General features: G+C 33.1%; 46 protein-coding genes (1 of these 46 cut by a window edge). 24 read left to right on the top strand and 22 right to left on the bottom strand.

Annotated features, from left to right (window positions below; genetic code table 11):
* Nucleotides 1–102: 102 nt before the first annotated feature.
* Nucleotides 103–783, bottom strand: coding sequence for a DUF4294 domain-containing protein (locus EYY60_RS03020; protein ID WP_132987920.1), 681 nt, complete (start codon nucleotides 781–783; stop codon nucleotides 103–105).
* An 81-nt stretch (nucleotides 784–864) separates the two neighbouring features.
* Here EYY60_RS03020 and EYY60_RS03015 point away from each other — a divergent pair, with 81 nt between their 5' ends.
* The 7 genes from EYY60_RS03015 (at nucleotide 865) to EYY60_RS02985 (ending at nucleotide 10,297) form a co-directional block, all read left to right on the top strand.
* Entirely contained in the window at nucleotides 865–1,953 is a 1,089-nt protein-coding gene (locus EYY60_RS03015; RefSeq protein ID WP_132987919.1) for a M42 family metallopeptidase, read from the top strand.
* Nucleotides 1,954–2,010: 57 nt separating this feature from the next.
* The gene (locus tag EYY60_RS03010; protein WP_132987918.1) at nucleotides 2,011–2,691 is read left to right on the top strand and encodes a response regulator transcription factor; all 681 of its coding nucleotides are present in this window, start codon (nucleotides 2,011–2,013) and stop codon (nucleotides 2,689–2,691) included.
* On the top strand, nucleotides 2,688–4,046 hold the full coding sequence (locus EYY60_RS03005) for a sensor histidine kinase (protein WP_132987917.1): 1,359 nt from the start codon (nucleotides 2,688–2,690) through the stop codon (nucleotides 4,044–4,046). Before EYY60_RS03010 ends, EYY60_RS03005 begins: the two co-directional genes overlap by 4 nt.
* Before the next feature lie 87 nt (nucleotides 4,047–4,133).
* A complete protein-coding gene (locus tag EYY60_RS03000) occupies nucleotides 4,134–5,381 on the top strand; it encodes a TolC family protein (RefSeq protein ID WP_132987916.1) in 1,248 nt (415 codons plus the stop codon).
* A 12-nt stretch (nucleotides 5,382–5,393) separates the two neighbouring features.
* Entirely contained in the window at nucleotides 5,394–6,479 is a 1,086-nt protein-coding gene (locus EYY60_RS02995) for an efflux RND transporter periplasmic adaptor subunit (protein WP_132987915.1), read from the top strand.
* 4 nt (nucleotides 6,480–6,483) lie between these two features.
* Nucleotides 6,484–9,582, top strand: a complete 3,099-nt coding sequence (locus EYY60_RS02990; RefSeq protein ID WP_132987914.1) for an efflux RND transporter permease subunit — start codon at nucleotides 6,484–6,486, stop codon at nucleotides 9,580–9,582.
* Between the two features lie 112 nt (nucleotides 9,583–9,694).
* Nucleotides 9,695–10,297, top strand: a complete 603-nt coding sequence (locus tag EYY60_RS02985; RefSeq protein WP_132987913.1) for a DUF2238 domain-containing protein — start codon at nucleotides 9,695–9,697, stop codon at nucleotides 10,295–10,297.
* An 88-nt stretch (nucleotides 10,298–10,385) separates the two neighbouring features.
* Here the strand turns inward: EYY60_RS02985 and EYY60_RS02980 are convergent, their stop codons facing one another.
* Entirely contained in the window at nucleotides 10,386–10,769 is a 384-nt protein-coding gene (locus tag EYY60_RS02980) for an ankyrin repeat domain-containing protein (RefSeq protein WP_132987912.1), read from the bottom strand.
* A 372-nt stretch (nucleotides 10,770–11,141) separates the two neighbouring features.
* Between EYY60_RS02980 and EYY60_RS02975 the strand changes: the two genes are divergently transcribed.
* On the top strand, nucleotides 11,142–11,681 hold the full coding sequence (locus EYY60_RS02975; protein WP_132987911.1) for an SRPBCC family protein: 540 nt from the start codon (nucleotides 11,142–11,144) through the stop codon (nucleotides 11,679–11,681).
* Nucleotides 11,682–11,759: 78 nt separating this feature from the next.
* Here EYY60_RS02975 and EYY60_RS02970 read toward each other — a convergent pair whose 3' ends face one another.
* The 8 genes from EYY60_RS02970 to EYY60_RS02935 form a co-directional block, all read right to left on the bottom strand.
* The gene (locus EYY60_RS02970) at nucleotides 11,760–12,890 is read right to left on the bottom strand and encodes a glycoside hydrolase family 26 protein (RefSeq protein ID WP_132987910.1); all 1,131 of its coding nucleotides are present in this window, start codon (nucleotides 12,888–12,890) and stop codon (nucleotides 11,760–11,762) included.
* Between the two features lie 32 nt (nucleotides 12,891–12,922).
* Entirely contained in the window at nucleotides 12,923–13,876 is a 954-nt protein-coding gene (locus tag EYY60_RS02965; protein WP_132987909.1) for a phosphoribosylaminoimidazolesuccinocarboxamide synthase, read from the bottom strand.
* 141 nt (nucleotides 13,877–14,017) lie between these two features.
* Nucleotides 14,018–16,366, bottom strand: coding sequence for a S9 family peptidase (locus EYY60_RS02960; protein WP_132987908.1), 2,349 nt, complete (start codon nucleotides 16,364–16,366; stop codon nucleotides 14,018–14,020).
* Nucleotides 16,367–16,520: 154 nt separating this feature from the next.
* Nucleotides 16,521–17,108, bottom strand: coding sequence for a hypothetical protein (locus tag EYY60_RS02955; protein ID WP_132987907.1), 588 nt, complete (start codon nucleotides 17,106–17,108; stop codon nucleotides 16,521–16,523).
* A gap of 112 nt (nucleotides 17,109–17,220) precedes the next feature.
* A complete protein-coding gene (locus EYY60_RS02950) occupies nucleotides 17,221–18,051 on the bottom strand; it encodes a Cof-type HAD-IIB family hydrolase (RefSeq protein WP_132987906.1) in 831 nt (276 codons plus the stop codon).
* Nucleotides 18,052–18,176: 125 nt separating this feature from the next.
* Complete coding sequence (locus tag EYY60_RS02945) at nucleotides 18,177–18,539, bottom strand: DUF1801 domain-containing protein (protein WP_132987905.1); 363 nt, start codon at nucleotides 18,537–18,539, stop codon at nucleotides 18,177–18,179.
* 8 nt (nucleotides 18,540–18,547) lie between these two features.
* Nucleotides 18,548–18,805: a DUF7660 family protein gene (locus EYY60_RS02940; RefSeq protein WP_132987904.1), complete on the bottom strand. Its 258-nt coding sequence runs from the start codon at nucleotides 18,803–18,805 to the stop codon at nucleotides 18,548–18,550.
* Nucleotides 18,806–18,931: 126 nt separating this feature from the next.
* On the bottom strand, nucleotides 18,932–19,882 hold the full coding sequence (locus EYY60_RS02935; RefSeq protein ID WP_026730737.1) for a PhoH family protein: 951 nt from the start codon (nucleotides 19,880–19,882) through the stop codon (nucleotides 18,932–18,934).
* 313 nt (nucleotides 19,883–20,195) lie between these two features.
* Here EYY60_RS02935 and EYY60_RS02930 point away from each other — a divergent pair, with 313 nt between their 5' ends.
* From EYY60_RS02930 to dnaN, 5 genes are all read left to right on the top strand, one after another.
* The gene (locus EYY60_RS02930) at nucleotides 20,196–21,023 is read left to right on the top strand and encodes an SAM hydrolase/SAM-dependent halogenase family protein (protein ID WP_132987923.1); all 828 of its coding nucleotides are present in this window, start codon (nucleotides 20,196–20,198) and stop codon (nucleotides 21,021–21,023) included.
* 282 nt (nucleotides 21,024–21,305) lie between these two features.
* The gene (locus EYY60_RS02925) at nucleotides 21,306–21,602 is read left to right on the top strand and encodes a putative quinol monooxygenase (protein ID WP_132987903.1); all 297 of its coding nucleotides are present in this window, start codon (nucleotides 21,306–21,308) and stop codon (nucleotides 21,600–21,602) included.
* 118 nt (nucleotides 21,603–21,720) lie between these two features.
* On the top strand, nucleotides 21,721–22,446 hold the full coding sequence (gene gldF, locus EYY60_RS02920) for a gliding motility-associated ABC transporter permease subunit GldF (protein ID WP_132987902.1): 726 nt from the start codon (nucleotides 21,721–21,723) through the stop codon (nucleotides 22,444–22,446).
* On the top strand, nucleotides 22,446–24,131 hold the full coding sequence (gene gldG / locus EYY60_RS02915) for a gliding motility-associated ABC transporter substrate-binding protein GldG (RefSeq protein WP_132987901.1): 1,686 nt from the start codon (nucleotides 22,446–22,448) through the stop codon (nucleotides 24,129–24,131). The genes gldF and gldG overlap by 1 nt, the downstream gene beginning before the upstream one ends.
* Nucleotides 24,132–24,238: 107 nt before the next feature.
* Nucleotides 24,239–25,357 (top strand): DNA polymerase III subunit beta, encoded by a 1,119-nt coding sequence (dnaN, locus tag EYY60_RS02910; protein WP_026730732.1) that lies wholly within the window; start codon nucleotides 24,239–24,241, stop codon nucleotides 25,355–25,357.
* A 327-nt stretch (nucleotides 25,358–25,684) separates the two neighbouring features.
* Here dnaN and EYY60_RS02905 read toward each other — a convergent pair whose 3' ends face one another.
* Nucleotides 25,685–26,254, bottom strand: a complete 570-nt coding sequence (locus tag EYY60_RS02905) for a hypothetical protein (RefSeq protein WP_132987900.1) — start codon at nucleotides 26,252–26,254, stop codon at nucleotides 25,685–25,687.
* A gap of 153 nt (nucleotides 26,255–26,407) precedes the next feature.
* On the opposite strand from EYY60_RS02905, the gene EYY60_RS02900 reads away from it, so the two are divergent.
* From EYY60_RS02900 to EYY60_RS02885, 4 genes are all read left to right on the top strand, one after another.
* Entirely contained in the window at nucleotides 26,408–27,037 is a 630-nt protein-coding gene (locus EYY60_RS02900) for a DsbA family oxidoreductase (protein ID WP_132987899.1), read from the top strand.
* A gap of 63 nt (nucleotides 27,038–27,100) precedes the next feature.
* Entirely contained in the window at nucleotides 27,101–27,958 is an 858-nt protein-coding gene (locus tag EYY60_RS02895; protein WP_132987898.1) for an AraC family transcriptional regulator, read from the top strand.
* 77 nt (nucleotides 27,959–28,035) lie between these two features.
* Nucleotides 28,036–29,379: an amidohydrolase gene (locus tag EYY60_RS02890; protein WP_132987897.1), complete on the top strand. Its 1,344-nt coding sequence runs from the start codon at nucleotides 28,036–28,038 to the stop codon at nucleotides 29,377–29,379.
* 226 nt (nucleotides 29,380–29,605) lie between these two features.
* The gene (locus EYY60_RS02885; RefSeq protein ID WP_132987896.1) at nucleotides 29,606–30,589 is read left to right on the top strand and encodes a hypothetical protein; all 984 of its coding nucleotides are present in this window, start codon (nucleotides 29,606–29,608) and stop codon (nucleotides 30,587–30,589) included.
* Between the two features lie 67 nt (nucleotides 30,590–30,656).
* On the opposite strand, the gene EYY60_RS02880 is transcribed toward EYY60_RS02885, so the two are convergent.
* Complete coding sequence (locus tag EYY60_RS02880; RefSeq protein ID WP_132987895.1) at nucleotides 30,657–32,429, bottom strand: MutS-related protein; 1,773 nt, start codon at nucleotides 32,427–32,429, stop codon at nucleotides 30,657–30,659.
* A 71-nt stretch (nucleotides 32,430–32,500) separates the two neighbouring features.
* On the bottom strand, nucleotides 32,501–33,337 hold the full coding sequence (locus EYY60_RS02875) for a universal stress protein (protein WP_132987894.1): 837 nt from the start codon (nucleotides 33,335–33,337) through the stop codon (nucleotides 32,501–32,503).
* Between the two features lie 183 nt (nucleotides 33,338–33,520).
* On the opposite strand from EYY60_RS02875, the gene mnmE reads away from it, so the two are divergent.
* The 4 genes from mnmE (at nucleotide 33,521) to EYY60_RS02855 (ending at nucleotide 38,992) form a co-directional block, all read left to right on the top strand.
* Nucleotides 33,521–34,933, top strand: coding sequence for a tRNA uridine-5-carboxymethylaminomethyl(34) synthesis GTPase MnmE (gene mnmE, locus EYY60_RS02870; protein ID WP_132987893.1), 1,413 nt, complete (start codon nucleotides 33,521–33,523; stop codon nucleotides 34,931–34,933).
* Between the two features lie 133 nt (nucleotides 34,934–35,066).
* Entirely contained in the window at nucleotides 35,067–36,242 is a 1,176-nt protein-coding gene (locus EYY60_RS02865) for an IS3 family transposase (RefSeq protein WP_132987892.1), read from the top strand.
* A 532-nt stretch (nucleotides 36,243–36,774) separates the two neighbouring features.
* A complete protein-coding gene (locus EYY60_RS02860) occupies nucleotides 36,775–38,271 on the top strand; it encodes a hypothetical protein (RefSeq protein WP_132987891.1) in 1,497 nt (498 codons plus the stop codon).
* A gap of 22 nt (nucleotides 38,272–38,293) precedes the next feature.
* Nucleotides 38,294–38,992: a toxin-antitoxin system YwqK family antitoxin gene (locus tag EYY60_RS02855; RefSeq protein ID WP_132987890.1), complete on the top strand. Its 699-nt coding sequence runs from the start codon at nucleotides 38,294–38,296 to the stop codon at nucleotides 38,990–38,992.
* Nucleotides 38,993–39,209: 217 nt separating this feature from the next.
* Here the strand turns inward: EYY60_RS02855 and EYY60_RS02850 are convergent, their stop codons facing one another.
* On the bottom strand, nucleotides 39,210–40,112 hold the full coding sequence (locus EYY60_RS02850; protein WP_026728911.1) for a LysR family transcriptional regulator: 903 nt from the start codon (nucleotides 40,110–40,112) through the stop codon (nucleotides 39,210–39,212).
* 80 nt (nucleotides 40,113–40,192) lie between these two features.
* On the opposite strand from EYY60_RS02850, the gene EYY60_RS02845 reads away from it, so the two are divergent.
* Both EYY60_RS02845 and EYY60_RS02840 read left to right on the top strand, forming a co-directional pair.
* The gene (locus EYY60_RS02845; protein WP_026728910.1) at nucleotides 40,193–40,813 is read left to right on the top strand and encodes an FMN-dependent NADH-azoreductase; all 621 of its coding nucleotides are present in this window, start codon (nucleotides 40,193–40,195) and stop codon (nucleotides 40,811–40,813) included.
* 458 nt (nucleotides 40,814–41,271) lie between these two features.
* Nucleotides 41,272–43,668, top strand: coding sequence for a glycoside hydrolase family 9 protein (locus tag EYY60_RS02840; RefSeq protein ID WP_208749446.1), 2,397 nt, complete (start codon nucleotides 41,272–41,274; stop codon nucleotides 43,666–43,668).
* Between the two features lie 104 nt (nucleotides 43,669–43,772).
* Here the strand turns inward: EYY60_RS02840 and EYY60_RS22425 are convergent, their stop codons facing one another.
* The 8 genes from EYY60_RS22425 to EYY60_RS02805 form a co-directional block, all read right to left on the bottom strand.
* Nucleotides 43,773–44,096: a hypothetical protein gene (locus EYY60_RS22425; RefSeq protein WP_235832277.1), complete on the bottom strand. Its 324-nt coding sequence runs from the start codon at nucleotides 44,094–44,096 to the stop codon at nucleotides 43,773–43,775.
* The gene (locus tag EYY60_RS02835; protein ID WP_235832276.1) at nucleotides 44,086–44,937 is read right to left on the bottom strand and encodes an alpha/beta hydrolase-fold protein; all 852 of its coding nucleotides are present in this window, start codon (nucleotides 44,935–44,937) and stop codon (nucleotides 44,086–44,088) included. Before EYY60_RS02835 ends, EYY60_RS22425 begins: the two co-directional genes overlap by 11 nt.
* A 21-nt stretch (nucleotides 44,938–44,958) precedes the next feature.
* A complete protein-coding gene (locus EYY60_RS02830) occupies nucleotides 44,959–47,481 on the bottom strand; it encodes a glycoside hydrolase family 9 protein (RefSeq protein ID WP_132987887.1) in 2,523 nt (840 codons plus the stop codon).
* 24 nt (nucleotides 47,482–47,505) lie between these two features.
* A complete protein-coding gene (locus EYY60_RS02825; protein ID WP_132987886.1) occupies nucleotides 47,506–48,801 on the bottom strand; it encodes a glycosyl hydrolase family 8 in 1,296 nt (431 codons plus the stop codon).
* Nucleotides 48,802–48,823: 22 nt separating this feature from the next.
* The gene (locus tag EYY60_RS02820; protein WP_132987885.1) at nucleotides 48,824–50,383 is read right to left on the bottom strand and encodes a glycoside hydrolase family 43 protein; all 1,560 of its coding nucleotides are present in this window, start codon (nucleotides 50,381–50,383) and stop codon (nucleotides 48,824–48,826) included.
* Between the two features lie 21 nt (nucleotides 50,384–50,404).
* The gene (locus EYY60_RS02815) at nucleotides 50,405–51,367 is read right to left on the bottom strand and encodes a glycoside hydrolase family 43 protein (RefSeq protein ID WP_132987884.1); all 963 of its coding nucleotides are present in this window, start codon (nucleotides 51,365–51,367) and stop codon (nucleotides 50,405–50,407) included.
* Nucleotides 51,368–51,409: 42 nt separating this feature from the next.
* A complete protein-coding gene (locus EYY60_RS02810) occupies nucleotides 51,410–53,347 on the bottom strand; it encodes a glycoside hydrolase family 97 protein (protein ID WP_132987883.1) in 1,938 nt (645 codons plus the stop codon).
* A 542-nt stretch (nucleotides 53,348–53,889) separates the two neighbouring features.
* The gene (locus EYY60_RS02805; RefSeq protein ID WP_132987882.1) at nucleotides 53,890–56,007 is read right to left on the bottom strand and encodes a thioredoxin domain-containing protein; all 2,118 of its coding nucleotides are present in this window, start codon (nucleotides 56,005–56,007) and stop codon (nucleotides 53,890–53,892) included.
* Nucleotides 56,008–56,229: 222 nt separating this feature from the next.
* Here EYY60_RS02805 and EYY60_RS02800 point away from each other — a divergent pair, with 222 nt between their 5' ends.
* Nucleotides 56,230–56,880, top strand: the 5' portion of a protein-coding gene (locus tag EYY60_RS02800) for an MFS transporter (protein WP_132987881.1). Its footprint extends 885 nt past the window's final position; the window shows 651 of its 1,536 coding nt (coding positions 1–651); it begins with the start codon at nucleotides 56,230–56,232; its stop codon lies off the right edge, out of view.

The raw sequence follows: 56,880 nt of genomic DNA, 5'->3' as shown, positions 1-56,880 counted from the left end.
CTCTACTTGTATAATAGTCATATCCTCAAAAGCAAACCCGACAAGTTTTGAAAACCTGTCGGGTTGAATTATTAAATTTATATTATAAATAACTGTTTTCTACTATTGATTAGCTGGAGCTTTCGCTTTTTCCTCCCATTTTTTCATTAGATCATCGTAATCAATAGGATTCGCCGCTTTTTGATTGACTAATCGGCCGGACTCGAAGGCTCTTTGAAGAATGGTTTCTATTAAATAGTCTTCATTGACTTCATAGGGATTGTATTCTTTCTTTAAACTAATATCAAATAAATTGGCAGTAGTATTAGAAACAAACGCTTTGAAACCACTTTTTAAGGTCTTTATTAAATCATAAGTAGTAATTCCTGTTTGACGATGCACAAGCTTCACAAGAATCTGTCCTTGTTTTCGGGAAAGCTTCTTAAGTCTGTCTTCAAATTCATTATTGAGATAATCTTCTACGATTTTAAAATATTTCTTTTTCTCACGATTTGAATTCAAACGCGCCATACCTTTATTTAATGCTGTCAATCTATCAGCCGCTAATTTTGCATAAGGATATACTTTATAAACTCTGTTTTGAAGAATCAAAAATTGTTTTTGTGCTTCGGGATCGAGTTTTTCTTTTGTAATGATGATTTCAGGCAATTCAATTGTATCGCCTAAAATAGAATCTTTTTCTGTCAGCACATAACCCATTTGCTGGTTTTCTTTTGGGGTAACCTGAGCATAACTTGAAAATGAAAACAATAGAAAGAATAAAAGAATACTGGTAAATCTCATTGAGTCTTAATTTAAATGTAAAATTATATATTTATATACAACTCTAATACCAAATTTATAAATTAGCAAAAAAATATTTTTATGAGTTCAAATTCTATCTTAAAAGATACTTCAATTGCTTTCTTGGAAAGCTACCTAAATAACGCCTCACCTACTGGATATGAAAGCGAAGGGCAAAAACTTTGGATGCAATATTTAAAACCTTATGTTGATACCTTTATCACCGACACTTATGGGACTGCAGTTGGAGTCATTAATCCTGATGCGCCTTTTAAAGTGGTGATTGAAGGCCACGCTGATGAAATTTCGTGGTTTGTAAATTATATTACAGATGATGGACTTATATATGTAATAAGAAATGGTGGCTCTGATCACCAAATTGCTCCTTCAAAAAGAGTCAACATACATACCAAAAAAGGAATTGTAAAAGGTGTTTTTGGCTGGCCTGCTATACATACACGTTTACGTGATAAAGAAGAGGCGCCAAAACTGAGCAATATCTTTATTGATTTAGGATGTGAAACAAAAGAGCAAGTTGAAGAAAAAGGAGTCCATGTTGGCTGTGTTATTACTTATCCGGATGAATTCATGATTCTGAATGAGAATAAATTTGTTTGCCGTGCAATTGACAACAGAATGGGTGGTTTTATGATTGCTGAAGTTGCGAGACTTTTACACGAAAACAAAAAAAAGCTTCCGTTTGGATTATACATCGTAAATTCAGTTCAAGAAGAAATTGGTTTACGCGGTGCCGAGATGATTGCACAAACTATTAAGCCAAATGTTGCCATTATAACAGATGTCTGCCATGATACCAATACGCCAATGATCGACAAAAAGGTTGAAGGCGATCTAAAAATGGGAAAAGGTCCTGTAATTGCTTATGCACCAGCTGTTCAAAATAAATTACGCGATTTGATTGTTGATACTGCTGAAGAAAAGAAAATTCCTTTTCAGCGAAACGCAACATCAAATGCAACAGGAACAGACACTGATGCTTTTGCATACAGCAACGGTGGCGTGGCTTCGGCGCTGATTTCGTTACCTTTACGATATATGCACACAACTGTAGAAATGGTTCAGAAAGAAGATGTTGAAAATGTGATTCAGCTTATTTATGAATCATTGTTGAAAATTGAAAACAACGAAACTTTCTCTTATTTTAAATAATATATCTGATAAATTAGGCTGTTTCTTCGAACAGCCTAATTTACAAACAAACTATATATGAAAATTTTACTGCTCGAGGACGATTTTACTTTATCTAAAGAAATATCCACATTCTTTACTTCGAAGAACTTCGAGTGCATTCCCTATTATGATGGAGGATTATTATTGAAAAAATATATTCCAAGCGAATATGATTTAATTATACTTGATATTAATGTTCCTGGCAAAAATGGTTTTGATGTTTGCAAAACCATTCGAGAAACCGATAAAAAAACGCCAATTATTATGCTTACCGCCTTTAGCGAAATTGATGATAAATTGACTGCTTTTGAAAATGGTGCTGATGATTACCTTGTAAAGCCTTTTCACTTTGAGGAATTATATGCGCGTATTTTATCTCTTTTAAGGCGAAAAGAGATTCCGCAACAAACTGAAGAAAAGATTTTAATTGAGGATTTAGAAATCTTTGAAGAAGAAATGAAAGTTTTTCGATCTGGCGAAGAAATCAAACTAACCCCAAAAGAATTTAAATTGATTCTGATTTTGGCTCATGCCAAAGGAAAAGTCTTGTCTAAACAATTTATTGCAGAAAAACTCTGGGATTATCATATCGAAACCAACCAAAATACAATTGAGGTCTATATAAACTTTCTTCGGAAGAAAATAGATAAAGATCACGAAATAAAACTAATCAGAACAAAAGTTGGATACGGATATTATTTAAGCAACCAAGAATGACATTAAAAAACAGAATATCACTTTTAGTAAGTTTACTTTTTACAATTCTTTTTGGATTGGCTTCTACCGTGATATTTGTTTTGTATTCTAATTTCAGGAAAGAAGAATTTCGCGATCGTTTACAAATAAAAGCGCTTTCAAACATCAAGCTTTTGGTAAATGTAAAGGAAGTTGACGAACAGCTTTTGAAAATTATCGACCAAAATTCTATCAATAAATTATATGACGAAAAGACTTTGGTTTTTGATTCTCATTTTAAACTGATTTATAGCAGTATTGATGATGCAAAAATAAATTGGTCTGTTGAAGATTTAAAATACCTTAAAAAACACAAAACCTTTTTCAAGCAACAAGGCAATTATGAAGTATATGGTGTTTTTTACGATACAAAAGACCGGGATTTTTATGCCCTAATTTCAGCGAAAGACGATTATGGAAATCGAAAACTTCTTTTTCTTCGTTATACTTTAATCGTATCGTATATCTTTTTTACATGTATTTGTTGGGTTTTGACTTCGTTTATGGTCAAAAAAGCAATGAATCCTTTGAATATATTTCATCAAAAAATAAAAAATATAAATGAAAATAATCTTGATACGCGTGTCGAATCCAAAAGCAATACAAATGAAATTGATTTGATTGCAAATGAATTCAATTTTATGATGGATCGAATTGAGATTTCCTATCAAAAACAAAAAGAGTTTACCGCAAATGCGTCTCACGAGTTAAGAACGCCTTTGTCCCGAATTACATCACAAATTGAAAATGTTGCTGCAGATCCAGCAACATCAGAGAAAGGAAAATCTTTCTTAAAAGTAATTTTATCAGATGTCAATCAATTAACCGAATTAATCAACTCCTTATTAATTCTTTCCAAAATTGATTCGAACAATCATGAAAATAAAGAAGTTCATCGAATGGACGAGATTTTATTTTCGGCTATTGAAAATTTAAATAAAAGTTTTCCTGATTTCGTCATTCTTTTTGAAATGGAGGAAAGCGACAATCTAGATTTTGCATTAGAAGTCAAAGGAAATAAAAATCTTTTAGAAATTGCTGTGAGCAATGTTTTAAAAAATGCGTGTGTTTATTCAGATAATAAACAAGCCAAAGTTGTAATTGGAACCCAAAACGACCATCTTGTTCTTTCAATTTCTAACACAGGAAATACACTCACTGAAAAAGAACAGCAAAATCTTTTTCAACCTTTTATGCGAGGAAAAAATGCCAAAGGAACTTCAGGTTTCGGACTAGGGCTACGCATCGTACAGCGCATTCTAACACTACACAACTCAACCATAACTTACAGTGTACCAGAAGAAAACACAAATTTATTTCAACTTTTCTTTCATTAATATTCTTTTTTAAGGTATTTTTAAGGTAGAATTTAAGGTCTCTTAAAGTCTGCCGATAGCATATTTGTACAACTTAAAATTGATACAATGAAAAAACTGTATGCACTATTCCTGCTTGCATTATTCAATCAGGCAGTAATGGCTCAAAAAACAGTCACCCTTCAAGACTGTGAAAGCCAATTTCTTAAAAACAATCTTTTTCTGCTGGCATCACAATACAATATTGATGCTTCAAAAGCATTGACCATTCAGGCAAAAATTTGGGATAATCCGACTATATCGGCAGAATTAAATGCTTATAATCCGGACGCCAACAAATATTTTGACATTGGAAAAGAAGGCCAAAAATCATTTGGTATTGAGCAATTAATTTATTTAGGCGGAAAAAAGCGCAACGAAGTCAAATTAGCTCAAACTAACGAACAATTGGCAGAATTACAGTTTAATGATCTTTTAAGGACGCTAAAACTTCAGCTTCGAAAAAGCTTCTATACTGTTTATTACAATACAAAAAGTCTCGAAACAACAGATCAACAACTTGCTCATATTGAGAATTTGATCAACTCCTACTCTGTTCAAGCTCAAAAAGGAAATATTCCTTTAAAAGATGTTGTTCGCTTGCAATCGCTGTATCTCAATTTTAAGAACGAAAGAATGGAAGTCGTAAACGACAATATCGAAGAACAAAGCAATTTAAGATTACTACTTAATTCTACTGAAAATGTAGTTCCAGACGTTTCTAAAGAAGAATTCAGCAAATATTTGAAAACTATCGATTTTGACTTAAAATCATTGCAAGATCAAGCAATTGCAAACAGACCAGATTACTTGGCTAAACAAAAAGAAATTGATGCCAATGCTCTAAACGTGAAATGGCAAAAATCACTTTCAATTCCTGATCTTACATTAGGCGCAAATTATGATCAACGTGGCGGTGCATTCAATAAAGAAGCAAATGTATCCCTTGGAATTCCGTTGCCACTTTGGAACAAAAATAAAGGGAACATCAAATATGCTCAAACTATCTTAGAACAATCTAAAATTGAAAAGCAAAATTTTGATTTGCAGTTGCAAAACGAAATCACATCGGCTTGGAATAAATGGGATGAATCTCGTAAAAATTATTCGGTTATTAAACCAACTGTAAATGCCGATTTTGAAGCAGTTTACAACGGAATGCTGACCAATTTTCAAAAACGAAACGTAAGCTTATTAGAATTTACAGATTTTATGGAAAGTTATAATCAAGCAACAATTCTAGTTAATGAATTGAAGAAAAAGCTCGCAATTTCAGGCGAAGAATTAAATAGTACAATCAACAAAGACTTATTCTAAAAATATACAAAGATGAAATATAAACTAATCATAGGAATTGCAATTGTAAGTCTGTCACTGGCAAGCTGCAAAAAAGAGGTAGAAAACCCGCAAACAAACTCTTCTTTTGCATTAAGTGATGCAATGCTAAAAACAACTTCGACAGCTGTAGCACAAACACAACCAGTAAAAAATGAATTAAATTTTTACGGAAAAATTACAGCCGATAATAATAAAATGATAGACGTTTATCCTTTGGTTGGAGGAAACGTAATCAAAGTAAATGTCGAGCTTGGAGATTATGTCAAAAAAGGACAAGTTCTAGCTACTATCAGAAGTACAGATATTGCTGATTTTGAAAAACAATCACTAGATGCAAAAAGTGATTTATTGGTAGCCAAAAATAATTTGAAGGTCGCACAGGAATTATTTGATGGAAAATTAAATTCTGAAAGTGATGTTCTTCAAGCAAAATCTGAAGTAAATAAAGCTCAGACACAATTGAGTAAAATTCAGGAAACTTACAAAATCTACAACATTAAAGCAGGTTCTATTTATGAAGTTACCGCGCCAATAAGTGGTTTTATTATTCAAAAAAGTATTAATCAAGATATGCTTTTAAGAAATGACCGTTCTGAAAATATCTTTGATATTGCTGAAATAAGTGAAGTTTGGGCAATGGCAAACATCAACGAAATGGATATTAATAAAGTAAAGCTTGGAATTGATGCCGATGTCACTACTTTAAGTTACCCTGACAAAGTTTTCAGAGGAAAAGTAGACAAAATTTTCAATGTTATCGATCCAGAAACCAAAGCAATGCAGGCCAGAATCAAATTGCAGAATTCTGATTACTTGTTAAAGCCAGATATGAATGCAAACATCAAATTAACATTCAAAGAAGACAAATCAATGATTGCCATTCCAAGCGAAGCAATCGTATTTGACAAAAGCAAAAACTTTGTAATGATTTTTAAAGATCGCAACAATATTGAAACCAGACAAGTTGATGTTTATCGAGTTGTTGGAAAAACGACCTACATATCAAGTGGCTTAAAAGAAAACGAAAAAGTCATTACCAACAATCAGTTATTTATTTACCGCGCCTTAAACGAATAAAAAAATGAACAAATTCATTAGAAATATAATTGCTTTTTCACTTAAGAATAAAGCATTCACCTTTTTTTGGGTGGGATTATTGGCCGTTGCTGGATTTATTTCGTTCAAAAATATGCCAATTGACGCCTTCCCTGATGTGACCAATACTCAAATTATCATCATTACACAATGGAATGGGAAAAGTGCTGAAGAAGTAGAGCGTTTCGTAACTTCTCCTATCGAGATTTCTATGAACTCAGTTCAAAAAAAGACAAGCGTACGCAGTATTACCATGTTTGGACTGTCAGTAATCAAAATCATTTTTGATGACGGTGTCGATGATACTTTTGCGCGTTTACAAGTAAACAATTTATTAAAAAACGTTTCGCTTCCTGATGATGTCGAGCCAGATGTTCAACCTCCTTATGGACCTACGGGAGAAATTTTCAGATATATTGTAAAAAGCGACAGCCGTGATAGCCGAGAATTATTGACGTATCAAAATTGGGTTATCGACAAACAATTGCGTGCCGTTCCTGGTGTAGCAGATTTAAACGTTTTTGGAGGTCAAACTAAAACTTACGAAGTTGGTGTTGATCCAATAAAACTTGCTAAATACAACATTACACCTTTACAAGTTTACAATGCTGTAAATGGCGGAAATTTAAATGTTGGTGGTGATATTATTGAAAAAAATGGACAAGCATTTGTTGTACGAGGCGTCGGGCTTTTAAAATCAATTCCTGATATTGAAAATATTATTGTTGACGATGCTGGAGGAAATCCGATTTTAGTAAAAAATGTCGCATCAGTTTATGAAAGCGCAATGCCGAGAGTTGGTCAAACCGGAATTGGCAAAAATGATGATGCTGTCGAAGGAATCATTGTAATGCGAAAAGGTGAAAATGCACAAGAAACGCTGGCATTAATAAAAGACAAAATAAAAGACTTGAATGAAAATATTCTTCCAAAGGATATTAAAATCGAAACCTTTTATGATCGTGATAATTTAATGAATTTCACGACTGAAACCGTAATGCATAATTTATTTGAAGGAATTATTCTGGTTACATGCGTCGTGTTTTTATTCATGGCCGATTGGCGAACTACCTTTACCGTTTCCATCGTTATTCCGCTTTCGCTATTGTTTGCATTCTTATGCCTAAAAATGATGGGGATGAGTGCCAACTTATTGAGTTTAGGTGCGGTCGATTTTGGGATTATTATTGATGGCGCCGTTGTTATGGTTGAAGGATTATTTGTCGTACTCGATCATCGCGCGCATCAATTAGGAATGGAAAAATACAATAAAATTGCCAAAGGAAGCTTGATCAAGAAAACTGGAACTGAAATGGGAAAAGCCATTTTCTTTTCTAAATTAATCATCATCACTGCTTTATTACCCATATTTTCATTCCAGAAAGTTGAAGGAAAAATGTTCTCTCCTCTCGCCTATACTTTAGGATTTGCCTTGATGGGAGCATTGCTTTTCACATTGACACTAGTACCTGTTTTATCTCATATTTTATTAAATAAAAATGTAAAAGAAAAACACAACCCATTTGTGAATTTCTGGGACAGAATTGTAGGGAAAGGATTTGCGTGGACATTCAAGCATAAATCAAAAACATTGGTTGCTTCCATAGCGATTCTTGCATCTGTATTCTTTTCGGCAACTTTTTTAGGAACAGAATTTCTTCCACAATTAAATGAAGGCGCGCTATGGGTTACTGCCGAATTGCCTATGAGCACCTCTCTTCCTGAAAGTGTGCAGACTGCGGCGGTGATTAGAAAAGATTTGGAAAGTTTTCCGGAAGTTAAAAAAGTGCTTTCGCAAACGGGGCGAAGCAATGACGGAACAGATCCAAACGGATTTGGATTTATTCAGCTGCAAGTTGATTTGAAACCAAAATCTGAATGGACGCGAAAAATTTCAATGGATGATTTGATCAATGAAATGGATCAAAAGCTAAAAGTACACCAAGGAATTACCTATAATTATTCGCAACCTGTTATTGACAACGTAGCCGAATCTGTTGCGGGTTTCAAAGCTTCAAATGCTGTAAAAATTTATGGTGATGATCTTGACAAATTAGACGAATTGTCAAACGAAGTTTTAGACAAAATCAAAAATATTCCTGGTATTAAAGATGTCGGAATTCTTCGAAATGTTGGACAGCCGGAAATAAGTGTAATTTTAGATCGAGAAAAAATGGCTGCTTATGGCGTCACTTTAAGCGATGCGCAGGCCGTTTTAGAATTGGCTTTTGGAGGAAAAACTGCAACAGAAAAATATGAAGACGAGAAAAAATTTGACGTAAGAGTTCGTTTTCTAAAAGAATATCGTAAAGATGAAGTCGATTTAGCCGAATTGAAAGTTCCAACCATTAGTGGCGTTAAAATTCCGTTGAAAGAAATCTGCGATCTTAAAACAATAACCGGACCTGCATTTATTTACAGAGATAATACAAAACGTTTTATTGGAGTAAAATTCTCTGTTCGTGATCGAGATTTAGGAAGCACGATTGCTGAGGCTCAATCAAAAGTAAATGAATTAAAATTGCCGACAGGTTATACAACTGGCTGGACAGGAGAATTTGAAAATCAGGTTCGCGCCAGCGCTCGTTTGGCTCAAGTTGTGCCAATCAGTTTAATTGGAATATTTGTCTTGTTATTTATTTTATTTGGAAATATCAAAGATTCACTGCTTGTTTTAGCCAATGTTCCGTTTGCGGTTATTGGAGGAATTATTGCATTGCATATTACGGGAATGAATTTCGGAATCTCTGCTGGTGTAGGTTTTATAGCCTTGTTAGGAATTTGTATCCAAAATGGGGTAATCCTAATTTCAGAATTTCATCATAATCTAAAGGCAAAATTCACACTCGAAGAATCCATTTTTATGGGCGTAAAAGCAAGAACAAGAGCGGTAGTAATGACAGCATTGATGGCTTCTATAGGTTTAATGCCGGCAGCAATTTCAACAGGAATTGGTTCTGAGTCACAAAAACCGTTAGCTATTGTAATTATAGGTGGTTTGGTTACAGCAACAATTTTAACATTATTGGTTTTCCCAATTATTTTCTGGGTTTTCAACCGCAAGAAAAATGTTCCAATTGAATAAAACTTAAAACAACTTAATTCAGCGGAAAAGCATCATTAATTTTTAATGGTGCTTTTTTTGTTTTCATTCCGTTTTAGTTTAATATCTTGCATGACATCTTATAAAATAAATTATGAAATATATCTATTTTTTGATTTCAATTTTTTCGATTTCCTTATTGGCTTCAGTTATAAATCCAAAAGAAGCTTTTACCTGTTTTCTTGAAATTATTCCAGCAATAATTGGCTTTTTAATTTTAGCATTTACTTTCAAAAAATTTAGATTTACCAATTTCACTTATACATTAATTCTAATACATTGCATTATTTTGTTTGTCGGCGGACATTATACTTATGCCGAAGTTCCGTTATTTGATTATATAAGAGAAGTTTTTCATCAAAGCCGAAATAATTATGATAAAGTGGGACATTTTGCGCAAGGTTTTGTTCCTGCCATGATTATTAGAGAACTTTTTATCCGAAAAGAAGTTATCAGTAATCAAAGCTTTTTCAACTTTATTATCGTAAGTATCTGTCTGGCAATTAGTGCCACTTATGAATTTATTGAATGGTTTGTTTCCCTGGCAACTGGCGATGGCGGAGATGCTTTTTTAGGGACTCAGGGTTATGTTTGGGATACACAATCGGACATGCTCTTTGCAACTATCGGTGCAATTTCAGCTTTGATTGTATTTTCCCGAATTCAGGATAAGAAAATTCAGAAAATCAATTTTTGAAATTCGGGACATTGTAAAAATAAAAAACGGCCCTCTGCTCAAGGAAGGCCGTTCATTATACTAACTCTCAAACTAGATTTAAACTGTATTATTTTAAATCTTTTAAAATTGCAATTGCTTCAGTTGCATTTGATAATTGCGCATATTTTAATGCTGTAAAACCTTGCTCATTTTTGTCCTCAGGACGAGCACCATTTTCTAATAAAACTTTGATAATCTCAACTTTATTGTATCTCGCTGCGATCATCAAAGGCGTCATATCCTCTGATTGCTCATTTACATTGGCTCCATAAGCGATAAATTTTTTCACTACTTCCAAATCTCCTTTACTTACAGCTACATGCAATGGCGCTGAAAAGTTTCTAGAAACTGCGATTTTTGGATTTCCAACTAATGATACGTGGTTTGCTGCCATTGAAACATTTGCAAAAGCTACTAAAGCTACTCCTAAAATAATTACTGACTTTTTCATGTTGATTGATTGTTAAATTGATTGATTATTGATGATTTTTAATTTCGATGTAAAGGTAATTCATTTTTATGTATTATGTATAACAAAGTACCTTGTTTTAACTAATTCTTAACATTCAATTAATATAAGCGCTTAAAATCAAACTGAACGTTACTAATTTGCTTTCTTAATAGACGCATAAAAAGTCAATATGTTACAGTTCAAATTAAAAAAAATATAAAAAATCTTATAAATATTTTTAATTACTATACTTTAAGATCAAGCAAAGTGAATTTTATACCTCTCAAAATCAACACATAACACTTTAAATTGCTGGATTTTATGTATATTTAGAAAACAAAAAGCATCTCTAACCTTAAAACCAAAAAAATTATGAAAATCATCAAAAAAATTTTACTTGTTATTGTTATAATTGTCGCTATTGTGTTTATAGCTGCTTTTTTTATGCCTAAAAATTACGCTGTAGAAAGAGAGATAACTATAAATAAACCAGTTGATTCTGTCTTTAATTATGTTCGATCTTTAAAAAATCAAAATGAATTTAGCGTATGGGCAAATATGGATCCTAAAATGAAATCTACTTTTTCTGGTACTGATGGCCAAGTAGGATCAATATCGGCATGGGAAAGTAAAGTGAAAGAAGTTGGTGCCGGTGAACAGGAAATCACCAAAATAACAGAAGGAGAACGAATTGACTTTGCGTTACGTTTCAAAGAACCAATGAATGACACCGCAGAAGGTTTTATGTCGACGGAAACCGCTCCAGGAAATAAAACAAAAGTAAAATGGGGAATCAATGGTGTTATGCCTTATCCTTGGAATGTCATGCTTCCATTTATGAAAATGGATGAAATGATTGGCAATGATTTGCAAAAAGGGTTGGAAAACTTGAAAGCAAAAATGGAAAAGTAAAATTAAATAGTCACAGATTTATGAAATAAAGAGATTCTAAAAATCTTTTCAAATCTATAAATCTGTGGCTTCTAAACTTTAATTGAATTTCTTTTTATAAATATTTTTCAAATCTTTCTCAAACAAAGTAAAAGGATCGTCATAAAATTTGATAAAATCTGGCGTACTAAGCTGTCCGGGAAATGGCGCATAATAATGCGTTGGACTTGTACTGTCGTTTCTCCAAACTAAAACATAAGCCAATTCTAAATTTTGAGATTTCAATGTTTTTAGCAAAATTTCTGTCCACCATTTTTCATTTGGAATAGATTCTAGACCTGTTTCTGTAAAAGCGGCCAATCTTTCTTTTTTGATCGCCAAATCTGAAATTATCTTAAGCCTCTTTACTCCTGCTTCAAGATTATATTTTCCATCTCGCCCAAAATCGGCGTAATCATCCATTCCAAATAGATCCACAAAATTATCTCCAGGATAACGTTCCAAATATTCTTCTTCAGAATTAAATTTTACATCTGGAGAAAATGCATAAAGAAAATTATGGACATCTAAAGTATCTCTCAAATACGAAACCGTAAATTGCCAAACTGAAACAAAATCTTCACGAGAAGTATATTTTTTCCCCCACCAAAACCAATCTCCATCAAATTCATGAAAAGGTCTAAAAATCATTGGTGTCAAAGTTCCATCTTTGGCTTTAACCGAATGCGCAAAATCAGCAATTGTTTTTAGAATTTCTTTGTATTGTTCGTGATGTGAACCACCAGGTTTAATCAATTTCATTGCAGGCGAAGAAATAGAATCTTTCCAATAAAATCCATTTCCTGAAACAGGATTATTAAAATGCCATGAAACAGTTGTAACTCCGCCGCGTTCATACGTAGCAATAACATTTTTTCTGAGTTTCTCTTTCGCGCTCTCAATTACCTCCTTTGAACGTCCAGAGAAATCACTAAAATCAACTCCAACAACCGCAGGATGCGAACCTGCAACCGATTTTACATCTGACTTATTCGGTTCATCTTTCCAGCCATGCCCGTATTCAGTTGCATGTTGATGTCCAAAAAGAATATGTTTTTTAGAAATTAATTTTAGATTTTGATATAAAACTTTGGTTTCTTTTGTTGCATCTTGATCAATTTGGGCAAAAAGAAAATGCCCAACTGTCATGAAAATGAACAGAAAGGCATTTTTTGTATCTCTAAATTTCATGGTTTAAATAATTAGTTTAAACCCGAAAATTACTATTTAGATGTTAAGCAATCTAATACGTTTTTTTCAATACGTTTGTCAATATTGTCAATATCAGCTTTTACAAATTTTTCGCCTAAGATATTCTCGTACAATTCAATATATCTTTCAGAAACAGATTCGATATAAGCATCAGACATATCTGGAATTTGCTGTCCTTCTTGACCTTGAAAACCATTTTCGATCAACCAACGGCGTACAAATTCTTTTGATAATTGTTTTTGCTCCTCACCTTTTGCTTGTCTCTCAACATATCCATCTGCATAAAAATAACGAGATGAATCTGGAGTATGAATTTCGTCAATTAAAACGATCACTCCGTCTTTAGTTTTTCCGAATTCGTATTTTGTATCAACTAAAATCAATCCGCGAGAAGCTGCAATTTCAGTCCCTCTTTGAAATAAAGCACGAGTGTATTTTTCTAAAACCAAATAATCTTCTTCAGAAACAATTCCTTTTGAAAGAATGTCTTCGCGTGAAATATCTTCATCATGAGAACCGTTATCTGCTTTTGTAGTTGGCGTAATAATTGGTTCTGGAAATTTATCGTTTTCCTTTAAACCTTCAGCCATTGTTACACCGCAAATTTGCCTTCTTCCTGCAGCATATTCACGTGCTGCGTGACCTGAAACATAACCACGAATGACCATTTCAACTTTAAAAGGCTCACATAAATGTCCAACAGCAACGTTTGGATCTGGAGTAGCAATCAACCAATTTGGAACAATATCTTGAGTCAATTCCATAAATTTTGTTGCAATCTGATTCAAAATCTGTCCTTTGTACGGAATTCCCTTTGGCAAAACCACATCAAAAGCCGAAAGTCTGTCAGTAGCTACCATTACCAAAAGCTCGTCGTTAATATTGTAAACTTCTCTAACTTTTCCGCGGTAAACTGATTTCTGATTCGGAAAATTAAAATTTGTAGTTGTGATTGTATTGCTCATTATTTGTTGTGTTGTTTTTTATTGAATGCAAATTTAAAACTATTTAAAATAAAAAAAGAATCTATTCAGATTCTTTTTTTAGTCTCAGTTTACAGTCACAGTTACCAGCCTCCAACTGAGACTAAAAACCGCGACTGAACACTATTTCGTAAGAAGCGTCGAATTAAATAAATTCAAGATTCTGCCGTATTCATCAATCCAAGAATAAGTTTCTTTAAATCCGTGTGATTCAACAGGGAAAGAAGCTAGGCTCCAGTTCTTTTTCTCCAACTCAATGAAACGTTGTGACAAACGTACGATATCTTTATATTCAACATTGTCATCAACCATTCCGTGAAGCATTACTAAATTTCCTTTTAAATTATCTGCAAAATAAATTGGTGAACTTTTTTTGTAAGCTTGTGGATCAGTTTCAGGGAAATTCAAAATATTGCCTGTATAACCATGATTATAATGTGCCCAGTCTGTTACAGAACGTAATGCCGCGCCCGATGCAAACTCTCCAGGCGTTGTCAACATTCCCATCAAAGTAATGAAACCTCCGTAAGAACCACCATAAATACCTACTCTATTAGCATCGATTCCGTATTTTTCAACTAATAGTTTTTTACCATCTAAATGATCAGACAAATCTTTTCCGCCCATAAAACGATAAATTCCAGTTCTGAAATCACGTCCATAACCATCACTTCCTCTATAATCGATATCTAAAACTGTATATCCTAAATCAGTCAATAAATTATGGAACATGTATTCTCTGTAATAATTGCTCCAAAAATTATGTGCATTTTGAAGATACCCAGCGCCGTGAACAAAAATAATTGCTGCTTTATTTTTAATATCTGCAGTTGGCGTATATAATCTTGCATTTACCGGAGTTCCATCTTGTGCTTTAAAAGTAATCACTTCAGGTTCTCTCCATTGGTATTTCTTGAAATCTTCTGTAACTGAAGAAGAAATCTGTTGCAATGAAGTATTTTTTTTGTTTTCAGCAACATAAAAATCCCAAGGAATATTTTTATACGAATAACGAACTAAAAGCGATTTTTCATCTGGAGACAATACAACTTCGTGTGCTCCGCTTTTTGTCAAGATTGGTTGCAAAACACCATCAGAAATTGCTAATTTGTAAAAATCTCTATCGCCAGGATGTGTTGTATTTGTACTTAAGTAAAATACTTTTTTGTCTTTTGATAAAGTCACATCGCGAACTTCCCAATTTCCTTTTGTTAATTGCGTTTTCTTTTTCGTTTTTACATTATAAGTATATAAATGAGAATATCCTGTAACTTCTGATTGGAAATAAATCGTTTCATTATCTGCCATAAAATCTATATTTCCTGATGCAAATGAATACGACGGAATTCCAGGTCCGCCAATCCAAGCTTCATCATGCTGATATTCGATTTCCTCAAAAGTTCCTTTCTCCAAATTTAAATTCACAAGCCATCTGTCTTTATTATCCTGACTTCTGATTTCTACAATTGCTAATGATCCATTTTCATTATAAACAGGAGCTTGTGCGACAATCAGTTTATCTTCTTTTGGCTTGCTTTTTAGATTTTCATATTCTTGAAAATACTTCGGCGTGTCTTGTATGTGACTCAAAGTCGAAAAATTCACATAATAAACAGAGTCTTTGGCAACAGAATAAATTCCGAATTTCGTCTTCACAAAATTATTTACAGAAACTTTTTCTTTAGTATCCTGAGATTGGTTATAACCATCAGAAGTAATAAAAAGTTCCATTTTTTCTTCAGAAACATCATTATTTTCTACCAATCTAAAAGTCGCAAAATTTCCGTTTGGGTTCACTTTCAAACTTGTAAACCTGTCTTTTCCATAAAAATATTCCTTTGCAAAATCAGATTTAACCGCTTTTGATTTAGCAAGATTCCATTGTTTTTTAGCATCTTTGTCTCTAATAAATTGGAATAATTCTTTTTGCTGTGTATTTAGAAAAGTTTCCTTTTCTGGTTTTGTTTCTTTTTTAGTTCCCTTACTAAAATTGGTAATCTGCAAAACCGTTCCTTCTTTAGTATTGTATTTAAAAATATTGTCGTTTTGAGAAAAAAACAACACACCAGCTTCAGTTCCCAATTGCAAATTAAATATTGGAGATGATTGCTGAATTAGCTTTTTACTTGTTTTAGATTTGATTGAATACGAATACAAACCACCTTTATTTAAATAGTAAACTACATCTGAACCTGGTTTAGATATAAAATCCATTTGAGAAAAAGCAGCTTCATTTGGCTCAACAATTTGAGGTTTTGTCATTCCTTTTTCCCAAAAATAGGTACTTGCACCCAACTCATCTTTTGGATTCCATTCAAAGTAAACCTTTTTTCCATCTGGAGACCATCGTCCATTTGTTGGTTGATTTCCAATGAAAGATTCCCCTTTCATTATTTCTTCTAATTTTAATTTTTGAGAATTTCCAGTTATGGAAAGCAGCAAAAAGGCAAGAATAAAACTGTTTTTTATCATGGTAGTAGTATTTGAGAAAACAAAAATACACTTTGAAAACTATTAAAAAAATTGTTTTTACCTTACTAAATCTATTACATTCGCTATCAATGCCTTATAAAAAGAATCCTCAATTATTTCTATTGAGGATATTATAAAAAATGTCATGAAACTATTATTTAAAACTCAAAATTCCTTTTCCAAAAGATTTTATTGAATCATCTAGATTGCCAAGCGTGGTTTCAGGCAGTTTCTTAAAATCGTTTGTTTTTACAATCAAAATTTGTCCGTGATCTTTTGCAGGTGCGGCAGGAACAAAAACTACAGCATTTCCATTTTGATCTTCTTCAACTAAATGCGCTGGTTGCCAATAATCGCCGTTTTTCAGCAAAATGGGCAAATCAGTGCTTGGTTTTGGTGTTCTACCTTTTAGTTTTGCTTCAGCTTCCTTTTTATTCTTTTCGTAGCCTGGCAAGAATATCATCAACTTATCATCTATCCAGTCCGTAAAACGTCTTAAAATTGCCAGACGCATTACAAATCCACTCAAATAAAGCAAAAGTATCAATATTACACCACCAGCAATATCAGTTGCATATTTCCCCAGAACATGATCTAACCTTAAAAAATGAGCAAATTTTTCTCCATAATTCTGGAAAAATTTCCAAACTTTTTCTAACAAAACAAAAAAAACAAGAATTGGCAATAAGAGTAATCCTCCTGAAATACAGTTTCTTTCAACTTGACGTAAAAATTCTTTCATCGCTAAATAAATTTAAGGTTAAAAAAAAGAGCTAATTCGTTAAGAATTAGCTCTTATAAAAATAATTATAATTTATTCATTTAGCAATAAATCAAATGTAAAACATTCAAAATTAACTTACTACAAATTCTTTATCTAAAATTTTTGAAGCAATATATCTTGCGACGCCATCTTCGGCATTAGTTTTAATTACTTCTAAATCTGGCAAAGCATCTTTTAAGATTGAAGGAGCATTTCCCATAATTAATCCTTTTCCAGTTGAAGCCAACATTTGCAAGTCATTAAAACCATCACCAAACGAAACTGCCTGTTCCATGACAAATCCTTCTTTTTCTAAAACTTTAGCAATGGCTGCCGCTTTATCTACAGAATTGTCCATAAATTCCAAACAAGTTGGCAAACTGAAAGCATGATGCAAATGTTCTGAAGAATTAGCTAAAACGGCATCTTTTACCTTTACCAATTTTTCGTGATTTTCGCATGAAAAGAATATTTTAATCGCTTTAAAGTCATCTATAGTCTTATAATCAACTAATTCAGGACGGTATTTCATGTCGGCCTGAAATGCATTTAACCTTTCGTTCCATTTATTAGTCTGCCAAACATTTTCCTTGAATAAAACAACGGTAACATCTGGATCAATTTCAATATTCAACGCCGCTTTAACCACATCGCTGTCTAAATTAAAAGCGAAAAGTTCTTCTTTATTTGGCGAATGAATTCTTCCTCCATTAGAACTTACTAGATAAACTGGTACTGCAAGTGTCTCAATAATACCCAGTGCATCAAGATGATGACGCCCTGTAGCTACAATAATTAAATAACCTTGATTGTGAAGTTCCTGAAAAATGGTTTTAGTATATTCTGAAATTCGGTGTTGAGGGTTGAGTAAAGTTCCGTCAAGGTCACTTACTACAACTTTTATATTTTTTAGTTTTGTCATATTAATTTTCAAATATTTTGATGTGCAAATTTACAGCTTTAAGATTGGAAGACCAAAGTTTAAGAGCTTTTGCCTGCCGAAATACGGCAAGTTTATTATTTATTTAACTATTTCGTTAAATAAATTCAAATCTTTATAATTCCCGATTTATATAAATTCAATGCCTTAATTAAAACCGACTCGATTTGTTCCAAAGGCAAATCCTGATCAGCATCCAGCAACATTATTTTCATTCTTGAACGCGCTTCCTGAAGCAAAAATGGTTCATCGAAATATTTCCCTTCAACGATCGCTAAATAAGGCTTTTTGTATTTTTTATGAATCCACAAATAGCAAAACATTTTTCCTTTGTAACAGAAAAATGGCATTCCGTATTTTAGAACGTGCGCAATATCTTTATCTTGTTTTAAGATAATATCTCGCAAGGCAAGAAACACCTCTTTTATGTGTTCTTCTTGATTTTGGTAGAAATCATCTAGTTGTTTCATTTTTTTGATTATTCGTAAATTCTAGCTCCTTTAAAGATTTCCGAAAAAGTTTTCCAGTCTGGTTTATCAGCATCAACATTCTGGTGCGTATTATCATAATAACCTTGAATATCTTCTGCATAAGAACTCAAAGCTCCTAAAAAATCTGGCAAAGTTTTATTTTCCCATCTTTCAGGATGATCTAAAAGATCTTCATGCAATAATCCGATAAATTTCACAAAACTTTCTCTATCCTTAACTTCGAAATCATTAATTAAATCGCTCATAAAAACTTATTTAAAAAAAATATTCGTTTTGCACCTTTCCAAAAAAGAAATAAGCACAAAACGAATATTAATAAATGTTAAAACACATTTTACGATTTACATTTAACATTTCACTAAAATTAAACTTTAGTCGTGATTTTCTATTTGTTTGTAAGCGTCGATTACCTTTTTCACTAATCTGTGACGAACGATATCTTTATCATCCAGATAAATAATTCCGATTCCTTCAATATCTTTCAGAACCAAAATTGCTTCTTTAAGACCAGAGATAGTTCTTCGTGGCAAATCGACCTGACCAGGATCACCCGTAATCATGAATTTGGCATTTTTTCCCATACGGGTCAAAAACATCTTCATTTGCGAGTGTGTCGTGTTTTGCGCTTCATCTAGGATTACGAAAGCATTATCAAGTGTACGTCCGCGCATAAATGCCAGAGGCGCAATCTGAATAATTCCTTTCAAGATGTAATCTTCGAGTTTTTCATTTGGCAACATATCGCGTAAAGCATCATAAAGAGGTTGCATATAAGGATCCAGTTTTTCTTTCATATCTCCTGGCAAAAATCCAAGGTTTTCCCCTGCTTCTACTGCCGGACGCGTCAATATGATCCTTTTTACTTCTTTGTCTTTTAGCATTTTTACAGCCATTGCAACACCCGTATAGGTTTTTCCTGTACCGGCCGGACCGATGGCAAAAACCATATCATTTTTTTTGATCGTATCAACCAGCAATTGCTGATTTGGCGTCATAGCCTTAATTATTTTACCGCCGACTCCGTGAACTAAAATTTTGTCGTGATCGTAAGCTTTTCTTTCTTCCTGACCATCACTCATAATTACACGCTCAATTACATTATCGTCAATGTTGTTGTATCTGGTAAAATGAAGCATCAGCCTCTGAAATCTCTTTTCGAATTCATCTAAAACTTCTTTTTCGCCAAAGGCTTTCAAAGTTGTCCCTCGCGCTACTATTTTAAGCTTTGGGTAGTACTTTTTGATTATTTCCAGATGAGAATCCTGCGCGCCCCAAAAGTCTTTTGGAGCGATGTCTATAAGCTCTATAATTCTTTCGTTCAAATGAGATAAATTTAAATTAAAAATAAATTTGTTTTGTAAATCTATGGCTGTCGGGTATTTTTTAGTTTAGAGTCTTCAGTGGCAGTCACAGTTTAAAAATTTCTCAAAGAAACTTTTCAAACTAAATCCTGATATTTTACTATCTTTCAAAATTCAATTCTTTTTACGGACTGAAAACTGAAACTGAAAACTGAGACTATAATAATAAATTGTCTTTTCTTTCTTTCAATTTGTATTTACTATTACTAGATTTGCATTTCTCAAATTTAATGAAAATTAGATTTAAATACTATCAATAGTTATAAACAAAATGATGTCAATAATTACCCTTACTACTGATTACGGCTTAAAAGACCACTTTGTTGGTTCGCTGAAGGGTAAAATTATTTCTGAACTTCCAGATGCAAAAATTATTGATATCTCACATGACATTGATCCATTCAACACTGCCGAAGCAAGTTATGTTGTTGGAGCCTCTTATTTGAGTTTCCCAAAAGGAACCGTTCACTTAATTGGAGTCGACATAGAACGCAATAAAGAAAATCAGCATATTGCTATGCAATGGAACGATCACTACTTTATTTGTGCTGATAATGGAATTTTGAGTATGCTTACGCAGAAGATCGTTCCGCAGAAAATCGTCGAAATCAATATTCACGATCGTTTCCCGAGTGAATTCAGTGATTTGGATATTTTCATTCAGGTTGCCTGCCATATTGCAAAAGGTGGCTTGCTGAATGTTATTGGCAAAGAAATTCCAGCTGTCAAAGAAGTTACAGAACTTCAGGCGGTTGTTGCTGCAGACGGAAATTCTCTAAAAGGTTATGTTATTTATATTGACCATTTTGGAAACGTTGTAACCAATATTTCGAAAAAACAATTTCTGGAAATTTCGCGCGGACGTCCGTATGAAATTGTGATGAAACCAAAAAGCATCAAAACCATTCTCCCGAATTATTCGGCAATTGCAACTTCTGATAAGTATCCGATAAAAACTTATGAAGGCGAGAAATTGGCGATTTTTAATGAAGCTGGTTTCTTAGAAATTGCCATTTTTAGAAGCAATCCTTCAAAAGTGGGTTCTGCAAATAGTTTGTTGGGATTGAATTATCGTGATGTGATTACGGTTAAGTTTTCCTAAATTATTTTAGATTTATTTTCAAACAATTAATTCTCATGTTTGTCATTCTGAGGAACGAAGAATCTTCGTTAGTGACTCTGCAAAGATTGGCGATTTACTAGACGGAGATACTCGCGAAGATTCTTCGTTCCGCAGAATGACAATACTGCCTAAAAACTATCTTTATAATATTTCATTTTTTCTTAAAAAGAACAATCAATTTTGGTACTTTTGCGCACCTGTAAGCGTTTTAGACAATTCAAAAAATCTAAAATCAACAATCTAAAATCTAAAATTGAATTTATGTTTGTCCGAATAGTAAAAATGAGTTTTCATGAAGAAAAAATTCCCGATTTTCTGGAGAATTTTGAATCTATAAAACATAAAATACGAAATGCAGAAGGAAATCGTTTTTTAGAATTGTATCAGGATAAAAACGACAAGTGCATATTTTTCACATACAGTTATTGGGAAACCGAACAAGATTTAGAAAACTATAGACAATCTGAGCTTTTTGATTCTGTTTGGAGTTTTACAAAGAAATTATTCAATGCAAAACCGGAAGCTTGGAGTGTAGACAAAGTTGTTTCTTTAGTTTAGAGTTTTTTGAACAACATAAACAATCTAACCGCAAAGAACGCAAAGATTTACGCAAAGTTCACAACTTGAAACAAAAAACAATTACACGATTAAACAAATAAACGATTAAACATCACACATGAAATCAATCATTTTACGAGAAATAAAATCCTTTTTTGGCTCTCCAATTGGCTATTTAGTCATTGCGATTTTCTTAATCAGCAACGGATTATTTTTATGGGTATTTGAAGGAAATTACAATATCTTAAAGTCGGGTTATGCAGATTTGACGCCTTTTTTCACAATAGCGCCATGGATTTTAATTTTCTTGATTCCAGCCGTTACCATGAGAAGTTTCTCTGATGAAAGAAAACAAGGAACACTTGAATTGCTTTTGACCAAACCATTATCAGTTTGGGAAATTGCAAATGGAAAATTTTTCGGGGCACTATTGCTCATCATATTAGCAATTATTCCAACATTTATATATGTATTTGTAATTTCTAATTTAGGAAATCCAGAAGGAAATATCGATATGGGAAGCACAATTGGCTCTTATTTCGGATTGTTGTTTTTAATTGCTTCTTATTCTGCCATCGGGGTTTTTACTTCTACCCTTTCAGAAAACCAAATTGTAGCGTTCATAATTGCGGTATTCTTATGCTTCTTTTTCTATTTCGGTTTTGAAGGCATCGCTTCTTTGATTCCGGGACAATCAAACTTAATCCCAGCGCTTGGCATGCAGGATCATTTCAGAAGTATGAGTCGTGGCGTTATCGATACTCGAGATGTTATTTATTTCTTGAGCATTACCGTATTGTTTTTGTCTTTTACCGTTTACCAATTAAAATCCTTTAAAGCGTAATGAAAGCATCTAATAAACTGAATTTAAAAACATTAGGCATTACAATTTTTATTTTAATTGTTTTAAATGTTCTCGGAACTTTATTCTTCCATCGTTTTGATTTAACCAAAGACAAACGATATACTTTATCTGAAACTTCTTTAAATATTGTAAAACAGGTTAAAAACCCGCTTTCAATCAAAATTTACATGCAAGGCGAGCTTCCTGCAGATTTCAGACGTTTACAGCAGGAAACCAAACAATTACTAGAAGAATTTCAAGCTTATAATAGCAATATTGTTTTCGAATTCGTAAACCCAATGGAAAACGAAGACGAAAGCATGGAAATGGTAAAATCACTTTACCAAAAAGGTCTTACTCCTGTAAACATTACAGTTGACGATAAAGGCAAACAATCTCAAGCAATGGTTTTTCCGTGGGCAATTGCAGTTTACGACAATAAAGAAGTTAATATCCCATTGTTGAAAAACATTATGGGAGCTAATACGGAGCAAAAAGTAAAAGGATCGATTCAGCATTTAGAATACTCAATTGCTGATGCTATCAATAAAATTACAAAAGCGAAGCAAAAGAAAGTTGCTTACATAAAAGGAAACGGAGAATTAAATGAAGTTCATGTTGCTAACTTGCTACGTCAAATCAAAGAAAGCTATTACATTGGCCCTTTTACATTAGATTCGGTTGCAAAAGATCCAAACGGAACTTTAAATGCGCTTAAAAAATACGACCTAGCAATTATCTCAAAACCTACAGAAGCTTTTTCAGACGAAGAAAAAGAGGTTTTGGATCAGTTTGTAATGAATGGCGGAAAAACAATTTGGCTAATCGACCAAGTTGCTGCTGATATGGACAGTTTATACAATCAAGCTGGCGCAACTTTAGCTTATCCAAGAGATTTGAATTTGAATGATATGTTCTTCAAATACGGAATCAGAATTAATCCTGATTTGGTAAAAGATGAAATCGGAAGTCCGTTGAAACTTGCAACCGGCGAACAAGGAAGCGCAACTCAGTATCAGGAATTTAAATGGAAATTTGCTCCTATCGTTATTCCTTCAAGCCAACATCCAATTGTGAAAAATTTAGGAGGAATCAAATTTGATTTTGCAAACCAAATTGACACTTTGAAAAACGGAATCAAAAAAACGGTTCTATTGCAATCTTCACCATATTCTAAAAAAATTGGTGCACCCACAGAAATCAATTTGAATATCGTTACTGAAAAGACTTCTCCACAGGATTATTTGAATAAAGGAAATTTGCCAATGGCTGTTTTACTGGAAGGCTCTTTCCATTCAGCATTTCAAAACCGCGTGTTGCCGTTTAAAGAAAGTTCATTTCTAGCACAAGGAAAACCAAATAAAATGATTGTGGTTGCCGATGGAGATTTGGCAAGAAATCAATTAGACAAAAACATGATGCCCGTAGAACTAGGTTACGATCAGCGCACGGGAAATCTGTATGATAATAAAGATTTCATAATGAACTGCATCAATTATTTGCTAGACGACACTGGACTTATTAACATCAGAAGCAAAGACGTAGAACTGCCTTTGCTGGATAAAGAAAAAGTTTATGAAAACTATACAACAACGCAATTCATAACTATCGGACTTCCAATTCTAATTTTATTGGTTTTCGGATTGGCTTTTACCTTCATCAGAAAAAGAAAGTACAGCAAATAGATGTTAATAAAAAAATGTCATACTTTAGATAGTTTACGATATATTTGTAATCCTTATCTTTAGACCCCAAATCCTAGAGAATACATCAAAAAAATAAAATATAACAGATGAAATTTATAGTATCGAGTTCGTACTTATTAAAACAATTGCAAGTTTTAGGTAGTGTAATCAATAGTAACAACACGTTGCCTATTTTAGACAACTTTTTATTTGAACTAGACAATGATGCGTTGACAGTTTCGGCTTCAGATCTTGAAACAACAATGTCAGCTACATTATCAATCGATTCTAAAAGCAAAGGAAGCGTTGCTGTACCTGCAAAACTTTTGCTTGAAATTTTAAAAACGTTTCCAGAACAGCCTTTGACTTTTACAGTTGAAGACAACAATACAGTTGAAATCAGCTCTAATTCAGGAAAATATGCATTAGCATATGCTGCTGGTGAAGAATTCCCAAAATCTGTAAGTCTTGAAGATCCATCTGTAACTCTAGTTCCTGCTGACGTTTTAGCAACTGCAGTAAGCAAAACTATTTTTGCTGCCGGAAATGATGATTTACGTCCGGTAATGTCTGGAGTATTCTTCCAGTTTTCTCCAGAAGGATTGACTTTTGTTGCTACAGATGCTCATAAATTAGTAAAATATGCACGTACAGATGTAAAAGCATCTCAAGTAGCTGATTTTATTATGCCGAAGAAACCTTTAAACATTTTAAAAAGTATTTTAGGAAGTTCTGATGCTGAAGTGAAAATCGAATACAACGATTCAAATGCGACTTTCTCATTTGACAATTATATTTTAATGTGTCGTTTAATTGACGGGAAATACCCTAATTACGAAGCGGTAATTCCAAAAGAAAATCCAAACAAATTAATGATCGATCGTTCTTTATTCTTAAGTTCAGTTCGTCGTGTTGCTATTTTCTCAAACAAAACTACACACCAAATTCGTTTGAAAATCGCGGGAGCTGAATTAAATGTTTCTGCTGAAGATATTGATTACTCAAACAAAGCAGAAGAAAGATTGACTTGTGATTATCAAGGAGATGATCTTCAGATTGGTTTCAACTCTCGTTTCTTAACTGAAATGCTTACCAACTTGCAGTCAGACATGATTATGTTAGAAATGTCATTGCCAAACAGAGCTGGAATCCTTACTCCTGTTGATGGTCTTGAAGAAGGAGAAACAGTGACAATGCTGGTAATGCCTGTAATGTTAAATAGTTAACATTAAAGTTTCTTTCTGTTACAGGGATATTTTTTAGTTTTAAATAAAAGATATATCATTGTAAAAAAAATATCGCTATTAACCAACCATTTTTTATACCTAGAAACCGCAATTCTTTTTTTAAGATTTGCGGTTTTTTATTTGGGATAATTTTTAGGTTGATATAACCGCAAAGCACGCAAGTTTTTTTGATTTACAAAATCTATAGAAAACGCAAAGTTCGCAAAGCTTTATGTAAAAACTTTGCGAACCTTGCGTAAACCTTTGCGCTCTTTGCGGTTAAATTACATGCGGTATATCAACCTGAAACTTCAAACAAATTTCCCTTTATTTTATTTTTTGAAACACTTGCTTTCCTCCACAATTAAATACATAAGAACTAGAGAAATAATCAATTTTCTTAATATTTTTAATCAACTTATTTTCGTTATCCTGAAAAACACAGGTATTCATGTAAATCAAAATTACTTGATTTTTATTTGGAACAGTTGTTATGATTAATCCTCTGCTTATAAATTCTAAATAGTTTTTATAATCACTTCGATTGTCATCGTCATCCTTAAAAACATTATATCCTTGCTGAATTAGAAAATTCAGTTTATCTATTATTTCTAAATAATCTTTTTTATTAAAATTAAAAATAGAGCAACCTCCAACTTCTTTGTCAATTAAATACACATCAACTGACTTAGATGTACTATATACAATTACAGAATCGCTGACTTTTGAAATTAAATATTTCTCCGAAAACGCATTCTTATACAAAGTACTACCAGCAACAGTACTTTTTGTATATTTTTTTGTCAGCAACAATTTATCAATTTGCAAATCTTGGGAGTGTAAAAAAACTGGAAAAAAGAAAATGAGGAATTTTAAAAATATTTTCATTTTATTCAAGGCTATTATCTAAGAGTAAAATTTATAAATAAACATTCTGGTCTTTTCAAAGTTAACAAAACGGCTTGAAATAACCCCTGCAGATTTCTTTCAGAAAGAAAACCTGAAATCTGAAACTTCGAACCTGAAATAAATTTTCTTTAACTTTGCAATATGAAAATAGAAATTTGGTCGGATATTATGTGTCCGTTTTGTTATATCGGAAAAAGACAATTGGAATCTGCTTTAAAGCAATTTCCTAATGAAAACATTGAGATTGAATGGAAAAGCTTTCAGCTTGATCCTTCTATTACTCCACAGCCCGGAAAAGATGTTTACAGCTATTTAGCCGAACGAAAAGGCATGTCGGTTGAACAATCCGTCGAAATGCATAAAAACGTAACAGAACGCGCAAAAAGCGTTGGTTTAGACTATCATTTCGAGAAAGCAATTATATCTAATTCTCTGGAAGCGCATCGCATTATACATTTGGCAAAAACAAAAAATTTAGGTGATGAAATGGAAGAAATATTTTTCCGTGCATACTTTACAGAAGGACGTGATCTAAATGACGGACCAACTTTATTAGAACTTGGCGAAAAAGCTGGCTTGAAAAAAGAGGAAGTTTTAGAAGTTTTGCAAAACGACCATTTGTATTTAAGAGACGTTGAACACAACATCAAAGAAGCTCAGGAAATTGGCGTGCAAGGGGTTCCATTTTTTGTTTTTGACAGAAAATATGCGATTTCTGGCGCTCAGCCGGTTGAAGCTTTTGTCAATACGATTAATGAGGTATTGAAGTAATCGTAAAGTTCTTTCTTAAAAATTCATTACGTGCGATTATTTAAAAGAAACTAACCTAATGTAATGTCAACTAAAAAAGACCAAAATATTCCCCTACTCGGCCTTCAGGAATTTAAAAAAGACCAAAGCAGGCATAATGAACAACTTTTGTTTAATGAACTGCATGGAGAACGTCATATTGACAACCCGCATCAGCACGATTTTTTTATTATCGTACTGTTTGAACAAGCAAAAGGTGTTCACAATATTGATTTTATAGATCATCCAATAAGCAATCATCAAATTCATTTGCTTTTTCCAGGACAAGTGCACAAATGGAACATTGAACCAAAAACAACGGGCTATCAATTGATGATAGGAAGGGAATTTTTTGAAAGCTTCTCATCTAGCTTTAGATTTTCATTTGCTCAATACCACAATCATCCTGTAATTGAACTTAGCGAGGAATCATATAATCTTTTGCATTATGAATTTGATGCTATTAAAAATGAATTAGAAAAACCTGATTGTCTTCAAGAATTGATTAGCTCACGCACAAATGTCATTGCTTCAATCATAAGCAAAGAAGCTGCAAATATATTTACAGATCATGATATTTATCAAAATGAACCTCGTATTGCGAAGTTTCAAGAGTTAATAGATATTCATTTCAAAGATGAAAAACTGGTCTCGTTTTATGCCTCAAAACTTCATCTTTCAGCTAATTATCTAAATATTCTCTGCAAAAAACATTTAAAAATTTCGGCTACCCAATTGATTCAGCAACGCATTGTTTTAGAGTCTAAACGACATTTGAAAGCTACAGCGCTTTCAGTCAAAGAAATTGCTTTTGAATTAGGTTTTGTAGATCATGCTTATTTTTCAAATTTCTTTAAAACCCAAACCGGAATCACACCTACGAACTTTCGCGAGCAGTTATAAATCTTTCAAGCCTTGTAATAAATTTTATATTCGAAATATCGTTACGAAATTTATTTTTGTACATCAAATTACTTTGTATGAAAAATTCAAATATCTCTCGTAAAGACTTTTTAAGAAACTCTGTTTTTGGAGTTGCTGGACTTGCCGTTGGTTCAGGTTTTATCAATACTGTTTCGGCTTCTCCAATTAGCGAAACCAAATCGGATATAAATTTTGCAACAGGAAAGAGCTACATTCTAAAAAATGTGAGATTAGAAACTGGTTTTGAATACGAAGAAGGCGAAGTGGTTCGAACTAAAACCGAATTATTCTGTATTGAAATAAGCGATGGGAAAATCAAATCGGTTTCAGCAAACAAGCCAAATGCACAAGCTATTGATGCAAAAGGCCTATTGATGCTTCCTGCATTTCGCGATATGCACATTCACTTAGACAAAACTTTCTACGATGATTGGCATGCCGTGAAAAAGAGAACTGGTGGCGTAAAAGCAATGATTGCATTGGAACAACAGATTCTGCCTGAAATGCTAAAAACATCAACTATAAAGGCTGAAAATTTAATTGAATTACTGCAATCTAAAGGAACTTCTTTTGCACGTAGTCACGTAAACATTGAACCAACTTCAAAACTGCAATCTTTAAAAAATCTGCAGAAAGCTTTAGAAAACAAAAAAAATACTTTCGGTGCTGAATTAGTTGCTTTTCCACAACACGGTGTTTTTTATACTGATTCTGTTCCGTATCTAAAAGAAGCTGCAAAAATGGATATTGATTTCATTGGTGGACTTGACCCTTTTTCTATTGATGGTTCAATCGAAAAAACAATCGATTTTACAGTTCAATTGGCTTTGGACAACAATAAAGGAATCGACATTCATTTGCATGAATCTGGAGAATCTGGCGTAAAAACAATCGAATATTTAATGGCTAAAGTCAATGAAAATCCAAGTTTAAAAGGAAAGACTTTTTTAAGCCATTGTTTTGCTCTCGGAAAAATTGACAAACCGAAACAAGAAGAAATGGCAGAAAAATTAAGCGCAGCCCAAGTAGGAATTGTTTCTACGATTCCTTTTGGAAACCTAGTAATGCCTATTCCAACTTTAATGAAAGCCGGCGTAAATGTAATGACCGGAAACGACAGCATTATTGACCATTGGAACACATTTGGAACAGGAAGTGTTTTGCAGAAAGCCAATCTTGCCGCACAATTATACGGACAAGTAACAGAATTTAACTTGTCCCGAATGCTGAAACTAGCTACTTCTGGCCCAATTCCGCTAGATGATAAAGGAAATCAGCAATGGCCAAAAGCTGGAGACAAAGCTAATTTGGTTCTTATTGAGGCAAGTTGTTCAGCCGAAGCTGTTTCAAGAATGTCTTCAGTTAAATCATTAATACATAATGGAAATATTGTTTATTAGATTGTTTCTCAAATTATACAACAAAAACACAAATAGTTAATTATTTAAAATCCCGATTCATTAAGAATCGGGATTTTTTTATGTAAAAAAGTTTTTATCTAAAATAAACATGTTTTGTATTTATCTACCTGATTTACAATTATTTAAAAAACAGGTAATTTTACTCTATTGTAAGATTATACATTACACTAGTTTTACCTGATCAAATATAAACAACCACAAAACAATGGAAAAAAATCAAGATTCATGCATCCCAAACGGATGGGTTGGCGGATTCCCTCCTGCAAATTCTCCTATGAGATACCCAACCCGTGATCTTTCCTCTTTGCCAATGTTAGGCAATATGGATAATATTAATTTTCTTCAACGACAAGTTGGAGTAAAATGGCCAGAATTTAGCTGGGAAACTGCAAAAGGTTTTCCAGATCCCAAAAGATGTTATCAGCAATTTGCTCCATACATTTCCCGAGTAGGATATACTGATGAAGGAAGAGTTTATTCTGTTATTTGTCCACAACAAGGAATTTGGCTTAAAGATGAAATTTGCTTGAATGTTGAAGTTACTGTTACCGGACAAAGAGGATGGGTGGATGAAAATACCAAAGAACTAGCGCTAGATATGACGGTTGAAGGCAAAATTTGGTTTACACCAAGTGAACATCAGGGCGACAAAATAAAAGAGATTTGGCCTTTGCTTCGATATAGTCTTCCAAAATTTCCGTTAGATAAAGAAAATGCCATTCGTGTAACCACTTATGATCCCGGAAATCCTAACCAACCAATTTTTCCAGTAAACAAAGGAATTTCGCCTGAATTCAAAAATCCGGCATTTGCACTTCACGAAGCAGAATCATATACCACAGGATATATAGCAGTTGAAATTGGAGATATTAAAAAGACAAAAGATTCAATTGTTGATGGTTTTAACGAGCTAATTATGAAAGCTTTCAACTTAGCTTCTGGTAATATGCTTCAACCTGGAAATGTATTATCTTGGAATCTTTGGTTTATTGAACCAGCGTTGGTAAATACCGAAGAATGGAAAAATCACGCTGAATACTGGCGAAAATCAATCGATGCCCATCACGGATCTCCAACTGGCGAAGGAACTCACGCCAGATACTTTGACGGAACATTGTTTAATGCCGAAGAAAGTGAAATCGACAAAATAATACAAGATATTATTGACTATATAAAATCTCATTTGTAAAACAAAAAAATGGCTACAGAAATTGTTCTTTAGCCATTTTTTATATAGTTAAATCAAAATTACAGACTTAAATCACGCCCATTTTTTGCATTAAGAAAGTGGCGCTTTTATTTTTGCAGATTCCGTTTCTCAATTTGTAATCAAAATGTAATTCATTATTTTGGATTTCGACTTCAAAGCATTGATTTTTCAAAATATCTGGAAATTCATTTGTAGTTAAACAAACTTCAATATCGTGTGTCGCAATTGCTCCGATTGCATTTTTAGCTATTATTTTTTTTACGACTTCAATAGTTCCGTTGCGTTTGTCATCAGAATTAGTTCCTCTTAAAATTTCATCCAATAAAACAAAAGCAGGACGTTCTTCCAGCGTATCCATAATTTGTTTTAAACGCTTGATTTCGGCAAAGAAATAGGATTCGCTGTCTGCTAAAGAATCGGACAATCGCATTGAAACCAAAACTGGAAGTGGATGAATATTAGCTTCTGAAGCACAAACAACTGATCCAATTCCACCTAAAACCATATTCACGCCCAAACTTCTCAAAAAAGTACTTTTTCCAGACATATTCGAACCCGTTAAAATCATAAACGATTCGGGATAAAAATAAGTATCATTCCCCACCCTGCTGTTTGGATTTAACAATGGATGACTCAAATTTTTAAATCCGATTTTATATTCTGAATTGATTTCTGGAAAAACAAAATCAGGATTATTGTAAGCTAGATTTGCTAGACTGTTTAAAGCTTCAAATTCGCCAATAATTGCAATCCAGTTTTCAAGTTCATGCGAATAATCTTCTTTCCATTTCAAAAGCGCTCTCAAAACATGAAGATTAAATAAAAATGTTCCGTTAAAAACAATTGCGGTCACAAAATTATTGATTGTATCCATTCGTGAAAACAATTCCGCTAATTGTTTTAAGTGAGCACTTGCTGAAATATTTTTAGAAATTAATTGTTGTTGTAATGCTATTAGTTTTTTTGATTCAAATTTCTCTGATTCAATTTTTTCAACCAATAAACTATATTGCTTGATAATTTTATCGACGTTATCAGCTTGAGCAATTTCTGATTTAATTCGTTTTACCGATTGCCCCAAAACAATCATGTTGGCAATAAAAATATAAGTCAGATACGATAATAAAATTGTTTTAGATGTTATAAAATAAGCGAATAACACACTAAAAAATAATATTGGAACTGCATAAGAAAGTAAAACTAAAGCTTTAGAAAGCGTATTGTTTTTAAATGAGCTCCAATGAATTAAAGCATCATAAGAACTTTTCGTGTCATTACTGACAGAAGCCAAAGCAAAAAAATCTTGTCTCCAATCCATTTTTGCCTTCAGCTCATGTATTGCCTTCTGATTTTCAAGAATGGTTTCATTCGAAGAAAGATTCAATAATTGATTGGCCAATATTTTTTTTCCGACAAAAGTAGCTGTACGATTTAAATTTTGGAATAACGAATGATCTCCAAAAATATCCAAATCATAGGCATAAGGATGATGAAAGTCGTTAAATTCTATTCCGTTTTCAAAAGGAAGCTTTTCTCTTTTTAAAAATGAAATCTCATTTTCATTCATTTTTAAAAGTGCGATTGTAAGCTGTCTTTGAAAAGCTAATTTTGAATGGATTTTCATCAAAAAAATAAAACCAACAAAAGATAAAAAAGCTAATGCGACGTATAAAATTTCATTGGTTTTGATGTAACAATACAACATAAACAAACCAAGAAAAACAGTTAACAAACGCAGTATACTGATGCTATTGTATCTTTTGTTGATTTTATTATAAGTTTCTGAAAAGTGCTTGACTTTATTTTGATATACTTCCATTTCTAAAATTTAATGAAGCACAAATATAGCTTTTACACTTCCAAAATTATAATTAAAAAAGAAACGACTTTTTATTCCTTTTCGTGCATCACCAGCACCGGAATAGAAACTTCTTTTGTGATTTTTTTCGACAAACTTGATTCAAAAATGCTTTCAAAAAAAGATCTTTTGTGAGTTATAGTCGTCAGAATATCAATGTCTTTGTAAAGAATAAAATCAAGTATTGTTTCTTTGACATCATCGCTTGGCAACACCAAGAATTCCACATTATCATTAGCAAACTCTTGTTCCCATTCTTTGACTGTCATATCAGAAACATCAGAATTTGAGGTTTTTACATACAAGCTTCTGACTTTTGCATCGGTTTTCTTTGCAATTTTCAATATCCTGCGAAGCATATCTTTGTCTTTTTCGCGATATCGAGTGGTAAAACCAATCGTTTTGACTTTTTTATATTTTGCATCAATAGGAACACACAGCACCGGGACTTTGACTTCAGAAATTACCGAATTTGTATTGGATCCCGTAAAAAACTTTGTCCAATCAGAAACTCCCGTTGTTCCCATTATTACAAAATCAATTTCATCTTCTTCAACGGCATTTTTTAAATTATAAATCAAATCACCATCCATCAATCGATGTTTGATTACAATATCATCGAGCTTTCGCTCAGAGGCAATTGCTCTCAATTTTGGAATTTCGTCTTTAAACATCTCAAATTTAGCCAATTCTATAGAACTGTAAATCGAGGCATAATTTTCTGGAAAAAACTGACTGTCATACACTGGAATCTCAAAAGTATGCAACAAGACAAGTTCGGCTTTAACAATTTTAGCGAATTCTAATGCATGAACAAACGCATTTGTAGCAGCTTCAGAAAAATCTGTAGGAAATAATATCTTTTTCATTTTGTTAAGGATTAGTGTATTGTTCTCTCAAATTTAATCATTCTAAAAACAAAACAACCTGATAATTATCAGTATTTTAACACATAATGATTTCTTAAAAAACGAATTTTAATAAGCGTAACGTTTAATTTTCTGTCCAATTTCGTCAACGTAATTTTGACTCATTTTTTATACCTTTGCAACATGATAAATCAAGATTCTATAGTTGCATTAGCTACTCCGTCTGGAGCTGGAGCTATTGCTATCATTCGTATTTCAGGTGCCGAGGCAATCACAATAGGAAATTCTGTTTTTAAATCCATAAAAAATAAAGATTTAACCAAGCAAAAGACACATACTTTGCACTTGGGACATATTGTGGACCATGAAAAAACACTTGATGAAGTTTTGGTTTCTGTTTTTAAAGGACCAAATTCTTATACGGGCGAGGACACGATTGAGATTTCTTGTCATGGCTCAACTTATATTCAGCAACAGATTATTCAATTATTATTGCGAAAAGGATGTAGAATGGCCGATGCTGGAGAATTTACGCTCCGCGCCTTCTTAAACGGAAAACTAGATTTATCGCAAGCAGAAGCAGTTGCCGATTTGATTTCATCTGACAACGAAGCTTCTCACCAAATTGCAATGCAACAAATGCGTGGCGGATTCAGCAATGAAATTGCCAAACTTCGTGAAGAGCTTTTGAATTTTGCTTCTTTAATTGAATTAGAATTAGATTTTGCTGAAGAAGATGTTGAATTTGCTGATCGAACGCAATTTCATGAATTATTAAACCGAATTGAATTTGTCTTAAAACGTCTTATAGATTCATTTGCAGTTGGAAACGTAATCAAAAACGGAATTCCGGTTGCGATTGTTGGTGAACCAAATGTTGGAAAATCAACTTTATTGAATGCTTTATTGAATGAAGAACGTGCCATTGTTTCTGACATTGCCGGAACAACTCGCGATACAATTGAAGATGAATTGGTTATTGGAGGTGTTGGTTTCAGATTTATTGATACAGCCGGAATTCGCGAAACGAAAGACGTTGTAGAAAGCATTGGAATCAAAAAAACTTTCGAAAAAATTGATCAGGCACAAGTTGTTTTGTATCTAGTTGATGGTTGTCAGTTGTCAGTTGATGGAAGGCTGGACAACTTACTTGTTGAAATTAACAAAACACAAAATCAATACCCTCAAAAACCTATTTTGGTAATCATCAATAAAAAAGACTTACTTTCCAAAGAAGCAATAGATGAAATTGATACTAAACTATCAACTAACAACCAAAAACCAACAACAATTTACATTTCTGCTAAAGAAAAAATTGGTGTTGATGAATTAAAAAATGAATTGCTTTCTTTTGTCAATACTGGTGCTTTAAGAAACAATGAAACGATTGTTACAAATACAAGACATTATGATTCTTTACTTAAAGCTCTAGACGAAATACAAAAAGTAAAATTCGGACTTGAAACTAATCTTTCGAGTGACTTGATGGCGCTTGATATTCGCGAAGCTTTATATCAATTTGGCCTTATTACGGGCCAGGTTACAAATGATGAATTGTTAGGGAATATTTTTGCTAATTTCTGCATCGGGAAATAATTGTTGTTTCTTTAAGTTTCTAATGTTTTCTTTTGCTTGACTCCCATTGATTTAGGGTGTTTTTTGTTTTTGGAGTTCGTACCATAAAGTGGACAACAAAACTCAAGATCTTTGGTGATGAAAAACAAAAGCTATGCAGAAACCAAGGAAATCCTACACGCCGGAATTCAAGCAGAAGGCGGTGGAGCTGAGCAACAGATACTACAGCACAATAAGGGCTGCCCACGAACTGGATACAAGTCCTGAGAATATCAGACGATGGAAAGGCCAGCTTGAAGATGAAGTACTTGGCAAAAAATCAAAAAAGCATGAACCAGACTATCTTCTCCAATTAAAAAAACTGAAAAAAGAGTTTAGAGAAGTCAAGATGGAAAGGGATATCCTGAGGAAGGCAGCCCACATCCAACCCGGAGACAGGCTTGCTAAATTCAAATTCGTCAAAGATCACAGCAGCTCCTACCCAGTTGGTAAAATCTGCAAAATTCTCGGCATCAGCAACAGCGGCTATTATTATTGGAATAAAAGAAGACCGTCCAATAGGGCACTGCGGAATATTGCCCTTACCGAACAGATAAAAATCATACACGAGCAAAACAAAAAAAGATACGGCAGTCCAAGAATAGCAAGAGAGCTGAAGGCTAGCGGTTTTAATGTATCGGAAAAACTGGTGAGAAAACTGATGAAGCAGGCTTGCCTGAAGAGCGTCTTCAAAAGGAAATTCAAATCAACCACAGATTCATCGCACGCATATCCGATCGCAGAAAATAGACTGGATAGGGAATTCACTGCCGATAGGGAAAATGAGACATGGGTTTCGGACATAACCTACATCAGGACGGCCTGGAGGTGGCTGTACCTGACAATAATAATGGATCTCTTCGACAGAAAGATCATCGGTTGGGCCCTGTCCACCTCAATGACAGCAGAAAATACGAGCATCAGCGCCTTCAGAATGGCTCTTTCCAACAGGCCAATCACAAACAATTCACCTCTGATTTTCCACTCTGATCGTGGCATGCAATATGCATGCAGGCAATTTGTCGATGAACTCAGCAATCACAAGTCAGTCACAAGAAGCATGTCAGGAAAGGGAAACTGCTGGGACAATGCGGTAGCAGAAAGCTTCTTCAAGACATTAAAAACAGAACTGACATACCATAAACGCTTTCTCAACAAACAAGAAGCTGAATCATCAATTTCTGAGTATATTGAAAAATTTTACAATATCAATAGAAGACATAAGCATTTGAACAATCTGAATATTTTTGAGTATCAAAAATTGAAACGATTATCTTTAAAAAAGAATTAGATTTGAAATATTTTGCGAATTACACTCCCAGAAATTAATTTTCTAACATTGAATACTATTAAATGAGCATGAGATACAAATAAAATACAATTTTAATTGGCCCTTTTAAAACCAGATCTTTGCTAATTTTTTTTATAATACTTCAATTTTATAGAAAATCACAATAATAAATTATGGTTCGAGTCCTGTTCCTGCTACTAGTAAAAATTAAAAGCCGAGAAATCTAGATTTCTCGGCTTTTTTTGTGGTTCGATAAATTTTTGTTTCAATTTCTTAAAAATTTAAAAGCCTTATTTTTCAAGGCAATATGGTTCGAGTCCCGTCAAGTTATACCATCAAATCAATTCACTCCTTAAATTAAATTCCACATTAAAATTGACGAAGACTTATATTTAATTCTTCTCAAAGTATTTTCATTATCACTCCCAACCTTTTGCATAAAAAACTCATCTATAAAAATAGAAACGCAAATAAAGCAATGGTTCCTACATTTATAAAAATAGTATCTTTCTACAATTAAATTAATTTTAATATGATTGCAAAATACCCCGAAAAATTAGTTTTTTTATTTATCCTTCTGGCTCAAGTCTGCTTTAGCCAAAAAGTTTTTAAAATAAAAGAAGGCCAATTACAATTTATTAATGCAGATAAAGGTGTCTTTATAAAAAAAGACAATACCTACTTTCATTTGCAGCTTCAGGATGTTGATGATTATGAAAAAATGGTTGTTGGTTTTAAATATGAATTAGAAGAAACAACAGAAAAAGAAATAGAAAAAATAAAAAAAGACGCTTCAACAATTTCAGTTTCCGAAATTATTACATCTGATTTTAAAAATCTAGAAAGTCAAAAATTTATCACTAAAAACAATATCGACGATGATAACTACCAATTTTACAAGTATAATAAAAACTTCTTTGTTGTTAGTGTTTTAGAAGATTCTTTAAAAAATCAAACGAATGAATATTTATTGCATTATTGTATTTTAGATTTTGGGGCTAACAAAAAAATCATTTATCATCCAAAAGGCTTTATTATACCCACAAAAAAAAATACCCGTTTTTTATTTGACGAAAATGATCTAAATGATTCTTATACTAATTACGAATCAATTGCATATAAAAACCTAAAGGCAATAGACATGCAGCTAGCTAACGGAAATGATTTAAAGCTTAATGAAGATTTTTACAAAATAGATACTTTAAAAAACAAAAAATTACGGATCAAAAATTTATATAACGAAAAGGTCTTAAAGGAATCTTTTGATTCTATAACAAGTAACGATTATTTTATCGTTGCATATAAAGGAAAAGAAATGGAGATCTATAATTATGCGTTTAAAAAATTCAAATTAAAAAATATACGGGCATTCAATTTTGCACGATTTTACCCTAATATGCAAGTAATCGAAGGTAATACTTTGAGAAGAATAAACCTGATTGGCGAAAACTACAAAAAGGAAGACTTATCATACGAAACAAGTGGTGCGCCATATTTTCCGGATGCGAATATTGGTTTTGAGATTCAATCCGAAAATGATCATTTTTACATCTATACGGGGCAAATTGGTTCTCTTACTATAAACTTTTCGGAAGCAAGAGCAAACTGTTATCCATTGTATAACAGAGAAGGATATGAAACCATTCAATATGCAGATGAAGGACTTAATATTTTGACCTCTTATTCTGAAATGATGGGAACGACGATGAGTTTTCCGGTTTATTTATATACAAAACTCAAAAACGGGAAATTTAATTTGACTACTCTTGATTATTTGATAACAAAGAATCCGGATAAAGAAATGGAAGCATACAACAGTAATCTGCCCAAGAATTGCGATTCTGTAACTTTACTAGATCAACAAAGTTATAGAATCGAAAAAGACGGTTTATTTACTTATTATCCAATCATGAAAGAGATTAAATATAAAAAATTAGATGAGTTCAAAGGAAAATATGCTCGTTTTGAGCTACCAAATGGACAAAAAGGCTGGCTGGATTTAAAAGGAAACGAATATTTAGATAATTAAAATTTGAAGAAAGACATTGGTTATGAAAAAACTATTTTTGTTATTATATCCTCTACTATTTATTTCTTGCATTTCGCAAAATAAACTTCTAAAAATTGAAAATAAAAAACCAGAGAGAATTAGAATTTTAAAAATTAATAATTCAGTCGAAAAATTTGAAATTTCGGATCTTCCAGATGAAATTGGAGCAAATAAAAAAAATAAAAATGAAGTGATTTACATAACCAAAACAGATAACTCGTATAGTGCTCGAGATAAAGATGGAAAAACTCTCCTTTACTATTCTAAAAGTGCCCAAATAGGTAGTGCCTTTTCCGGATATGATTACTCAGAAAATCCCTTAATTGGATTGTATAAAGAATTTTACCCTAACAATAGTATCAAAACAAAGGGAGTCTATTGTTGGTTTGGATTTAAAATAGGTAAATGGTATAATTATGATGAAAATGGAGATTTAGTATCTACTGAGGATTTTGATAATGGCTTCAAATATAATGTTAATCAAGTGTTTTCATACTGTCAAAAAAATGGAATTTCATTAGAAAAAAAAGAAAGCGGTTATAAAACGACAATATCTAAATACAAATCAAATACTGATAATAAAAATTATTGGATCATTAGATACCCTAATTATGACAAACAAGTTTATATTAACTTTGAAATGGATGGTATAAACGGAAATGTTGTTAAAAAAGTGGAATCACCTTTTCCTGAAGATTAATAAAATGTAATATTACCTATTTGGATATAAAAACAAAAAGCATAGAAAAAATTAAGATGCATATGCTAAAATATTGTAATAATCCAAGATGATCTGGTTAGATATTTTAATGCTTCCCGCTACACAGACAAAACCTTCAGATTTCTCTTAAGCTTTTTTGTTTCTATAATTCTGATTTTCTTTGCAGGCACAGATTGCAAATCTTCGCTATCGTTGGCTACATGTCGGAGGAATCGGGCAAATTATTTTTATTCATCTTCTCTATAAAAAGGTTAACTTCTTTCAACTTGTTATTCTTCAGCTTGAATGAATAAAATAATTTTTGCTCTATTATTTTAGAAGACTTAATTGGTGTTTTAATCAAATTTTTATCCAACGCTTCATCGCATAAATGTTTAGGAACTATACTAAATCCATTAGTATTTTTTAAAGCTTCTATTGTGTCCAAATAAGAGGGTAAAATATATCTTGGAACTATTCTAGGACTGGTATTAAATCTAGAATCCCAGAACTTTTTTATATCATTTTGGTTATTGTCATATGTAAACCAAGTTTGATTTTGTAGCCATGTGATGAATTGCTTATCATTTTTTTCAATATTCTCTGGAATAACAATAGAATTGGAGCAAATTAATTCCAACTCTTCATTCTTTAAGTATGTGAATTGATGGTCGTAAGTATCGTATTTTTTTATTCCAACCAACAATTGAATTTTTTCCATTTCAAGAGCTTCAATCAATTCTTTTTCATTTCCAAATTGGGTCACTATATACATGTCAAAAGTATAAATATGATGCATTAATTCTTTCTTGAAAAAGTCTGTTGTACAACCAATTGTTATTGCAGATCGTTGCTTTTTTGTTCTTTGACTTGAATAATATTCTACTTTTTCTAATTCACTTAATGGATTATTAACTTGTGAATATAAAAATTTTCCATATTCGGTAGGTACTAATTTCCGAGTAGTTCTTTCAAATAGTTTTTTTCCAATATGGCTTTCCAAGGCAGATAAATGTTTACTAACTCCAGGTTGAGTCATATTTAATTTTTTTGAAGCTTCTGTTATATTATTACATTCATATATACAGCTAAAAGTTCTCAACCATTCCAAATTAATCATAACATATATTATAAATAAGCAAACAAAAATAATTAAAATTATCAATTCATTGACTCTATATTTGTAAAAAAATAGAAAATATGACAAAGACATTAGTTGTAAACTACACACCGAGAAAAGGCTCTTATACCCAAATTTTATTTGATGAATTTGTGGAACTAGCAAAAGGAAAAACAGAAATTAAACATTTAAATTTAGCTGAAACTCCTCCAGAATTATTGTTAGAGAAAAATTTGAATTTAATAATGGAATGGAATATGGGTAAAAGAGACTTTTCAGAAATAGAACTCTTAACTCTATCTAATCATCATAAACTTATTGACGAAGTTATTGCAGCTGATAATATCGTATTGGCTTTTCCTATTTACAATTTTACAATGCCAGCAACAGTAAAGGCTTGGATAGATGCTATTGTCGTTAGTGATAAGACATTTTCTTTTAGCCCTGAGACAGGCTTTAGTGGTCTTTGTAAAGATAAAAAAGCTTTATCAATAGTAGTTAGCGGATTCGATTATAATAACTCAGATAACATCAAGGAATTTGCTTCCTCCACAATAAAGCAAAATTTTGATTTTATGGGCATCTCTTCAGAACAAATTTCAGCTTTTGGGGTTGACCAAAATAGAGACCAATTAAATTCAATCCTTGAAAATGCGAAATTGGAAATAAAAACTTTGATTGATAGATGGTTTCCAAATTAATACTAATTCTCAGCATTATTACTTACACTAATATGTTTTAAATATTGCAATCTATATGAGTGCTATGTAAACAAAGACGAGAAAAAATTAACATGCGCATTCTAAAATATTGTAATAATTCCAGATAATCTGGTTAGATATTTGAATGATTCCCTCTACGAGAAGAAATCAAAAGCCTGGGAAGTACTAACTTATCAGGCTTTTTTCTAAAAACGACTCTTCCATAAAATTAAGTCCTTAAAAGCGCATCAATTCTTCTATATTACGCTTCAAATTTGTTATTCAGATTATGAGCAGAAAACTACATTTATAATCTTAATGTTGGTATTTTATCTTTTATTAAATAAAAGTTCAACTATTTGCATTCGTCAAAAAACACAAATCGAAATAACCTGTAAATAATGAAAAATAGAGTGCTTATTTTTTTTGCCTTAATAGCAACGATACTACAATTAAAAATGTATGGACAAAACCTAAAACTTCATCCAAAAGGTTATTTTTCTGCTCGTGGACTAGACGTAACCGTCTTTGATGATATTTATCCTGACGGACATCAAACAGGGGTTACAATGATTCAGCATGGTGAACGCGTTATGGCAAATGGAGATTTACGTTTAGAAATCTCGCCAGGACAATGGTCGCCTGTACCGAAAGAAGTCGAAAAAAATATAGATTCGGGTTCGAATACAATATCTCATACTTTATCTTATCCTGATGAATCTAAAAATCGCAGTGGCTTTAATCCAATAGATTATCCTGATTTGAAATTAAAATATAAAGTTAACGTAACTCCTACAGAAGGAAATAATTTTCGAATAACGGTGGATCTGGATAATGAGATTGATGCAAAATGGTTAGGAAAAATTGGTTTCAACATTGAATTGTTTCCGGGCGATTTGTTTGGAAAGTCCTATATATGTGATGGAAATTTAGGCATTTTTACTCATTCTCCTTACGGGCCTCTTCAATCACAAATTGATGGACAGAATCTTGGTGCTCCTCTCTGTAAAGGAAAAAAAATTACAATTGCTCCGGAAAGCGATTTATTGAGAGTAACTATTCAGTCTAATTTAGAAGAAATTGCCTTATGGGATGGAAGAATCAATCATAATAATGGATGGTTTATTGCCAGAGCGCCCATTTCTGCAACTTCTGGAAAAAGAGTTATTGATATTGTCGTTTCTCCAAATGTTATTCCGAATTGGACTTACAAGCCTGTTGTTCAGATTTCGCAAGTTGGCTATTATCCTAAACAATCTAAAGTAGCTATTCTGGAAACGGATCCAAATGATACAGAAACATCGGAAATAATTTTGATAAAACATGATGAGTTTGGCAAGAAAAACATCAAAACTATAAAACCGAAAAAATGGGGCAGCTTTTTAAGATATAATTATTACCAAATAGATTTTTCTGAGGTAAATGAAGAAGGAATGTACACATTGAGTTATAGAGGAAATGAAACTTCTCCATTTCAGATAAGCAAAAAACTTTATGATCGAGATGTTTGGCAACCCATTTTGGAATATTTTTTACCGGTACAAATGTGCCACATGAGAGTGAATGAAAAATATAGAATTTGGCACAACTTCTGTCATTTGGATGATGCACAAATGGCTCCGACTAATCTGAATCATTTTGACGGATATGTTCAAGGACCTTCCACCCTTACAAAATATAAATCAAATAAAGTTGTTCCGAATTTAAATCAAGGCGGATGGCATGATGCCGGTGATGATGATTTGAGAGTTGAATCTCAAATTGGAACAGTTTGGAATCTGGCACTGATGTTAGAGGAATTTAATATCGAATCTTATGATGCAACAAGTATTGATTCAGATAAAAAAATAGTTGAAATTCATCAGCCAGACGGCAAATCAGATGCTTTACAGCAAATGGAACACGGACTGACTTCAATTTTGGCAGGCTATCGTTCTATGGGTCGTTTGTATCGCGGAATCATTACAAACAATTTAAAACAATATGTGCTCCTTGGAGATTTTGGAGGAGTTACGGATAATAAATGGGCAGAAAATCCAAGTGCAAAAGATGATGACAGATGGGTTTTCACTGAAGACAATCCTGATCGTGAATTGTATGTTGCAGGCGGACTTGCCTGTTCTTACCGTGTTTTAAAAATCAGCAATCCAAAATTGGCTACAGAATGTTTAGAAACTGCAAAAGCGCTTTATAATACTTCTTTTGAAAAATCAAAAAGAGCAGAAAGCAAAATAACTGTTCTTGTTGAATTGGCATTAGCAACCAACGAACTAACTTATTTCAATCAAATTGCTTCTTTAAATGGAGAGGTGTTGAAAAATTTCGAAAATTTAGGATGGAGAGTTGGACGAATTAAACATCTCATTAAGGACAAATCATTTCTTGAAAAGCTGAATGCTGAAGCCCAAAAATGGAGTGCGAAAACCAAAAACAATTCGCTTACAGATTCTCCTTATGGAGTTCCATATAAACCTAATATTTGGGGTGCTGGCTGGACTTTACAGGATTTTGGTGTACAACAATATTATTTCTCAAAATCATGGCCAGAATTTGCAAACTATGAAGTTTACAGCAATGCTTTGAATTTTATACTTGGGGTTCATCCGGGCAATAATACCGCATCGTTTGCTTCGGGAATTGGATCTAATTCGTTGTTGGTTGCCTATGGAATGAATCGTGCCGATTGGTCCTATATTCCTGGCGGAGTAACTTCAGGCACGGCGCTTATTAGGCCAAACTTGCCCGAGCTTAAAAAGTGGCCTTACTTTTGGCAACAAACAGAATATGTTATGGGTGGCGGATCAACCGATTTTATGTTTTTAGTTCTTGCTGTCCAAAAACATTTTGGAAAATAAATAGTGATTAAAAAATAAAAAAGATAAAGTATTGATAAGACGTTTTCAATACTTTATCTTTTTTTATATTAAAATGTTTTTTAATCTAGACTTATTTAGAAAGTTTATTTAAACAATTTTGCTGCAAACTGATGTAAACATCTCCTCCATGTAAGCCATTCATGTGCAGTTTCAGGAGATTCGTAATAATCATATTTAATACCTTGTTTTTCCAACATCGTTCGAAATGCTCCTATTGATTTTGGAAAAGGAGCGGGTTCTTTTGTACCTAATCCTAACCAAAAAACCTTGATTTTTTTATTTAATGCACTGCCGTCTTTGTATTTTCCATCCAAAAAGGTGGAAGCATCAAGAGGGTCTATACTCGGATAATTTGCTGTACCGCTAAAGCCTCCATAGTACGAGAAAGTTTCCAGATTATTCATCATTCCTCATTGTTTGATTGGCGCCCATCGAAAGACCTGCGATAGCTCTATTTTCACGATTGGCTATAGTACGAAACTTAGCATCAATCATTGGGATAACTTCGGATATTAATACTTCTTCAAAAATAGATTCTGGACGCTCTTTCTTATCTTTCAGTTCACTGCTTTGAGACTTATAAGCGTAACCATTATCCATTACAATAATCATTGGCTTTGCCTGCTTTGAAGCAATTAGATTATCTAAAATTAAATTGGCTTTACCTTGAGAAGACCAGCCTGTTTCATCTTCAAAACTTCCGTGTTGCAAATAAAGTACCGGATAACGCATTTTCGTATTTTCATTGTAACCTGCAGGTGTATAAATAAAACAGCGTCTAAAAGAATTTGTCAGTTTTGAAAAATATTTTTTTTCGCTGACAAGGCCGTGAGGCACATTTTTCAAATCGAAAAATTCCTGATCTCTCGATGGAATTTCGATTCCGCTTCCCCATCGTCCGGCACCATAGAAATACAAACTTCCCGGATCTGGTACCGAAGCTCCGTCAATATTTAACTGGTAATAATGAAATCCTTCATCTTGCGGATTCGATTCTCCTGTCCAAACTCCATTGGCACCTTTTCGCATATCATACTTTACACCGCCAATGTCGAGTTGCACTTTATTTGCATCAGGTGCAGAAATACTCGCACGGACACGTCTTTGCGAATTCACCTCCGGAAATTGTTTTCCGGCTTGGTTCAATGATGAAGGCTTAAAATCTTCAACTATTTGTGTCTCTTGACTCCAACCAGACTGAAAACACAAGCTTACAATTATACTGGCAATATTTAAAAATCGTTTCATGTTTGTTTGTTTTTTAGTTTATTATTTTTCTTTTGCCAGCTCATTTACAGCATTTGCAAGAAAAACATACCAGGCACCACCATCAATAATACACTCATTTTCACCCCAGAAAAACGGCCAGTCGTCTTTATTTTCTAAATAATCCGGTTTAAGAAAAATAAGTCCGGGAACTACTCCGCCGGCAATCGTAGTAAAATCAGCACGGTTGTTTCCGTAAGCTACTTTTTTGGATTTATTTCCAACAGCGTTTACAAAAGATAAATTGGAATAAGGATGGCATCCAAAAATATAGTTAAAACCTTGATAAACAGCTTCTTTATCCATAATATCAGGATAGAATTTATGAATGTAATAATTTGTGCTTGCCCAATTAATCACCTGAGAAGTGCCACCCCAGCCTCTCTTAACCAGGGGAACACCGTAAGGATTATCACTATTCTCTTTATTTGTTTTTTCTTTATACTTGATAACATAGCTTCGTAATTTTACTTTGTAGTTATCATCCATAGAAGGCACAGCCAATAAAGCTGAATTAATATTAAATTCTAAATTTTCATCCAATAGTTTCCAAATTCTATCTAGAAAACCTTTTTTATAATTCTGGTCTTTTGTGCTTAAGTAAAGCTGTAATATCGCAATCATATCGCTTCCTTTGCCCCATCTCGACATTGGACTATTATCAGGTTTTGCCTTTTTTTCTATTTCAGTTGCTTCGTTTGTCAATTTCACTGCAAGAGATAAGCATTTAGCCGAAAGTTCATCATTATAGCCTTTTAAAGCTCTACTTGCCGAAGCTAATGCACCCGCTGTTCTGTAATCAAGAAAGGAAGAACGATCTGTAAACGCCCATCTATCATCCATCGTACCACTCGAAACTCCATTGGATTCATAAGGCTTAAGATTTGGATTATAAGGCAGATTATCCGTTTCTGTAGAAGCATCGCCTAAATGATGATATTGATGCAGATTAGGAACAACAATTCCTCTTACCGGATGGCCAATATTTTCAACCTGTGCCACAAGATTTAAAACACCATGCTCTATTTGCTGTAATAAATCGGGCTGGCCATCGGGACGATGAATATCTACAAACTGTATTTTTTGGTCAATATAAGTTTCATCTCTTTTTACTTTAAATTCTTCCCAAGATTCTACGAAACTGTTGATTACGCTGACATGCGAAAAAGTTTGTATATCAAAATCACCTGCATCAAACCAGCCTCCAACAGACATTCCGGGAATACGTTCTAAAGGCTTATATTTCGTTTCTGTAGTTGGGCCTTGTTTGTAACCATCAAAATGTTCGTGATTTAATGGCGCCTGAAGACAATCGTCTAAAAATGGTTTTCCGTGCCAAACTCTATAAGCCTCGTTCACTTCCATGTGATCCATTTGAACCGGAAACCACACGTCCATTGTAGGATGCCATACATTTGAATAGATATTGTCCTCTATTTGAAAAGTATTTGTTTTCTGATTACCATATTGAATGTAATAAAGTCCTTTTTCTTTAACAGCACTAAAATCAAACTGAGCATAATTATATCTTAAATAATTTCCCCAAACTTTGACATCGCCTTTCAGTTTTTCTACAAATTTCCCGTCTTCATTAAGTTTAAAAATCGATGCTGTAGACAATGCTTTGTCATTTTGATCAAGTTCAATCACCGCCACTTTATTTTGTCCTGGCATGTATCCAACTTGCGAAAATCCAATTACGGGTTCTCTTGTCCAGTTAGGAATTGCATTAGGTTCTACATACCAAGTCAATACTTTTCCTGTTTTATTTGAAGGAAGCATGCTTCGCGCAATAAACCAGCCATTTTGGCCAAGATTTCTTCCATCAAAAAGCATAATCTCTTGATCCGACTGAATTTTTACGGTGCGCTCCGGATTTTCAGGCGCGAAGATGAAATTCTTCCCTGAATCTAATGAAAGAGTGGTTATAAACTCCTTTTTTCCGCGATCATCAAATGTGGTATGTCCAGCAAACTGTGGAATTTTTTGAGATAAAGGCTTTATTTCAGTATTTCCCGAAGGATATCGTGGAAAGGTCCCTGCCTTTCCATCAACAACATAATTACTTTCAAAATAAGATGTTGGCAAAAATTCCATATTAAATCCTGCTCTTCCTTCCAATTGCTTCGGAACTGGCTTATCTAGAAAAACATTGATCAAGAATCCGTTTCCTTTTGATGTTACTATTATTTTGGAATCAAAATCAAATTCTTCATATGTAAGTGTAACTTCAATGGTATTGTTCGCCTTATCTACTTTTCGGCTTGTCATTTTCGGAATCAAATCCCATTGTTCTGGAGTGTTTTGAAGCCTGATAGCGCCGCCGGTCACGGTTCTTACACCATGATGAATAAACTCTATACCGGCAGTTTTTTCGTCAAAGAACATTCCGTTATATTCATTGCTAAAAACCAAAACATTTAATCCTCGGGTTTCAAAATATTCCTTTTCGTTTATTTTCAATTTTTGGGAAAATGAAATAGTTGACCAACTACATAATAGTATAAAAATTACATATTGTTTCATACTTGATTTTTTAAGTTTAAAAAATTAATTAACTGATGGAGTTATAATTTTATAATTTCCACTTAGATGCATTAAACTAAAGAGATACATCAATCCATCATAATAAGGGTCGAAATAACCGTCTTCATAAGGTTCAAGTTTTGCATTCCAGACAGCATGAACAAAATCTATACTTTTTTTATCTTTATTAACTAATGATGCAGTTGCCGAAGTTGCTACCAATCCTATGGAATGCCTAAGTTTTTTGACTGGTCCAGCTTGCAGAATAAAATCAGGTTTAGAACCATCCAGATTAAATTGATCTTCAAAAGTGTCCAATCCTTTTGATCTGAGGAAATTTTGAAATTTAGAAGCGTATTCTTCCTGCCATTTTTTATCTTTTCCGTACCAAGCATAATCCATTGCAATGTTCATAGGAACTCGCCAGGAATCATATCGAAATCCCGGTGGCATCCATGGTGTAGGATGAGGTTCGCCAGTAAACTCGGTATAATCTGAGTTTAATCCTGTTATCGGATGCGTTGCTTTATGCAGAAATTGTCGCGAAACATCAGCACATTCTTTGTAAAACTGCTCATGTCCATCTTTTGCATACAATGCCCATATTTCGAAAAATGCTGGAACATGATATGAAGGATCTGTCCAATTGTAACCACCACCTTCAGGCACGAATGATATTTGCTTATGTTCAGTATTGATAATATTGTGGATGTTGCCAGTGCCATCTTTTTTCCACATATTATCCAAAATTCTTCTGGCTTCTTTGTAATAATCTATTCCTGTAGTATTGCCCCATTTGTTAGACGCAAAAAGCAAACTTGTCACAAAATACAACTCACCATCTGAAGCAGATCCAGCCGAATTTTGCTTTTTGGTCTGAGGATCAACACTCCATGCAAAATAACCTTCTCTTGGTCCATCTTGATGTTGCATGTATTTGACCGACCATCGCCAAATTCGATCAAAAACTTCTTTTTTATCAAGCTGAACCGCAACCATCATTCCGTATGACATTCCTTCGGTACGCGCATCTTTGTTTTTGACATCCGATACATATCCTAAAGAATCGCCCTCTTCAAAATACACTTTGTTTGGTCCTTCAAAAACATCATAATATGCTTTCGCTAATTTTTTATCAATATCATTTTGATTGTATCCTGCCTCTTTAAAAAGATTGCGATATTGAGGTGCTTTAATTTCTGATTTTTCTGCCTTCTTTTTATTCTGACTAATAACAAAAACTGGTAAAATCAATCCCAAAACCAACACCAGATAGTGAAGTCTTACGAGGGATTCGCCTGTGAAATTTTTATCTATCATCACTTTTGTCTTTTTATCTTTATTAATAATTAATTCGAAACCAATCAAAATCTACATAGCCACCAGTATTTTTTGTGGCATAATTGAAAAGACCAAAACGATAGCCCATAAAATGCGGAAGCGTATATTTCATTTTTAAAGTTTCGCCTATCGAATTCCAAACTTTTCCATCTAAGCTATAGAAGAATTTTGCTTCATCTTTTTTATTGGTAAAATCACATTCAATCTTTAAATAAACCTGGTTTTGATTTAATGTAATTCGCTGTACTTCAATAGCTTTATCTGAAATAGTATTTACCATTACAATGAATTTTTGCCCGTTTTCAGCTTTTATCCCAACCAAACCATATTCTTTTTGCAAAGCACTCAAGCCGGCGAAATCACCTTCTTTCATTTGTGAAGCATCCAAAAAAACAGAAGCTTTGCTTGTTGGTCCAATAGTTCGCTGAGTGAGCGTATTTCTTGCCTGAAGAAAATCAGTATCAATTCTTCCTATTTTTAGACGCAGAAATCCTTTTCTTTCTTTTAAAGACCAAAGCGAATTATCAGGATTATGATTCCATTGCCATACTAATGGAAGATTTTCTTGCCCTTTTTTTCGATTGAATTCATCTGAGTCCACTAAATTTGGGATCAGACTTTTATTGGATGGTAATTCTAAAGTTTCAGGAACTTTATTGTTTTCGCCCAAAATTGGCCAGTCGTTTTCCCACTTTACTGGAACTAAATATGGAATTCTACCGACAGCGCCAAAATCGCGAAACAGATAAGAAAACCAACGTCCATCAGGAGTATCGATAAGTCCGCCTTGTGCAACACCTAAATCCTGCAAACCAACTTTTCCTTCCCAAGGACCGGTAATATGATCTGCTTTATGGATAACCACTGTTCGCATTCCATCTTTTGGCCAGCAGATATTAAATAAATAATATTTGCCTTTGATTTTGAATAATTGTGAGCCTTCAGCTCCAAGCATAATGTTATTTCCAGCAGGCAGACTAGCATTTTCAATAATAATTTTCTCAGAAACACCTTTTTTGATTCCTGTCAAATCATCATTCAATTCTACTAATTTGATTTGGCTCGAGCCATAAACTAAATAAGCCTTTCCATCATCATCAAAAAACAAGGAATGATCATGATAATCTGGTCTAAAAGAAACCCTTTGCCAATTTCCTTTTTCTATATCTTTTGTTTTAAAAATATATGTCTCACCTGTTGTTTGTGCAAAAGTTGTAACATAATAATTCCCGTTGTGAAAACGCAAACTACTTGCCCATGAACCTCTTCCATACGTACTTTTTCCATCTGTTAGATTTAATTCAGGCATATCAGCCAAAGTATCATAGGCATAATTAATTAATGTCCAATTAACCAAATCTGTAGATTTCATAATGGGCAAACCTGGACTCATGTGCATTGTAGTACTGCTCATGTAATAATTTTTACCCACCCTAATAATAGAAAGATCGGGCACATCAGAAAAAATTATCGGATTCTGCGCTTTTTTTCCTTGTGCTGAAACAGTCATCTGAACAATCAAAATGAAGAAGGTAAAAATCAAGCTAATTCTTTTTTTCATAACATAAAAAATTAAAATCCTTTACTTGATTTTGCTCACACCTTCAGTTGTTTGTATTATTTTCTGAATCGTTCCATCTTTATTGTAATGCATATAATCTACGCAGATAGATCGTCTGTAGCTTCCACCAGTTGGTAGACTTCCGTTATGATAGAAAAAATAAGATTTGCCTTTAAAGTCAATAATACCTGGGTGTGTGGTAAAACTATTTTGTACATTTTCCTGAATAATTCCTTGATAAGTCCATGGTCCTGTGATGCTTTTAGCCGTGCAATATTCAATCATTTCTGGTTTTGTGCCTGCACTGGCATAGACCAAATAGTAAAGCCCTTTTCTTTTATAAACCCAAGGCCCTTCGATATAATTCTTGGGTTTGAAAGTAGTAATCTCCCCATCCAATTCTGTCATGTTTTTTTTAAGTTTAACCCATTTGCAGCTTCCATTTCCCCAAAACATATAAGTTTGACCATCATCGTCAACAAATACAGTTGGGTCAATATCGTCCCAAGCATATTTCATGTCTGTAGTCATTTCATTTATAATAAGTGCTTTGCCAATTGCATCTTTAAAAGGTCCAACAGGACTGTCCGAAACCGCTACACCAATTGCGGCTCCGCCGGCACTTCTATCATCTTTTTTATGAAATGTAGAGACAAACCAGTAAAATTTGCCATCTCTTTCAATACATTGAGCGGCATAAGCATCGCCTGTTGCCCATGAAAATGTGCTAGGTGAAAGCAGTGCTCCATGATCTTTCCAATCTTTCATGTTGGTTGTAGAAAACACATGCCAGTCGGCCATTTTGTAGTTTGTATCCTGCTCTGTTGGTACATCATGGCCTGTATATAAATACAAGGTTCCTTTATGTACAATTGGAGCCGGATCAGCAGTAAAAATATCTTTGATAATAGGATTTTGCGCTTTCAATTTAACTACTGATAAACAGCACATTACTATAAATGCTATTTTAATTTGGTTTTTCATTATTGTGGTTTTTGGGTTAATAGTTATTTTTTTGCAATTATTTTATTTTTCAATCGGAATTAATGAAATCACAAAGCCTCCTCTTCTAAGCAATTTCACTTCAATCGTCTTATCTCTATTTACTTCCAAAACTTGGGAAGAAAATGCTTTATCGTGTTTTCCATCTGCAATAACAACGACACGATAATCAATCCCTTCTTCTAAAAAATCCAGTTTGATTTCTTTTGTAAGCTCTTCACGTTCTGAGGCACTAATTCCGCCAATGTACCAAGAGCCTCCTTTTCTGCGCGCCATTATCACATCTTTGCCTGGATAACCATCTATAAGTTTGGTTGCATCCCACGTTGTTGGAACTTCTTTTAAGAAGTTTTTCGCCTCGTCAGGTAATTGGTAATATCCTTCAGGCCTGTCCGCAAAATGTTGGAAAGGAGACTCAAAAAGTACGGAAAGCGCCAATTCATGTCCATAAGAAGTGTGATGTGGAAACTGAGAATTGGTAAAAGTCACGGGAGTATAATCCATTGCCCCTACTACATTTCTTGCAAAAGGCAAAATAGTATTATGTTCTGGCGCTGTGGTTGAAAATTCAGTTCCGTTATTATACCACTCAGCGCCTCGTACAGCTTCATAAGTCATTAAATTTGGATAAGTTCTTGACCAGCCACGTGGTACAATACAGCCATGAAAATAGACCATGATTTCAAATTGTGCGGCATCTTCCAGAATATCCAGATAATAGTTGATCATATCCTGCTTTTCGCTTTCGAAAAAATCAACTTTAACCCCAGCGACGCCAAGTTTTTTAAGTTTTGTAAATTCTTCTACTCTATTTTTATGCGTCAGCATTCGGTCTTTCGGTGTTGACGGAACCCATGTGTGATCTCCTCCTGAATTATACCACATCAAAGGTCTTATGCCTTTTGAATGGATATATTTTAAAGCATCTTCTAAATTTCCGCCATTTGACATAGCATCCCATTCCCAGTCCAAAAGCGTATAAGGCCAATTCATTTCTACAGCTAAATCTGTAAACTCGCATACAATTTTAAAATCTTTCGTTCCGTGATTGCTTGACCAATAATTCCAGGAAACTTTTCCCGGTTTTATCCAATCAGTATTTTTAAAAGCAGTTGGAGCCGAAACATCTTCTACCAATGTACTCTCAACAATATCTGCTAAACTGCCAATAGTAATTACCCGCCAAGGTGATTTCCACGGAAGTGAAGTTTTTGGTTTTGATTCACCAGTTCCTCTCGCATCCTGTTGATCGGGAAAAGTAAGTTTGTACGTATCGATCTCTTTAATATTGCTTAATTTTGTTCCGCAATAACTGCGGTTTAAATCAGCCTCATGTAATAAAAACCAACATGATTTATCTGAGGAATTAAACAGCGCCGGATAACACCATTCCTGCCGAAGAATTTTATCATCACTGGATGAAGCGTATAATCCTTCATTGGCCGGATTCCATTTTTCTAGCCATCGCTTGTTTTCTTTTGGTATTTGATAAGCTGTAAATTCTTCATTAATGATATAAGAACCTTGTTTTTCTGGAAATTCATATCGAAATGTAACACCATCATTATAGGCTCTTATAATAATATTTAATTTGGCTTTGCTCGGATTCTCGAAAGAAACAGTTATTTCATTGGCAGAGTTTTCGCGCACTGACTTCTTCCCAAATGGAAGTTCATATCGATCTATAATTGGTTTTGGCTTTGTCGCTTTTAAAAAATGAAGCTCTTTTGAAAAATCCTGATCACTTCTTGAAAGACCTAAATTTACCTTCGGTAATATTTCTGTCATCTGGTCAGCCGTTTTATAAGATATTTTCAAGTACCATTCACTTTTTATAGTTGAATCAACAGCATGTAAAACCGTCCTAATTTTTCCATTTGGCGATTGCAAAATGATATTTTGCGACCAAATATGAGAGATGTTAAATGAAGCGAAAAGCAGTAAGATAATTTTTAATTTCATGATTTTGGGTAATTCGATCAGCCAGATTATAAATAGAATAATTATGAAGCAATTAAAAAGCCGAAAGGATTAAGCTTCCGGCTTTACGATTTAAAAACTAAGGCATTTAGTTATAAACAGATTCTGTAAAATAACACTTATAACCCACCACAAACTTTTAAACCAATTTTTATCTTTCAACATATAATTGCTTTATAATAAAACAATTAAATGCAATACTAACTTTATTTACTTATTCAATAACGATATGAAAATTTTATCTAATCATGAATAAGTGTATTTATTACAAATATAAAAAAACAAATTAAAACACAACCGGTTGTGCAATAAAAAACATTAATTTTTAATAAAAAATTAGTTATAAAAAAATCATATATATTATTTTTATACCAATAAAGTACAATATCTGTATTTTCACTTATGCTTTACTAAAGAAACTTACAGATTTATAACCCTTATTAAATATTCTTTGAACAAGTCGTAAAAAAATCATTACAATTTTTCTATCAAAACTCAGTTAATCAAGAACATATAGGCATTATTTACTGAATATTGCTATTGATTTTACTGACTGCCGTTACAACATCCACTTCAGGTTTTTTACAAGATTTGTTTACGCATATATAGATGTAAGTTTCATTTTCATCAAAACGATTTTCTAATAAAGGAATCCTGCTCTCTTTTGTGGATCCGACAATCAAAATATTAGGCAAATAATAACTTTGAAGTTGATTTGTTTTGGACATAGCCTCTTTACCAGAAATGGCTACTTCAAAATAATTATCAGTATAATTCAGCATTAAATCCAACCAATTGTAGTATTCCATAGGCGCTTCTAAAGCATTAACTTTTATGTTATTCAACATTCGCTGTGCAGTTTCTGAATAAATATCATTAGAATAATAATGTCCCAATAAAAATAAATTATGCGCCAAAATTGAGTTGGAACTCGGAATAACATTATCTACCACTTCCATTTTTCGTGCTATTAAACCTGTAGAAGCATCAGTTGCAAAATAAAAAAGGTCTGATTTTTTATCCTGAAAATGTTTGATAGCGTAATCAGTTAATTGCTTTGATTTGTTCAGCCATTTTTCATCAAGCGTAATTTGATATAGCGCAATAAAAGCATCTACAACACTGGCATAATCTTCTGCAAAACCAGCAATACTGCTTTTGTCATCTTTATAATTATGATTCAAACTTCCATCTTTTTGCATTTGATTATCCACAATAAAGTTGGCATTTTTTAAAGCGACCTCTTTATAATGCAGATTCTTAAATGTTCTATATGCAGTTACATAACCTTTTATCATTAAAGCGTTCCATGAAGTCAATGTTTTATTATCGACATGTGGACGAGGTCTTTTATTTCGTGCTGCTAAAAGAATATGCTTCCAGTTTTTAATTTTTGAATCCAATTGAGCTGAAGTCAATTTATTTTGAAAAGCAAACTCTTTATCCGACTGATTTTTAAATAAAACATATTTTTGGTTTTCCCATAAACCTTGTTCATTACTATTATAGTACTTCTGAAAAAGCAAATAATCTGATTTTAATAATGACTGCAATTCTTTTTTATCCCAAACATAATACGCGCCTTCCTCTAATTTATTTTCTTTGTTTTTGCTGTCAGCATCTATCGAAGAATAAAAAGCTCCGTTAGAAGCCATGAGTTCTCGTTCCACAAAATTCAGCGTCTCATATACTGTCTTTTTATAAAGTTCATTCTTTGAAACCAGATAGGCCTCGGAATATAAACTTACCAACTGCGCGTTATCGTACAGCATTTTTTCAAAGTGAGGAATATGCCATTTTGTATCTACCGAATATCTGGAAAATCCACCACCGATAGCATCATAAATTCCGCCATCAGCCATTTTTGTCATTGTATTGAAAACAAAATTTCGAATTGCTTTATCATTATTCTGGACACTGTAACGCAGCAAAAATTGTAAAGAAGCTGGCATTGGAAATTTGGTTTGGCCAACTAAACCTCCATCTTTATGATCAAAGTGTTCTTTCCATGATTTTACAGAAGCCGATATCTCCGTTTTATTAAAATTGACAGCATTAGTATTGACCGCAATTAATTGTGATTCTTGAATTCCTTTTACTAATTTATCTGCATATTCGCTGGTCTTATTTGGGTCTTTCTTGTATAAACTAGAAATTTCGGTTAAAGCTTTTGTCCATTGTTGTTTTGTAAAATAAGTCCCTCCAAAAATTGGACGACCATCTGGAAGTGCAATGCAATTTAATGGCCATCCGCCTTCGCCAGTCATCAATTGTACGGCATTCATATAAATTTGGTCAATGTCTGGGCGTTCTTCTCTATCAACTTTTATGCTGATGAAATTGTCATTCATTAATTTGGCAACAGAATCGTTTTCAAAACTTTCTTTTTCCATAACATGACACCAATGACAAGACGAATATCCTACTGAAATAATGATAAGCTTATTCTCTGCTTTTGCCTGATCTAAAACTTTCTTATTCCACGGTTTCCAATTTACAGGATTGTGCGCATGCTGTAAAAGATACGGACTTGTCTCATTGATCAAATCATTCGTATATTTATGATATTCTTTTTGATTCTGTTTTTTATCGCAACTTAAAAAAAAGCAGAAAACAAAAAATAAAAGGTATTGAATACGCATATAAATAAATTGTAAAAGTGTAAATAATGACTTGGGTTGCAGGAGTTTTTAGAAACTTATGAAGCGAAAATAGCAATTTATATTTAAAAGATTTATCGAAACAAAAGAATGCTTCAAATGTTCTATTAAAGGCTTCAAAAGTGACAATCTTATTTCAACTTTCAAGCTATTTTTACAGGTAGCATTTTATTCGAATTATTAAAAGGAAGGAAATTTTTGCAAATGAAAAAACTCAGTACTATTTTAGCTATAAACCATTTCACTGATAGAAGCAAAAAACATTACGTATATGCCAACAAAGCTACCGAAAAACTTTCGGTGTTAGAAAAAATAGGCTATGGTTTAGGAGATTTTGCAGCCAATTTGATTTTTCAAACTTTGCTTACTTTTTTAGCTTTTTTTTATACTGATGTCTATAAAATTCCTGCCGGAACTGCAAGTGTTATTATTTTTATAGGCGGCTTTATTGGTGCCTTTTTTAATATTATTATGGGTATTATTGCTGATCGTACTCAAACTCGCTGGGGGAAATTCAGACCTTGGATTTTATGGACCGCATTACCTTTTGGAATTGGTTCTATTCTAACTTTTTTAACGCCAAATTTTAATGAAACTGGCAAAATCGTCTATACTTTACTAACCTATTTCTTTTTAGTACTAATATATTCAGCCAATAATTTGCCTTATGTCGCCCTGAGTGGTGTTTTGACGGGAGATATGAAAGAAAGAAATAGTCTTTCATCTTATCGCTTTGTAGCAGTAATGATTGCTCAATTTGTGATTCAGTCCCTTTTATTGCCTTTAGTCTTAATTTTTGGCCATGGCGATAAAGCAGTAGGCTTTAAAAATACGATGATATTATTTGCTGTGCTA

Source organism: Flavobacterium zhairuonense (genome assembly GCF_004352915.1).
GTDB classification, from domain to species: Bacteria; Bacteroidota; Bacteroidia; order Flavobacteriales; family Flavobacteriaceae; genus Flavobacterium; species Flavobacterium zhairuonense.
This window is presented reverse-complemented; position numbering and strand designations above follow the sequence as displayed.

Coding starts and splice junctions, on each gene's coding strand:
- EYY60_RS03005 (WP_132987917.1), top strand. CDS start 2,688: ATGACATTAAAAAACAGAATATCACTTTTAGTAAGTTTACTTTTTACA.
- EYY60_RS02990 (WP_132987914.1), top strand. CDS start 6,484: ATGAACAAATTCATTAGAAATATAATTGCTTTTTCACTTAAGAATAAA.
- EYY60_RS02995 (WP_132987915.1), top strand. CDS start 5,394: ATGAAATATAAACTAATCATAGGAATTGCAATTGTAAGTCTGTCACTG.
- EYY60_RS02940 (WP_132987904.1), bottom strand. CDS start 18,805: ATGAGCGATTTAATTAATGATTTCGAAGTTAAGGATAGAGAAAGTTTT.
- EYY60_RS02955 (WP_132987907.1), bottom strand. CDS start 17,108: ATGAAAGAATTTTTACGTCAAGTTGAAAGAAACTGTATTTCAGGAGGA.
- EYY60_RS02885 (WP_132987896.1), top strand. CDS start 29,606: ATGGAAAAAAATCAAGATTCATGCATCCCAAACGGATGGGTTGGCGGA.
- EYY60_RS02945 (WP_132987905.1), bottom strand. CDS start 18,539: ATGAAACAACTAGATGATTTCTACCAAAATCAAGAAGAACACATAAAA.
- EYY60_RS02965 (WP_132987909.1), bottom strand. CDS start 13,876: ATGAGCAATACAATCACAACTACAAATTTTAATTTTCCGAATCAGAAA.
- EYY60_RS02850 (WP_026728911.1), bottom strand. CDS start 40,112: ATGATTAATTTGGAATGGTTGAGAACTTTTAGCTGTATATATGAATGT.
- EYY60_RS02980 (WP_132987912.1), bottom strand. CDS start 10,769: ATGAAAAAGTCAGTAATTATTTTAGGAGTAGCTTTAGTAGCTTTTGCA.
- EYY60_RS02960 (WP_132987908.1), bottom strand. CDS start 16,366: ATGATAAAAAACAGTTTTATTCTTGCCTTTTTGCTGCTTTCCATAACT.
- EYY60_RS02895 (WP_132987898.1), top strand. CDS start 27,101: ATGTCAACTAAAAAAGACCAAAATATTCCCCTACTCGGCCTTCAGGAA.
- EYY60_RS03010 (WP_132987918.1), top strand. CDS start 2,011: ATGAAAATTTTACTGCTCGAGGACGATTTTACTTTATCTAAAGAAATA.
- EYY60_RS02930 (WP_132987923.1), top strand. CDS start 20,196: ATGTCAATAATTACCCTTACTACTGATTACGGCTTAAAAGACCACTTT.
- EYY60_RS02950 (WP_132987906.1), bottom strand. CDS start 18,051: ATGACAAAACTAAAAAATATAAAAGTTGTAGTAAGTGACCTTGACGGA.
- EYY60_RS02890 (WP_132987897.1), top strand. CDS start 28,036: ATGAAAAATTCAAATATCTCTCGTAAAGACTTTTTAAGAAACTCTGTT.
- EYY60_RS02825 (WP_132987886.1), bottom strand. CDS start 48,801: ATGATAGATAAAAATTTCACAGGCGAATCCCTCGTAAGACTTCACTAT.
- EYY60_RS03020 (WP_132987920.1), bottom strand. CDS start 783: ATGAGATTTACCAGTATTCTTTTATTCTTTCTATTGTTTTCATTTTCA.
- EYY60_RS03015 (WP_132987919.1), top strand. CDS start 865: ATGAGTTCAAATTCTATCTTAAAAGATACTTCAATTGCTTTCTTGGAA.
- EYY60_RS02970 (WP_132987910.1), bottom strand. CDS start 12,890: ATGAAATTTAGAGATACAAAAAATGCCTTTCTGTTCATTTTCATGACA.
- EYY60_RS02985 (WP_132987913.1), top strand. CDS start 9,695: ATGAAATATATCTATTTTTTGATTTCAATTTTTTCGATTTCCTTATTG.
- EYY60_RS02840 (WP_208749446.1), top strand. CDS start 41,272: ATGTATGGACAAAACCTAAAACTTCATCCAAAAGGTTATTTTTCTGCT.
- gldG (WP_132987901.1), top strand. CDS start 22,446: ATGAAAGCATCTAATAAACTGAATTTAAAAACATTAGGCATTACAATT.
- EYY60_RS02925 (WP_132987903.1), top strand. CDS start 21,306: ATGTTTGTCCGAATAGTAAAAATGAGTTTTCATGAAGAAAAAATTCCC.
- EYY60_RS02900 (WP_132987899.1), top strand. CDS start 26,408: ATGAAAATAGAAATTTGGTCGGATATTATGTGTCCGTTTTGTTATATC.
- EYY60_RS02975 (WP_132987911.1), top strand. CDS start 11,142: ATGAAAATCATCAAAAAAATTTTACTTGTTATTGTTATAATTGTCGCT.
- mnmE (WP_132987893.1), top strand. CDS start 33,521: ATGATAAATCAAGATTCTATAGTTGCATTAGCTACTCCGTCTGGAGCT.
- EYY60_RS02875 (WP_132987894.1), bottom strand. CDS start 33,337: ATGAAAAAGATATTATTTCCTACAGATTTTTCTGAAGCTGCTACAAAT.
- EYY60_RS02880 (WP_132987895.1), bottom strand. CDS start 32,429: ATGGAAGTATATCAAAATAAAGTCAAGCACTTTTCAGAAACTTATAAT.
- EYY60_RS02865 (WP_132987892.1), top strand. CDS start 35,067: ATGCAGAAACCAAGGAAATCCTACACGCCGGAATTCAAGCAGAAGGCG.
- EYY60_RS02845 (WP_026728910.1), top strand. CDS start 40,193: ATGACAAAGACATTAGTTGTAAACTACACACCGAGAAAAGGCTCTTAT.
- gldF (WP_132987902.1), top strand. CDS start 21,721: ATGAAATCAATCATTTTACGAGAAATAAAATCCTTTTTTGGCTCTCCA.
- EYY60_RS02815 (WP_132987884.1), bottom strand. CDS start 51,367: ATGAAAAACCAAATTAAAATAGCATTTATAGTAATGTGCTGTTTATCA.
- EYY60_RS03000 (WP_132987916.1), top strand. CDS start 4,134: ATGAAAAAACTGTATGCACTATTCCTGCTTGCATTATTCAATCAGGCA.
- EYY60_RS02835 (WP_235832276.1), bottom strand. CDS start 44,937: ATGAAACGATTTTTAAATATTGCCAGTATAATTGTAAGCTTGTGTTTT.
- EYY60_RS02830 (WP_132987887.1), bottom strand. CDS start 47,481: ATGAAACAATATGTAATTTTTATACTATTATGTAGTTGGTCAACTATT.
- EYY60_RS02810 (WP_132987883.1), bottom strand. CDS start 53,347: ATGAAATTAAAAATTATCTTACTGCTTTTCGCTTCATTTAACATCTCT.
- EYY60_RS22425 (WP_235832277.1), bottom strand. CDS start 44,096: ATGATGAATAATCTGGAAACTTTCTCGTACTATGGAGGCTTTAGCGGT.
- EYY60_RS02805 (WP_132987882.1), bottom strand. CDS start 56,007: ATGCGTATTCAATACCTTTTATTTTTTGTTTTCTGCTTTTTTTTAAGT.
- EYY60_RS02820 (WP_132987885.1), bottom strand. CDS start 50,383: ATGAAAAAAAGAATTAGCTTGATTTTTACCTTCTTCATTTTGATTGTT.
- EYY60_RS02860 (WP_132987891.1), top strand. CDS start 36,775: ATGATTGCAAAATACCCCGAAAAATTAGTTTTTTTATTTATCCTTCTG.
- EYY60_RS02855 (WP_132987890.1), top strand. CDS start 38,294: ATGAAAAAACTATTTTTGTTATTATATCCTCTACTATTTATTTCTTGC.
- dnaN (WP_026730732.1), top strand. CDS start 24,239: ATGAAATTTATAGTATCGAGTTCGTACTTATTAAAACAATTGCAAGTT.